Raw genomic sequence first — 56,279 nt, forward strand, 5'->3', positions numbered from 1 at the left:
ATCGAACACGTGGCGCATGGTATCGGGCTCGCGATGGAGCCTGAGGAACAGTGGCCAGTCGGTTTCGATCAGGGGGCGCAGGTACAACCGATCGGTGTGCAGCTCCAGCATCCGGTGCTCCTTGCAGGGTCGGGAGGGCAAGGAGTCTTGTACGCGCAGTGATCGGGATGTTCAAGTTTTCGAGTGTACGCTGATGGGGCGCGATTTGATCATCGAACTGGCGTCGAGGGTCTCAGCGGGCGCTTGGATTCTTAAGGATAGCTTCATCGAAAAGAGCCCTGGCGATGGTACCGAAGTTAAACAGAACCTTCGTCAGGGCCCGAGCAGCCGAATGTTCAGTTAGATCGGCTGCATCATCATTGCACCTAGTACGTTAGTGTTATTCGTATTCGCCGAATGAAGCTGTTTAGTCGTCATATGGTAGAAGTACCCTGAGCCACCACCATGCCAGTGAAGGCGTTGACCAGTCCATGTATGGCGCCCTAACGGTAACGGATAACCATAAAGTGTATGGAGATCCTGCATGACGTCAGCGCTCACATAGGTGCCATAGTAATCTCTGACCAGCTTCTCGGCATCCAGCAGGTTATAATTGCCCTGACCTACCAGCACCTTGAAACAATACGAGACCTGCACGGGATAACTTACAACGTTATTTTTACTGTCCGTGATAGTGACACTAACCGAACCAGACCGTTTAGGCCACACCCGGCCACTCCCATCCACTGCGGCAATTGCGGGATTGGAAGACTGGTACCTGAAAGGTGGCTTGCCCCCCATGGGTATCCGCTGTTGGGTTCTTGCATGAACGCCATTGACCCGAGGTGCTACGACGCGCCATGCGTTATTCTGCATCTGCATCATTTCTACCACACCTCCCCTCAGGTACATCGTAGCTGAGCTCACTTCGAATGGGGCAATCAGCAAATCGGGTGTCGCAATGGTAAATATCAAATCAGCAGATGCACGATCAGGCTTGTCTTCCTGGGAGACAATATAGTATACCGTGACCTCGATCGCCTTCCCATCCAACTTCAACTCTTCGGCCGGTACCAGAAAAGCTGTCACTTCATCACCGACCTCGATTTTCTGCTCCTGCTCGTGATAGCCACCCGCAGAGGTTTCCCATACCAACGTAAAGGTGCAAGGCGTGGGTACGTTGGCCAGTTCTGGGATTTCGACATATACGCCATGTGCGTAGTCCGGTCGCGTAGGATCCAGTACGTTATTGGATGGCGAAAGATCAATTTCGGTGGTCGGCGCCGGCAGAGTCTCTTGGATGTAACCAATATAGAAGCGCTCACGGATTGACTCAACCTTTCCGCTGCCCCTTTTGATGGTGTAGTACATATCGACGAAGCCACCATCCAGTGGTTTGAGAAAACTCGCCCCCTTCAACCGCAGCTTCAATTCTTTACCCGCCTGGCTTTCGGTGACCCTGTGATTGCGAGGAATCAACAACAGCGTGGTGCTATCGGCTGCCGTGCCGCGCATGACCACGTTAACCATATCGCCGTCAACCAGATTGGCAGATTTAGGGACCACTGCGAAGGCAAAAGGCAGGTCCGCGTCGACCCACCAGCCCATTTCTACACTTTCCGCACCTTCAATGGTAGGTGCGGGCGGTGAGTCGGAAAGCGACCCAACAAAGCTGACGTGAGCCGATTTTGACACTGTAACCACGCCATTGCGCGTTACTTCATAGTAGGCGTGGCCCGAACCACCGGTGAGGAACCGCAGCTTTTCTTGAGCTACTGTAAACTGCACGACCTCATCAGCCGACTTGATATCGACGGTGCCAAGATCCAACAATTCAACCATGCCACTTTCGGTAGTGGATCTCCACTTGACCGCAATTGTGTCATGGACCTGAAAGCCGCTCGCCTTGATCTGTAATCCCTCGCCTCCGCTCTTGTCGAGGTCCATGATGGATTGCGCGGTGTTGCCTGGCTCTCTAGGATCAATCACGTTCGGAGCCACGAAGGTCAATGCAGCCACCTCAACCTTGGCATGAGTATCGGCCGACCACTCGGACTCGTTATCGACTTCATCGCTGACAAAGTAATACACGGGTAACGCATCACTATCACCTGCCGCCAATACCACGCTTTCGGGGACTTTGACAACAATTGATTTGCCAATCTCCGCTTTCCTTACTACATACTTTATGACTTCATCGCCCCAATGCAGCCAAACGGTATCAAATTCGCTCATGCGCTTGTAGGCAGGTATCGTAACCTCGATGTCGGCCTTCGCTTCGTTCAAACCCACTTTGCCGCTAGCAGGTTTGGTGATAATAGGCTTTGGCAATTCCGACGGAGTACCACTCCCCTCGTGCCCCGGCTGGCCGAACCGCACCAGGGTCGATAACTTTTGTGACTCTACCCATTTACCATTGCGAAGTACTTTATAGAAAACATCGAGTTTGCCTTCCGTTATCGCCGAACTGGGCCATCTCCCTGATGCGTATTTATTGTTTATGTCAACCTGCTGAATCGTTACGGTGGCAGTTCGATCGCCCCAGCAGAATTTTAACTGCTCATTGAGGGTCATGCCGCTGTAAAGCGGAATAATGATAACCACGCCGTCATCCGGGTCCCACACTTCAGTATTATTGATGCCTACGTCGGCACTCGTGATCGGCCAAGTCGCCCCCAGAATCATTGGCCTGGGAAATCCGCTAGCAGCCTCATTCGGGTAGCGTGTCTTCAAATATGCATCAAATTCAATACGTTGTTCTTCAATACCACCTGTACCCTGCGGATCGTCCGCCACGACAGTGGCCGGATCAACAGGCGGCGTCTCAATTGTCTCGCTCATATCCAATCCCTCGGTTGATTTTTCTTGCATCGTAAATTGATGCAAAATCACGCTAGCGCGGGGACGAGGAACATGAAAACTGGCAAAACTACCAGTTGCGGAACGTACCATTACGCACCACTCATTCCGGGACCGTACACCTAGAGAGCTGCCGACACGGCTTGTCCAGCGGCAGCGTGACCGTGTTCGCGAGGTGCTGCGTTGAGGTAATATCGCCACCTCGCAACGGCGCCCGTGCGCGCCAGACAAAGGACTGTATGCCCGTCACCCTGTCCCTGCGCCGCCTGCTTGCCTGTGTCGTTCTCGGGGCGCTGGCTGGCTGCCAGCCCGAACCACCGTCGCCCCTCGACCAGCAACTCTACATCTGGCAACGCCAATGGCGGCCTGCCCATGCCCAGGCCCTGGCCGAAAGCCGGGCGGATTTCAAGACCTTGCGGGTACTGGCGCTGCAGGCCCAGCCCAAGGCCGGGTGGAGCAGGGCGCTGGTCGACCTGGCGCAACTGAAGGCCGATGGCCGGCCGGTAATCGCGGTCGTGCGCCTGGACGGCCAACTCCCGGCGCTGGACCAGGAGGCGGCACGCACCCAGATCGCGCAACTGCTGGCCGACTGGCAGGCTGTCGGCGTGCCCCTGAGCGGGCTTGAAATCGACCACGACAGTGGCAGCGCCCGCCTGCCGGGCTACACCGACTTTCTCCTGAACCTGCGCGAACAACTGCCGCCCGGCCTGAAACTGAGCATCACCGCGTTGCCCGCCTGGCTCGACAGCCCGCAGCTGCCTGCACTGCTACAGGCGGTGGACAGCAGTGTGCTGCAGGTGCATGCGGTGAGCGACCCACGGCGGGGTCTGTTCGATCCACTGAAAGCCAGACAATGGGCCGAACGATGGAGCCGCGTCAGCGCAAAGCCGTTCTACCTCGCCTTGCCCGCCTATGGCATCGCACTGCTGCCGGATACCGGCGGCGCTCCCGTGGTGGAAAGCGAAGCCCCATTGAACCTTGCCGGCGAGCGCAGAGAGCTGCTGGCCGATCCGCACCAACTATCGGACCTGGGGCGGCAACTGCGCAACCAGCCGCCCGCGCACCTGGCCGGGCTGATCTGGTTTCGCCTGCCGTTGCCCGGCGACCGTCGCGCCTGGAGCCTGACCACCCTCAAGGCGGTGGCGCGCGGCGACGCGCTGGCCAGCCAGTGGCAGGTCGAAACGACCGGGCGTGACGGGCTCTACGACATCAGCCTGGCCAATGTCGGCAATCTCGACCTGCCACTACCCGAGCGGGTAGAACTGAACATCGGCGCTTGCGACGCTGCGGACGGGCTCAACGGTTACCGCTTGCAGCCATCCCCCCAACACCTCGTCTTCAACCGCCAGTCCAGCGCGCGTGTCGCGGCTGGGGGCCGGCGCGTGCTCGGTTGGGCACGCTGCCAAGGAATCGATCAAGGAGCATGGAATGTCTACCCGTAACTGGCCCCGGCACCTGTTGTGCCTGTCGCTGAGCGTGCCCTTCGGCACGGCGCTGGCCTGTGGCCCCGACTTCCCGATGCAGTTGCTCAGGGATCGGGCACAGGCATTGGCCGAGCTGCCGGAAGGTAATTTCGCTTTCGAAGTCAACCGCCTCGGCCTGCCGCTGGCGGGCCTCAAGCCCACCACTGAAGTCACCCTGACGCCTTACTGGGACAGCGACGACAATGATCGGCCGTACCGTGCGCAGCGCAGCCAGGTCGAAGCCAGCGAGCTGCCGGAAAACCTGCGGGAGAAGGTCGCGCGGCTGCGCACCTTGCAAGATCCGCAACAGGTGGAAGCGCAAGGCGCCGACCTGCCGGACGAACTGCGCCTGTATATCGCCGGCGCAGTGGCGTTCGACACCGGTGACACTGCCCAGGCAGTGGCGTACTTCAGCAAGGTACTGGCGTTGCCCGCCGAGCAGCGCAAGCTGCGCAGTACCTGGGCGGCCTATTCCCTGGGGCGGGCATTGGCGGCCCAGAGCCTCGAAGCCGGCGACGACCTGCAGCCAGCACCAGAGGCCCTGCAGGCCAGGGCCCGGCAGGCTTTCCAGCAGGCTCGCGCCCTCAGCGCCGAAGGCTTCAGCGACCCGCTCGAACTGGGGGTGGCCAGCCTTGGCGAGGAAGCCCGCCTGGCCAAGCTCGCCGGCGACTGGAACAGCGCCGTGCAGCTCTACGCCAGCCAGAGCCGCCTGGGCTCGGGCAATGGCTACAGCTCGCTCAGGCAGCTCGCCGACGAGCTGGTGACCATGCCGGACGAGCAACTGCAAACCCTGTTGCGGCAACCCATGCCGCGCAAGCTGCTCACCGCGTACCTGCTGAGCCATATCGGCTGGGACTACGACAGGCAGCAGCCGGCTGAAGAACGGCGCCTCCCTCGGCTGCTGCAGGCCAGTGTCGGCGACAAGCTGGATGATGCCGACCGGCTGGCTGCGCTGAGTTATCAAGAGGGCGACTTCGCCGCTGCCGAAGGTTATTTGCGCCATGCCGGCGACACCGGCCTGGCATGGTGGCTGCGCGCCAAGCTCGCCCTGCGCGAGGGTGACAAGGCCCAGGCGGCGACTGCCTACGCCAAGGCTGCCGCCGCGTTTCCCCGCGACGAATCCTGGGGTTCGCGGCAAACGCCCGATTGGGACTACGAAAGCGTCAAGCCCGGCTGCCGGGTCGAAGGCGAGGGCGCGATCCTGGCCCTGGAGCGCGGCGATTACCTGCAGGCATTCGATCAGCTGTACCGCAGCCAGGAGGTCTACTGGCAGGATGCGGCGAACGTGGCCGAGCGGGTGCTGACCCTCGATGAGCTCAAGGGGTATGTCGATGCCCATGTGCCGGCGCCAGCGGCCGCCAAGGCAGAGGAGGGCGGCTACGTACCGCGACCGGTGGCGACGCAGTTGCGTGAACTGCTCGGCCGTCGCCTGCTACGTGAAGGGCGTTACGACGAGGCACCCAGCTACTTCGACACGCCACACCTGCAAGTCGACGCCAAGGCCTATGTGCAGAACCGCAAGGACGCTGTCTCGCGCTGGACCGCCACCGGTCGAGCCGAGGCACTGTATGGCGCGGCGACATTGGCGCGCACGTCCGGCATGGAAATCCTGGGCTACGAGATGGCGCCGGACTATGCCTGGCTGGGAGGCGGCTTCAGCCTGGGAGGCGCCGAAATACAGCCGGGGCCGTTGATTGGCGCTGGCGAGCTGCAGCGTCAGCAGGCAACCGAAGCCAAGCCCGACCTGCGCTATCACTACCGCTATGTCGCCGCCGACCTGGCCAACCAGGCTGCGGACAACCTGCCGCACAGCAGCCAGGCCTTCGCCGCGGTGCTGTGCACGGCGGCCGGGTGGGTGCCCGGTAGCGATCAGGAAAGTGCCCTGTACAAGCGCTATGTCGAGCAAGGGCCTTTCGTCGAGTGGGCGGAGGATTTCGGCAAGCAGTGTGAAGCGCCACGGTTCGACCAGGCCAACAAGCGCTATGTGACCGAGGCGCTGGATGCCGCGCGCGACATGCTGCGGCCGTACAAGGCGCAAATATTGCCGTTGGGGTTGGCGGCATTGGCTGGCGTTGCCTGGCTGTGGATCAGACGGCGCAAGACGAAGGCCTGAACGAGGGGTAATGTGTTGTCAAATGACTGTCGTCGAGGCATCTATCATGCGCAGCTTGACGTTGTTGCTGGCAATCACGGCCGTCGCGGGTTGCCAGGCTCCCATGCCGGCCGCCAACCCGCAGATGGCCTGGGTCGCTTTCTCGATGCCATTCCCCAATGACCGCGTGCTGCTGGCCGAGCGCCTGGACAAACAGCGCCTGAGCGACGGCCGGTTCTTCCAGGTCAGCCCGGGTGGCCATGAACTGGTCGTCCGGTTCGACTATGAAGTGAATGGTGGCGGAGGGATGAGCATGATGGGCGGCCCCACCGTCCGGCAGTGCTATCTCACCGTGAGTTACGCGCACTTCAAGGCGGGACAACGATACGTGCTCGAAGCGCGCTCCATGGCCATGACGCCGGAGGCAAGGCTGTATGATGCCGAGGGCAAGATCGTGGCAGAGGTCAGCGAGTTCTACTGCCTGACGTAACGACGCCACCTTCGTGCCGATACTGTAACTGTAGGAGCGGCTTTAGCCGCGATCACCCGCGAAGCGGGTGCCTGCCACCGCGGTGTCTTCATCGCGGCTGAAGCCGCCCCAACAGAGGCCACACACATCAACGAGTTGTCTGAAGCATGAATCGTTCGCTGTTCATTTCCCTGGATGGGCCCAAGGGCACCGGCAAGACCACGTTGCTGGAATCCGTCACCCAAGCCCTCAGGGCGGACAACAGGAAGGTGATCCGCCTATGCGAGAAGAAAAGCGATCCCTTTCGGGGTGAAACCATGGCCCTGGTCAACCAGTTCGTCAGGAACCCCTGCCGGGAGCTGGAACTGAGCATTTGCGAGCGCTTTGCCGACAGCCGTAGCTGGATTTCGCAGCACGTACTGCCCAAGCAGCCACCGGACAGCATCATCCTGATCGATCGCTGGTACCCCTCCGATGCCGCGTTTCGCCGGCTGGTCCCGTTTGCAGAGATTTTGCGCTTGAACATCGAACGCAACGTGCGCATGCCGGACCTGCATGTCGGGGTCGTCACCGCCCCGGAAATCTCGTGGGCGAGGGCTGCGGCACGGACCCGCGGGTTGAGCAGTACGGTGATGCATGAACTGGAAGAGCATGTCGCCAGTACCGAGGCCTTCGAGCAGGCAGTTGCAGATAACGGCTGGGTGATGTGCCGTAATGAAGGCACTATCGAGGCGGCAACGATGCAGGTGGCTTCAGAGATCCATGGTGTGCTTGGGTACGCGCATGCATCCCGTGGGCCGGCCCCCAAACGGTAGGAGCCAGCCTTGCTGGCGAACACCGGCAAGGCCGGCGCCAAGCACCGTGGTGCCTGCTTCGCGGCGGTTCGACGCCTCGATACCAAGTGGTTGGCGAGGGACGCCGTTCACACATGATTGTGCTGTCGAAGGGGTAGTTGTTCGATGGAAGCGCTCTTGCGGCCATTGCCGGTAATTGGCATCCCGCCCTTCATGCTCGAGCAAGGGCGGGATGTTGCACTTACAGTCGCCTCAGGGTTGCTTGTTGAAGCGGCCTAGCAGCACAAGGTCACCCGGAACGGCGCAGGCACTGAACGTGATGTAGTTTTTCTCCGGAAAGAGCAGGTTCTTCAGGGCGAACACTGAAATCGGATCGAACGAGAAAGACAGGTTGCGCTTGACCTGCTCCGGCAGTTGATCCCGGCACTGCTGGTTGACCTGTGCGTTCAGGTCGTCCGTGCCGCTTGGCCCACCACCGGACAGGTGGCCGTCCAGGGTGATGGCTTTGCTTTCCAGGCTGATCTGAATACTTTGCTCGCGCCCCTGGCCGCTGACAGACAGTGGCAAGTATGCATTGACGGCAAGTGACACATCGGTCGAGCAGGTGTTCCTCTCCTTCTCATGGCCATGATAGGACCTGATCTCGAAGAAATCGAAGGCCTGTTTATGGCTGCCGGTGAAGTGCAACTGGCCGTTGGCTTGTGCCTTTAGTTGAGTGCCCGCCAGCGAACAGGTGATTTGGCCCCCACTGGGCAAGGTGTAGGTGCAATCGTAGACTTGGCCACCGCCCACTGAAGCGGTGTGGTTCAAGGCACTCAGGTCAAGGCTTGCGCCCAGGTTGGCCTGGCTGAATTCAGTCGACCAGGAGGTGTGCGCGGCTTGCGGGTCGATACCCCGCAGGGTCCAGCCATTGTCACTGCGCAAACTGGCAGGCAGGATACTGCCGAACACCAACGACGAACGAACGAACAGGCTGCATTGCTGATCGTCCGGCAGCGGTTCGGCAATATCGTTGAGCGACATGCACGACTTGTCCAGCATCGGGCGGTCTCCCGTCATGATGAACAGCTGGAGCATTTCATTGCCGGCCGGGGTCTTGAGGACCTTGAAGTTGAACCCGTTGGGTTTGAGTTCGTTCAACGTCGGGACATTGCTCAGGTCCAGTCGATTGATTTCAAATACGAAATTAAGCTTTCTGAAGTGATTCTGAAGCTCCTCGTTGAATATCATTGCTTCGGCGTCACTGAAATCCATATCCAGGTTGAATACGCCTTCGGCCAGCGCCAACGTCACCGCCAAGGTGTTGCTGGTCGAGCTCGGCGTACCGTCAGGGTTCTCGCTATTGATAACGCCACTGACCTTCTGCAGGGGGATGGCGGCGATGGTCAGTGTTTCTCCGTCCATTATCTCCTTGGGGTTGTACTCGATAGGATCCTCCGGGTGCTTCAAACTGCGCTCCCACGTTTGAAAATAGCCTTTGCTGATTTTCATCTTCACCGTGACCGTCGAGGTGTCGTTCGCAGAAAACTCAAGCTTGGGATAACCGTATTCAAACTCGAGGTGGTTGGTTCGAATGGTCGTGGCGTTCGGGCGGTGTTTCAGATCTTCATCTTTTTCGTAAACGAATTTGTTGGTGAACTGCGAGTCCGTATTAAAACGCTCGTATTGTGCGGCCAATGCCTCGTTGATGCTGTCGAGGCGCATGTTGAATACCACGTCCCAGTTGTTCGTGCAGGGACCTTCGGTAAACATCTGGTTGAGCAGGCTTTGCGACGTCGTGGGGGAGGTGGCGGCAGTGCCTGATTCAAGCCGCGCACGCGCCAGTGGCGCTCGCGTGCCGTAGGCATCGACAATGCGTGCCTCCAACACGAAGGACAGCCGGACCGTGAGCAGTTCGCGATCAAAGGTCAGGCCTGCGTTGACCTTGCTGGCAGGCAGAGAGATTTCCCAGTTGGTGAACGGGGTGATGCGGCTGACCCCGTCGGACCAGGACTGCCCCTGGTCCGAGAAGTTTGGAGCGTTATCGTTGGCCCGATAGCTGTAGATGCGTTCACGTCCAGGCGTGTGGAAGCTCATGCGCTTGCGCTGAAGGTTACGGTCGTGAAACGGTGTGCCATTGCAGGCGAGCCGCAGCAGGTAGTTGCCGCTGTCGGTGGATTTGATGCCTTCGACGGTGGCCACGACGGCCACGACACGAGCATCCACGTACTCCTTGAACTCGGTTGTTTCCAAGTAAAGGGTTTTCAGCAGGCTGTTGCCTTGGGTCAGGGCCTCAGGGCGTATGCCGCTGATGACGATTTCGATGGGCTGGGTGCGGGACGCCTGGTAGGGCGCCAAGGCTGTCTTGGCCGCCAGGGTATTGGCGTGTTGCTGAACCACCGCTCTGCTGAAGCCGAGCAGGCTGGCTGACGGTACCGGCGTGGCCGGCTGCAGATAGGTGTATTGCAAGGCCTGGTCCTGCAACAGGAAGGCTTTGCCCAGGATGGCCAGCATCTGGTTGCGAACGAAGGCCAATTGGCTGGTGAGCGCGACCAGGTCGATGTTGTCGACATCCAGCGCCTCCACACGGGCAGGCTTGAGCCTGTGCTGCAGTGCCACAAAACGATCGAGCTGCCTGGCGTTGAGCTGTTGGCGCTGCTGGTTCTGATAAAGGTCGCGCAGCACGCCATGCAGCGAAGCGCGGGCGCTGACGACCGCCTTGCCGCGCATGATCATGATGGAGAACGCGCTTTGCAGGGTGTTTTTTTCCGCCACATCTGGCCCCGTTGCCATGATCTGGTTGAATTGCACGGGCAGTTCATCCCAGGTCAACAGGCTCTGGCGGTCGAACGATGCTTCCTGCAGTTCATCGAGCGTCTGCTGTGCGGCAGACAATCCGTCAAGGCCCGTGGTCACCCCTGAGTACAGCTCGACGGTGGCGTTCAACACTTTCAGGGTTTTCTGGATGCGTTGGGCGGTAAGGCCCAACGCCTTGACGGCAGAAATGGAGGAGGCCGGTGCCGCGATCGCGGTGCCCAGGTTGAATAGTTGGGTGGCAACTTCAAGGCCGAACTTCAGTTCCTCATGAGCCTGCCAGCGCTCCACGGCGGACTTGTATTTCTGCACGGCGAAATCGACCGTGGCGCGCGCTTCGAACAACTGGCTGTCAAGGTCGTTGAGCATGCGCTGCTGACGCTCGGCCTCCGCGCTGCCTTGCTCCACGAGTGAGCGCTGGAGTGACTCCAGGTCTTGCAACTGCGCGGCGTTGGCGCTGATCACGGCGCTGATCAACTCACCGGACTGGATGATGTTCTGATTGAGGGTGTTGCCAACCTCGACCAGCAGCTCCTGCTGCTTGCGATTGGCAAGCCGCTGTTCATTCTGGGCGATCTGCAGTTGGATGCGCTCCAGGTACTCGATGATGCTGCTGGTGTACGCCTTGTAATCGTCGAACGGCAGGAGCGGTACATAGCTCTCCTGCCTGGCATCGTCGCTACAGCGCAACAGGTCCATGGCGCTCACCCGCAATGTGGTGGTCCGTTCGTCCTTGCTGTCACCCGGCAGCAGTTCGATCAACCACGACAGGTACTGCTTGATCAGCGTCTGAAGACCTGTGGCGCTGCTGGAGGACCGATCACAGAGCGCCGCCTCGGCAAAGCTCATGGAGAACTCCAGATTGTCGATCAGTGCGGGCAGGCAGTCGCTTGCCGGGGTGCCTCGGACATCCGATTCGATGAACGGCTGCGCGCGCGGCCCGTCGCCACGCAGACCGAAACGCAGGCCGTCGACAATCACGCTGTAACGATCACCCTGGTGATCGCTGATGGCCAGGGCGCCCAGAAACTCATCGCAGCTCAGTTGCAGCGTGCCGTAGGCATCGTTGCTCAAACGGATAGCGCGCGGCTGCCCCTGCGTCCGCATGTCGATCACTTGCCCGAACAGCCGGACCTGGGCACCGGGAACATCGACCGCAGTGCCCTGGCTCATGGACAGGACGTTGGCCAGCAGGGTGAAGTCCCGAACCTGTTGCGGCGCGATGAGCTGCAACGTGGCCAGATCGACCTGAGCCTTGAAGAGGTTGATGTTCGGGGTGGCAATGAAGGACACCACGTCCTGAGTGTCTTCTGGCAGCAGGCTGGAAAAATCGCGGGTGTCGTACACCGCAAAGTTGGCCCCGATGCGGTCGCGATACTTCTGCACCATGGCCCCTTTGAAGATTCGCTGCCAGAGCAGTCCGCGCTTTTGCTCGACCATCAATGCCAGGCTGGCCAGTTGCACGTGTACGGTCGTCTGCTCGACGAATCTATCCGCCAGGTCCAGGTGTGTGAGTGCCGTGGAGCTTATGAACGGGGCAAAAATACTGCTCTGGTGCGACCAGAGAGGGTCGACCCAATCACCCTTTTGCACACTGAGATTGAACGCGCTGCAATCGCTCAGGCAAAGCAACTTACCGTACTGTGCCACGTACCCCAATGGGCTCATGGTGCTGTCTGTGGTGAACTGGTCAAAGTAATGGGTGTTGGGGCCTGACAACGGATTGCGCCCGTTGGCGTAGGCCTGGCGAATTCTTGCAAATGCTTCGGTTCGGTAAGCGAATACCTGCAGGATGGTATCGCCCAGCGTTACGGCGCTGACATAGTGAGTACCGTAAACGCCAAAGGTATCTATAAAGCCTTGGGCCTTGAGCACGGTCAGTTGCTCGCCATAGTCCTGCTGGCGAGAGCGGCCGGCGTGGGCAAGCTTGGTCGCGCTGGAAAGGAACGCTGGGGTGAGCCCATAGGCGGGGTCTGGCTGGCTTGGGCGGACATGCATCAGGATGCCGTTGGCGGCGCTGGCGTGTGTGTCGGTGCCATCTACACGGGTCAACTTGACCAGTACGTAACGCAAGCCTTCATCATCCAGGCTGACCCCGAGGGTGCTTGATAGCGCTTGCAGCGACGATTGACTGGACTGTGCGCCAGCGAGCAGGGCGCCCGCGCCAATACAAGGCGCGTCGACCTCGCTGGAGGGTGAGACCACCTGAAAAGGAATCAATGCATCCAGCAGGCTCAGTGCATTTTCGTGGAGGCTCAGTTCGGGGAAGGACCAGGTTCCGCGGGGTTCGACGACACGCGCCGGGCGCGTGGCCAGCGGCTGCTCCGGTATGGGATAGAGCAGGCCGGGCAGGCCTTGCTGCAGGGTCCAGTGGGGGTTGAGTCCATCGACAAGGTTGGCAGATTGCCCAATGCAGACACGGGAAGTTGTCATATTCATCCTGAATTAACGAGTGTTCGCTGACCGGGGGTGTTCAAACGCGCAATGAGGCGGGCTTGCGGTGACAATGGCAGGGTTTGCGCTAGCAGCTTAGCCGAGGTTGGGTTGCCGACACTGCGTTGGGTCAGCGGCAGCGTTGCAATCTCACGAAGGCCCTCAGAGTCATACCTGAAAGGTCTCAAGTCTGTCGAATTATGACTTGGACGGTCTAGATAGGGGCGGCATAGGATTGCCGCCACTGGAGTTCACAAGCAACTCCCCCTACCAGGAATACACCCATGAACCTCAAATCCCTTATCGCCAACCCGCTGGGCTTCGGCACCGCGCCACTGGGCAACATGTTCCGCAACGTACCGGAGGCCGAGGTGCAAGCCACCGTCGATGCCGCCTGGGACAATGGTGTGCGTTACTTCGACAGCGCGCCGTTCTACGGCGCCGGCCTTTCCGAATCGCGCCTGGGCAATGCCCTGGCCGGGCGGCCTCGCGACGAATACGTGCTCAGCAGCAAAGTCGGGCGGATCATCCTCGACGAACTGGAAGACCCCACCAGCCGTGAACTCGGCGAAAAAAGCGGCCTGTTCGAGCACGGCAACCGCAACCGCATCGTCAACGACTACAGCGCCGATGCGACCCTGCGCTCCATCGAAGACAGCCTGCGCCGGCTGAAAACCGACCGCCTGGACATCGTCTGGATCCACGACATCGCCCAGGACTTCTACGGCGACGAGTGGCTGGAGCGTTTCGAAACGGCCCGTAAAGGTGCCTTCCGCGTGCTCACCCGCCTGCGTGAAGAGGGCGTGATCAAGGCCTGGGGCCTGGGTGTGAACCGAGTCGAACCGATCGAGCTGACCCTCGATCTGGACGAGCCGCAACCCGATGGTTTCCTGCTCGCCGGGCGCTACTCGCTGCTGGACCATGACCGCGCACTGCAACGCGTCATGCCGCAAGCGGCGGCGCAGGGTGTCGGCATCGTGGTCGGTGGCCCCTACAGCTCTGGCGTGACCGCCGGTGGCGAGCACTTCGAGTACCAGAAAGCGACCCAACCAATCCTGGCCAAGCTCGAGCGCATCCGCGCGGTGGCGCGTGCCCACGGTGTCGACGTCAAGGCAGCCGCCTTGCAGTTCGCCCTGGCCCACCCGGCGGTGGTCGCGGCGATCCCGGGTTCCACCCGTGTCGCCCATGCCAACGAAGACCTTGCGGCCCTCAGCGCAGTCATCCCGGCAGCGTTCTGGAACGACCTGCGTCAACAAGGCCTGATCAACGCACTGGCACCTGTTCCGGTAGCCTGAGCGTGAAAAGGACAGGGCTGCAGCGCAGCCCTGTTTAGCTCCGCGCCGCGCTTGGCCAAGGGTCAAGCGCGGCGTTTTCATTGGGACATCCGGTTCACGCCAAGCGCGTCACCCACTTGCCCGACGCGCTGCCATCCTTGAGTTGGCGCAATGCCTGCGGCAGCGCCTCGAAGCGAAAATCCAGGCGCCCCGGCGCCAGCAGCCGGCCATCGGCGACCATCCGCAGCAAACGCTCCCCTTCGACCTTCAATGCCTGCCGATCAAGCAGTCGGCCATGGGCATGGACACTATTGAGCGCTACCTCGTGAAGCGAGATCGCCGTGCTGAAAGCGGGAAGTGGGGCGCTTTCCTGGCGGTCCTGAATGCACACCAGGTGGCCGTTGTAACCCAGCAAGTGAGCCAGGCTCGCGGCATGGCTGCCACTGACCGTGTCGAACAGCGCATGCAGCGGGCGCTCACCGAGGGCCGCTTGCAGGCCTGCCTGCCAGTCGCCCGCGCGATAGTCGAATACCCCGACCACGCCCAGTTGCCTGAGGTGATCATGGTGTTTCTCGCCCGCCGTGGCCCACACGCGCAGACCGCGTTGCACCGCCAACTGGACGAGATAGAAGCCCACCGCGCCACCCGCACCGACCACCAGCACATCACGGGACGCGCCATCGGCGACCTTGGCCAGGGCCTGCCAAGCCGTGAGCGCGGGGCAGGGGACGGCGGCGGCCGCGGTGGTGTCGAGGTTGGCCGGAATGTGCATCACCAGGCTGGCATCCAGCAGGCAGTGCTCGGCAAAGCTGCCATCGCGGGACAAGGACTGGTGATAGGCGACGCGGCAGCCCAGTGGCAGGTCGACACCGTCACCGGCGGCGATAACGGTGCCTGCGCCATCCACGCCGGGCACGGTGCCCTGGCGCCAGTCGGCATGGCCCCATTCGCAGATCTTCCAGTCCACCGGGTTCAGGGCGATGGCGCGGTTGGCCACCAGCACTTGGCCGGGGCCGACTTCAGGCAAGGGTTTATCGATGAGTTGCAGGCCGTCCAGGCCTGCGCCCGGGGTCCAACCCCAGGCGCGATGAGTGATGGACATGAGAGGTTCTCGTAGGGGGGACAAACGGGGCAGGGTAGCGAGGTGAGGCGCAGGGATATAGCAGTGCCGGGGCAAAGGTGTGTTGAGCTGGGATCAGCAATGTAGTTGGGGCCGCTTTGCGCCCCTTCGCGGGTAAACCCGCTCCCACAGAACTGCGCAGCTTTTGGAGTTTGCGCTGTACTTGTGGGAGCGGGTTTACCCGCAAAGGGCTGCAAAGCAGCCCCAATGAGCGCCAAACAGTCTTGATGGCGGCTTCTTGTGTTCCTCTCAGCCCAGGCTCTTGGCCAGGGCTTGCAAGCCACCTTCGTAGATGCCGGTGAACAAAGCGGTGGCTTGCTCATCACTTACGCCAACCGGGGTGAACTCGCCGAACCACTCCACTCGGCTGCCCTGGCCGTCGGCCTTGACCCGCAGGGTCGACAGGTAGCCGGTCACCGGGAACGGGCTGGTCAGGATCGCGTAGCTGTAGCTGCGTTGCTGCTCATCGAAGGCCATCAACCGCTCGACGATGGCGTTACCGTCCGGGTCTTTCAGCGAGCGCACGCGGCCGCCTTCGCTGGACAGGCTTTCAGGGATGAACGGCAGCCAGTCGGGCAGGCTGTCGAAGCCGCCGATCAGGGCCCAGACCTGGTCGGGGCTGTGTGGGGTGTTCAGGGATGCATGGGCGTTGGCCATGGGGGAATCTCCGGAGTGAATTCAGATAGCGAGGCTGTCGACCACACCGCCGTCGACCCGCAGGGCCGCGCCGGTGGTGGCGGAGGAGTAAGGGGAGGCGAGGTACACCACCAGGTGGGCGACTTCGTCGACGTCGGCGGCGCGCTGGATGATCGAGCTCGGGCGGGCGCTGCGCACGAAGTGGTCGGCCTCTTCGCGAATGCTGCGGCCGGAAGCCTTGGCGGCTTCAGCCACCAGATTGGCGACGCCGTCGGTCAGGGTCGGGCCGGGGAGCACCGCGTTGACGGTGACACCGGTACCGGCCAGGCGCTTGGCCAGACCGTGGGAAACGGCGAGGTTGGCCGCCTTGGTCACGCCGTAGTTGATCATGTCGGCCGGGATGGCGACGCCGGACTCCGAAGAGATGAACAGGATCCGCCCCCAGCCTTTCTCGACCATGCCCGGTGCGTAGTGGCGCGCCAGGCGCACACCGGACAGCACATTGGTGTCGTAGAAGCGGCTCCACTCGCTGTCGGCGACATCGAAGAAATCGACGTCGTCATAGATGCCCAGGTTGTTGACCAGGATATCGGCGCTCGGGTGAGCGGCGATCAGCGCCTGGGCGCCTTCGGCAGTGGCCAGGTCGGCGATCAGGCCGTGTACTTGGCCACGCCCACCCTGGGCACGCAGTTCGGCCAGGGCGGCGTCGACCGACTTCTGGCTACGGCCGGCGATGACCACGTCGGCATGGGCCCGGGCCAGGCCGCGGGCGATGGCCAGGCCGATACCGCCGGTCGAGCCGCTGATGATGGCGGTACGCCCGCCGAGGTCGATGTTCATGGAATGGCTCCTGTGGATGAGTTGCATCGATGGGAGCCATGCTAGTGACGCGCGATCAGACTGTAAAAGACTTGATTCGACTGAGTTAAGACCTGCTAAGTCTGATCGGCCAAGGCCAGCACGCGCTCGCGGAATACCCCCACGATTGGCCGCAGATCGACCTGGTGCCAGGCCGCCCACAGCTTCACGCAAGGGCTGAACCACTCAAGCTTACGCAATACCACGGTAGTGCCCGCGCTGGCGGACAGGCTGCTCTGCACCATGGCCAGGCCCAGCCCGGCGGACACCAGGCCGAGTACGCTCAGCGGGTCGGTGGCCTCCAGCGACAGGCGCGGGGTGAAACCCGCGTCGGCGCAGCGAGCGATGAAATCGTCGCGCTTATTGAGCTGGTCGGGCTGCCCGCCGGTGATGATCCACTCCTGCTCATGCAGGTCGGCGGGGCTGAGGTCGGTCTTGGCGGCCAGCGGGTGCTCGGCGGGAATCGCCAGCAGCATCGGGTCGTCCAGCACTGGATGGCCACGTAGGTCGGGGTCGTTGGCGGGCGGGGGCTCGCAGACCAGGGCGATGTCCAGGCTGCGCTGGCGCAAGCCCTCGAACTGCTCGCTCGGGGTCATGTTGTAGAGGGCGATGTGAATGTTCGGTCGTTCGCCGCGGATCGCCCGCACCGCGCCGGGCAGCACGCCGGCATGGATGGCGTGGTTGACATAGCCGATGCACAACCCACCTTCCTCGCCACGGCCCAGGCGCTTGCCCAGCGACTCCAGGCGCTCGGCATGCTTGAGCAGGCCACGGGCTTCGGACAGGAAGGTGCGACCGTCGGCGGTCAGGAACAGGCGCTGGTTGCGCCGCTCGAACAGCGCCAGGCCGAGATGGTCCTCGAGCTGGGCGATCTGCCGGCTCAAGGGGGATTGCGAGATATGAAGCTGCTCCGCCGCGCGGCCGACATTTTCGCATTCGGCGACGGCGACGAAGTAGCGCAACTGACGTAGATCCTGCATGAGACCTCCAGGGGGACAGCCCTGAGTTTTACTAGGGCAGCCCTCCGTTGGCTAGCCTGTTATCGTCGTTACTTAGGCCTCTAGGTGCCCGCCGCAAGGCTTGCAGCGGCGCTCGATCTCATAGGCGCTGCAACGCTGACGTCGAACACCTTGAAAGGCCGGCTGATCAGTGGATCGCCACCGGGTTGATGTTGACCTGGGTCGACCCCTTGTACAGCGGCTGCCCCAGTACGAACAGGAACTCGAAGGCCTTGTCACGCACCAGCGCGCGGGTGTCGATCAGCTCCAGGTTATAGATGCCGCGCTTGGCCAGCATGAACTGGTTGACCGGGAACTCCTCGCCGGTGGGGTTCGGGTACACCTCCGAGGCCCAGGTATCACCGCCAAAGGCGACGATGCCCTGGTCGGCCAGCCACTCGGCCGCCGGCAGGTCGATGCCCGGCTCGGTGGCGAGGAACTGCTGGTTGTCCTTGCCGATCAGCTCCAGCCAGCCGGTGTTGAACAGCACCACGTCGCCCTTGCGCAGGGTGATGCCTTGCCGCTTCAGCACCGCCTTGATGTCGTTGACGGTGAACGACGTACCGCCAGGCACGATGGCCTTGCCATAGTAGGCGGTCATGTCCAGCACCACGCCGCGGGTGACCATTGGTGGCACTTTTTCCACACCAAGCTTGGTCACCCCTTCGACGGTGACGAAGTCGGCGGCCTTGTTGCCGTTGTAGTAGACGTTGTCGATGCCGATGTGGCCGATGCCGTTGAGCTGGGTACCGACGCCGGTCCAGCCGTTGACCAGTTCATCGTTGAAGCTGAACTTGTTCTTGCCCAGGGTTTGGCCGGCCTGTTCGCCGGGCTGGATGTTGTAGAGGTGGAAGCTGCGGTGGCGGAAGGCAGGCAGGTCCTTGCTGACGGGGACGGCGAGGGGGTAGGTCTTGCCGGTTTTGACCAGGGAGACGGCTTGCTTGACCACTTCGGAGGTGAGGAGGTTGGCGGCGCCGATTTCGTCGTTTTTGCCGTAGGGGGAGGTTTGCCAGTCGGCGGCCAGGGTCGCTTGGGCGGTGGTGGCCAGGGCGAGGGTGAGCAGCAGGGGTTTGACGTAGTGCAATTCGGGGGCTCCTGAGTGCGAAAGCATGTCAGGGGCGGATTCTGGGCACAGGGGGCGATGGGAAAAAGCGGTTGGTGGGACAAGGAGTTTTGCGTGTGGGGCAAGGGAATGGTTCTATGATGACAAATCGTTCAATTAACTAAGGAGGGTAATGGATGAAACTTATTGGCATGCTGGATTCGCCTTATGTGCGTCGAGTGGCGATTTCCCTGGATCTGCTGGGCGTCAGGTTCGAGCACGATCCGTTGTCGGTATTCAGCACGTTCGAAGCGTTCTCCCGGATCAATCCGGTGGTCAAGGCGCCAACCCTGGTGCTCGACGATGGCTCGGTGCTCATGGACTCGACGCTGATCATCGACTATTTCGAGTCTCTCAGCGACCCCGCCAGCACACTGTTGCCGCAGCAGCCGCAAGCGTTGGCCGCTGCCTTCAGCACGTTGGGGCTTGCGCTGGCGGCATGCGAAAAGGCCGTGCAGATCGTCTATGAGCACAGAGTACGTCCGGCGGAAAAGCTTCACCTGCCGTGGGTCGAGCGCGTCACCGGGCAATTGCTGGCGGCCTGCACCGAATTGAACAAGCACTGGGCTGCACGACAATCGCGAGACGAACGTCCAGACCAGGCTGCGCTCACGACTGCCGTGGTCTGGTCGTTCATGCAACTGATGTTGCCAGAGGTGGTCAAGGCCGACGACTTCCCGGCCCTCAAGGCCCATGCGGCGCGGCTGGAAGCGACTGACCTGTTCAAGCGTTATCCGATCACCTGAAGGCCCACTGCCGCGCGATCAGTGCCCCCCGACTGTTCGCGATGCGCGCTTGATCGACTGAGGCGGGGCGGGGAGGGACGCAGTGCTTATTCGTTCAGTTCGCGGACGAACGCCTCTGTATCGGAAAAAATAGCGCCGGCGTGCAGCAAGCGTGGGGCAGCGTTTTCCTGCAGCAGGACGAATGTCGGAACGCCTTGGGCGGAAAACTTGCGCATCATGGCGCGCCCCTCGGTGACACGATCCCGGTTGAACTGGAGCAGGGCATCGTCCGGATGGGCGATACGCTCGGCGGCGGCATTCAGGCCGAGCTTACCCAGCACCTGTACCAAAGTGTCCAGTTGGGTCACATCCAGGCCGTCGACATAACGCGCCGCCTGGATCGCCTTGAGCGCTTCGAACTCGCGCTCGGGTGCGGTCAGGCTCACGGCGGAAAGTGCCAGGGTAAAGGGGCCGCTATCAAACGCCTGGTTCCGGTCAGCGAGCACCTGATCGCGATAGCGTTCGCTGAACACTTGCCCGGTCAAGCGTGCAATACGTTGATCGTTGCTCCAGGCATACGCCGCGAAGCCATCGTCCATGGCGCGGGCGCCGTCGCCTGCGAACAAGCCCGTCGGGATCAAGTGCAAGTGGACACCTGTGGACGCCAGGACCTGCGGCAAAGGCCCACCGGCGCCATAGCACCATCCGCACAGCGGGTCGAAGAGGTAGACAAGGGTCTTGCTCATGAGGGAACTCCATTGACGATAGGGTCGAAATCTTATCGCGCAGGTATTGATGTTTAAATGCATACAAAACAAACGTATTGTGTTCTGATAGCATACAATCAGGAATCACGATGACGGGCACTTCCAACCTCAATCGGCTTGCCTACTTTACGGCAGTCGTGGAGACCGGCTCATTTACCGCAGCCGCCGAGCGACTCGGTATCACCAAGGCGGTGGTCAGCCAGCAGGTTGCACGTTTGGAGCAAGAGTTTCGCACCACGCTGCTGGTGCGCAGCACACGGCGGGTACGCACCACCGAGGCGGGGCAGGTGTTCTACTACCGCTGTGCAGCGATCCTCAAGGAGGCCGAAGAAGCCTTTGAGGAGCTGTCGGAATCGGCCAGCGAACCAACGGGAACACTACGCCTGACCGCACCCTTCGATTACGGCATCGGTGTCGTGGTCCCGGCGATAACCGAGTTCTCCCAGCGTTATCCACAATGCAAGGTCGAGGCGCATTTCAGCGACCAGACACTGGATCTGGGGAGTCACGACCTGGACCTTTCCATTCGTGTGGGGTGGATTACCGAGCAACATCTGCAAGCGCGTCGGATCGGCCATTTCGAGCAGCGGCTGGTGGCCGGGCCCCAGTGGCGAACGCAGGTGGATGCGCTGCAGAGCCCCGAAGATCTGGCTGAGCTGCCGCTGGTGGCGAACACGGCGCTGCGGGAACCAACCAGATGGGCGTTTTCCAGAGGTGAATCAGAGCGGGTGGTTGAGATGAAATCCAGCGTGGCGCTCAATGCGACCTTGGCGGTGCGCGAGGCGACCCTTCAGGGGGCTGGGTTGTCTGTGCTGCCGGACTATGTGGCGGCGCCTGATCTGGAAGCGGGTCGGTTGATCGAGGTGTTACCGGGATGGGCGTTGCCGCGTGGGGAAATTCATGTGGTATTTCCAACGGCGCGCTTTCGGCCGGTCAAGGTAAGGGTGTTTACCGAGTTGTTGGCCAGTAGAACCCTCCAGACATGATCAATCACCCGGGCACCGACTTGCCATCCCAGGCCTGGAACATACCGGCCTGTGCATCTGCGACCGGCCTTCAAACCTCTGCGTCATTTGATTAAACCTGTACAAAAAACTAGTCTTGTACAAGTTATGGCTCCTTGCTGATTCGTCATGACACTCCTTGCTCGCTTGGCCTGCCTCTGTCTGCTGCTGACGACGCCACCAGCGGTCGTTGCGGACTGGCGTGCGGCGCTGCCAGCGGTCCACCCGCTGGGTGGTGGCGACTTCACCTGGTTCGGCCTGCGCTTGTATACCGCACGCTTGTGGACCGAAGGCCCGCGTCATGACTGGAACCAGCCTTTCGCCCTGCAGCTGACCTACCACCGCGCCTTGTCCCGTGACACGCTGGTGCAAGCAAGCCTCCAGGAGATGCGTCGCCTGGGTGCCGGCCGCGTGACGCCGCAACAGCTCGAAGCCTGGGCCAAGGTAATGCAGGAGGCGTTCGCGGATGTGCGCCCCGGCATGCGCATCACGGGGGTCTACCTGCCGCAGCAGGGCTGTCGCTTCTACGTCGATGACAAACCCAGCCACGACATTGCCGACCCGGTTTTTGCCCAGGCGTTCTTTGCCATCTGGCTGGACCCACGGGCCCGGGCCCCCCAGTTGCGCCTGCAACTGCTCGGCCTGGCCGACAAGCACCGAGGAGGCACATGAACATGTACAGAGCGCTGTTGCTGGCGGCCTGCCTGGTTCTGGGCAGTTGTGGCAATGTCGACGTCGGGCGCTACGCCGCAGAGCAACCCCGTTTCGACCTCGCGGCCTTCTTCTCGCGCCCGGTGCAGGCCTGGGGCATGTTCCAGAAGCGTTCCGGAGAAGTGGTAAAGCGCTTCCACGTGCGCATCGACAGCCGTCGGGAGGGCGAGCGGCTGATCCTCGACGAGCATTTTCTCTACAGCGATGGCACACGGCAGCAACGTACCTGGACGCTGGTGCCGGACGGTCCCGGCCACTGGCGCGGCACCGCCGGGGACGTGATCGGCGAGGCACGCGGTGAACTGGCCGGAAATGCGCTGCGCTGGCGCTATCAATTGGATCTGCCCGTAAACGGGCGGCACTGGCAGGTAGATCTGGACGACTGGATGTATCTGATGGATGACGACACCCTGATCAACCGCTCGAAGATGAGCAAGCTGGGTGTTGAGGTCGGGCAGATCACCCTGTTCTTCCGTCGGTTGCCGGAGGGGGCGCCATGAGCCGGAACACACCTGTCGAGCGGAGCAAGATCTGCACGGTATGTGGCCGGCCGTTCACTTGGCGCAAGCGTTGGGCGCGGTGCTGGGAGGAGGTGAAGTACTGTTCACAGCGCTGTCGCCGCGCGGCGCCACGGCGCAGGAGCAAGGGCAGGGGGCAAGGCTGTCGATTGCGGTGTGCCTGGTGCAGCTTGTCATTTGCAATCGCTTAGGGCAGGGTCGATGCCATGGACATCTCTGCCAAAGGAGCTACACCATGTCGAAGATATATCCCGGTATCGATCCCGAAGGGTTGGTCGAGTATTCGGTGGTCTACACGGACCGCTCGCTCAACCATATGTCGCAGTCGTTTCAAGGTGTGATGAAGAACATTTCAACCACCCTGAAACAGGTCTACAACGCCCAGGCTGTCGCGGTGGTCCCAGGTAGTGGCACATTCGGCATGGAAGCGGTAGCTCGGCAGTTTGCCACCGGCCAGCAATGCATGGTGATACGCAACGGCTGGTTCAGTTATCGCTGGAGCCAAATCCTTGAAATGGGCAACATCCCGGCGGCCACAACGGTGCTGAACGCCCGGCCGGTTGAAACGGGGCGCCAGGCTGCCTACGCCCCACCTCCTCTGGACGAAGTGTTGGCCGCCATTGAGTCGCAGAAACCGCAGATTGTCTTCGCCCCCCACGTTGAAACGTCATCAGGGATCATCCTGCCCGATGACTACCTGCGGGCCGTGGGCGACGCCGTGCATGCGGTGGGTGGTCTGTTCGTGCTTGACTGCATCGCCTCCGGCGCGATTTGGGTGGATATGCACAAATGTGCAGTCGACCTGCTGATCAGCGCACCACAGAAAGGCTGGAGCGCCTCACCTTGCTGCGCCCTGGTGATGCTCAGCGCGTTGGCCCTCGAGCGCATCGAATCGACGCAAAGCACCAGTTTCGCCTGCGACTTGAAGAAGTGGCTTCAGATCATGCAGGCCTATGAGCAGGGCGGCCACGCCTACCATGCGACCATGCCCAGCGATGCCCTCGCGCGGTTCAACGAAGTGATGAAAGAGACGCAAGCCTACGGTTTCGACAAGGTCCGCGACGAACAACAGGCCCTGGGTGATCGGGTGCGTGCAATGATGACCCGTAAAGGTATCAAGAGCGTGGCCGCAGCAGGCTTTCAGGCCCCTGGCGTGGTGGTGAGCTACACCGATGATGCCGATATCAAGAGTGGCAAGAAGTTTGCCAGCCACGGCCTGCAGATTGCCGCCGGCGTGCCGTTGCAATGCGACGAGCCGGCCGACTTCCAGACCTTCCGCATCGGCCTGTTCGGGCTCGAGAAGTTGCACAATATCGAGCGCACGGTCAGCACCCTCGAGCAGGCACTGGACGAAGTGATGGTTAACTAAGCGCTCGGCTGGAGAACTTGCAATGACAACAGACGATGCGAGGTCTCGATTCGAAGCCAAGCTTCTTCGTCCGGCCAAGCCCGGTGATGACAGGCCGTGGGCGTTCGCAGTGCTTCCAAGGGACGCGAGTGAGCGGCTTCCGAGGCGGGGAAGGACGACCGTTGAAGGCACAATCAATGGTCATCCTTTCCGGGCAACCCTGGAACCCGATGGTCAGCTGAGCCATTGGCTGAAGGTCGGTCGCGATTTACTTGACGCGGCCGGTGTGGCCGTTGGCGATATCGTTACCCTCGAACTGATCCCGGTGAAGAAGGAGCCCGAACCTGACATTCCGGCAGATTTCCAGGAAGCCCTGGCAACGATGCCCGAGGCTCAAAAGGTCTGGAACACTACGACGACCCTTGCGCGGGTGGACTGGATCCACTGGATTACTTCAGCCAAGCAACTCAGGACACGCGAAAAGCGCATTGGTGATGCCTGCGACATGCTTGCGACCGGCAAGAAGCAGGTGTGCTGTTTCGACACGTCGGGGTATTACAGCAAAGCTTTCCGGGCGCCCGAGGCAGAAAATTGACCTCGGGCTGGCAAACAGCGCAGCAGGGTACCTGCAGCGCACGCGAACAGTCCGCGGCGGCTCGCGTGGAGGCGCAACGCCGCCGAAGGTCTCATTCGCATTGATTGCCTGGCGCGAGTATATGCGCGGTATCTACTGGACCGGCCAGGCGCGATTGCGCTGACTTCAGATTCCCTTCAGATTCACGCCTGATAATCCCCTCGTCGAGCCCGATTGGGGGAGTTTCATGAGTCAGATTCAATGGAGCAGCCTGCTCCCTTTAGCGATCGGTAGCCATACCGACCATCATGCGCACTTGTCGCTGCACCGGGCAGGGGACACCTCCCGTGCAGACCTGGAACACTTCATCCACCAGCGCTTCGCCACGGCGCACCATGCCGATGTACAACATTACCTGCCGGAGCTGCTGGCGCTGCATGACAGCCATGGGCGGCTGGTCGCGGCGGCCGGTGTGCGCCTGGCGAATGAGGGCCCGCTGTTCCTCGAGCGTTATCTGGAACAGCCGCTTGAAACGGAAGTGTCCCGAATAGCCGGCACTGACCTTGAGCGAACCGGTATGGTCGAGGTCGGCAACCTGGCATCACTCAGCGCCGGTAGCGCGCGCATCATGATCATCGCCGTCACGTGGTTGCTGGCTGCGCGAGGCCTGCAGTGGGTAGCGTTTACCGGGGCCGCGACATTGATCAACAGCTTCCAGCGGTTGGGGCTGGTGCCCACGGTATTGGCGCCGGCCAATCCCGAGCGCCTTCAAGGCCAAGTCGATCGATGGGGGACTTACTACGACCAGCGCCCCCAGGTATATGCCGGAAACATTGGTTACGGCTTCAACGCCCTGACCCAGGCGGGCGTGTTCCAGCGGCTGGGCTTTCCTGTGCTCGTCGAGGAGACCGGACATGCCGCGTGAACTGGATCGTTTCCATGAGCGGTTGTCAGCCTATGCACGTGATCATGCTGGAGCAGTGGCGGTGCAGGGGCAGACCCGACGCTACACCTATCAGCAGTTGCTCGGTGAGGTAGGCCTGCGCGCCCATGCCCTGCGTCGGCAACCGGCAGGTGCATTGGTATTGGCCCTGGACAACGGCCCTGAGCTGCTGTTCTGGGATTTGGCCGCCTTGTTCGCCGAGCGCCCCTGCGTGATCGTGCCGTCGTTCTTCAGTACGGCGCAGTTCGCCCACTGCATCGCCCAGAGCGGCGCATCAACCGTATTGTGCGCGGCGCAGTGGACGCCGCAGCTGGCGCGGGAAGGTTTTGCCCAGCATGGCGAGTTCTGGGTGCGCGAGGGCTCGACGGGCGTTGAGTTGCCTGTTGGCACGGCCAAGATCACCTACACCTCTGGTAGCACCGCAAGCCCCAAGGGCGTGTGCCTGGGCGCTGAGGCCATGCTGCGTGTAGCACGTGAACTGGAGGCCGCCAGCCGGCCCACCGAACCACAGCGGTACCTGGCGGTACTGCCTCTGGGTGTATTGCTGGAGAACCTGGGTGTATACGCCGCGCTGATGGCGGGTGCGTGCGTGCAGCTTTATCCGCAACAACAGTTGGGCATGGGGGGCGCAAGCCAGGTGGATTTCAAGCGCTTGCTGGGTGCTATTGCCCTCAGCGGCGCCCAGAGCCTGATCCTTGTGCCACAACTGTTGATGGGGCTGGTCACGGCAATCGAGCGCGGGCTGATGCGCGTTGGCCCGTTGCGTTTCGTGGCGGTGGGCGGTGCCCGGGTATCGCCAAGCCTGCTGGCACGGGCCGAGGCGGTTGGTCTACCGGTGTTCGAAGGCTACGGTCTGTCCGAATGTGCTTCGGTGGTGGCACTGAACCGCCCCGGGGCCGTTCGCCCTGGCAGCGTCGGCAAGCCGTTGCCCCATGTGCAAGTGCGCATTGCCGAGGACGGCGAGGTGCTGGTGGCCGGCTCGATATTGCTGGGCTATCTGGAGGACGCCCCTGTTACCCAGCAGTGGTGGGCGACGGGCGATCTCGGCCACCTCGACGACGACGGCTACCTGTACCTCGATGGCCGCAAGAAACACCAGTTCATCACCAGTTTCGGGCGCAACGTCAACCCGGAATGGGTAGAAGCCGAACTCAGTCAGAGTGGTGTCATCGCCCAGGCGTTCGTGCATGGCGAGGCCTTGCCAAGCAACCTGGCATTGCTCTGGCCATTCGATCCCACCGCCAGCGATGAGGTTATCGAGCAGGCCGTGCAGCAGTGCAACGCACAATTGCCTGATTACGCCCGGGTGCATGCCTGGCGCCGCTTACCGACCCCCCTAAACCCTCTGGATGGAACCCTGACAGCCAATGGACGCCTGCGGCGCGAGGCGATCCTGCAGCGCTACCACGCCCTGTTATCCGACATCTCGTTGTGAGGTTCACCATGTCCTTTTTCGACACCCTGCAAACACAAACGGCCCAGGAACGGCAGGCTTTGTTCGCCGTACCGGTGATCCGTGAAGCCTTGGCCGGCCAGGTCAGCCTGGACAGTTACATTGCCTTCCTGACCCAGGCCTACCACCATGTCCGCCACACGGTTCCGCTGATGATGGCTTGTGGCGCGCGCTTGCCGTCGCGGCTGGAGTGGCTGCGCGGCGCGGTGTGCGAATACATCGATGAGGAGTACGGCCATGAGCAGTGGATTCTCAACGACATCAAAGCCTGTGGTGGTGATTGGGAGGCGGTGCGTGATGGTCGTCCGGTGCGGTCGATCGAACTGATGGTCGCCTACCTCTACGACTTGATCGCCCGCGGCAACCCGGTCGGGCTCTTCGGTATGGTCAACGTGCTCGAAGGCACCAGCATTGCCCTGGCCACCCAAGCGGCGGGCACTATCCAGAGCACGCTGGCCCTGCCTGATCAGGCGTTCAGCTACCTGAGCTCCCATGGTGCGCTGGACCAGGACCACATGGTGACCTACAAGCAACTGATGGACCGCCTCGATGATGGCGCGGACCAACAGGCCGTCATCCATGCGGCGAAGGTCGTCTTCCACTTGTACACCGAGATGTTCCAGGGTTTGCCGCGCGCGGGTCAGCTAGAGGTGCGCCATGCGCTTGCCTGAATCCGTGGTGATCCTCACCGGCGCCAGTGGCGGCATTGGCCTGGAGTTGGCCGAGCAGTTGTGCGCTGCCGGTGCCCAGGTGCTGGCCGTCAGCCGGCATATGGGGAAGCTGGCAGGCCTGATGAATCGATACCCGGATCGTTTACGTTGGCAAGAGGCAGACTTGCGCAGCCAGGTAGGGCGCGACCTCGTGGTCGGCCGCGCTCGCGAGATGGGCGCGGTGAACGTGCTGATCAACGCGGCCGGCGTCAATCGCTTTGCCTTGCTCGACCAGTTGGACGAGCACGCGCTCGACGAGTTGCTGGACATCAATCTGAAGGCCCCCTTGCAACTGACACGCGCCTGCCTGCCGCTGCTGCGTGCTCAGTCCAAGGCACTGGTGGTCAATGTGGGGTCCACCTATGGCTCGATCGGCTACCCTGGCTACGCCACCTACTGCGCCAGCAAGTTCGCCCTGCGCGGTTTCTCCGAGGCGCTGCGGCGAGAGCTGGCCGACACCACGGTAAATGTCCTGTATGCCGCCCCGCGGGCCACCCGCACGGCCATGAACAGCACGGCCGCGACAGCGCTCAACCAAGCGCTGAAAGTCGGCATGGACGACCCGGCGGATGTCGCCCGCGCAGTGCTAGAGGCTGTGCAATCGGAGCGCAGCGAGCTTTATCTCGGCTGGCCGGAAAAGCTCTTCGTGCGGATCAACGGCATGTTGCCAGGCGTGGTAGACCGGGCACTGCGCAAGCAGCTGCCTGTCATTCGCCGCTACATCGGCAGCCACACCAAGGAGTCGATCAAATGAAGCGCCTGCTCATTACCAGCTTGCTGGCATTCGCCCCCTGCACCTGGGCATTGGACCAGGCAGGCACCCAGCACTTGAACGACCTGCAGCAGCGCTGGGCGCAGATCCAGTATCAACTGCCCAAGGATAAACGTGCCGACGCCTTTGAAAAGCTGTCCGGCGATGCGGCTGCATTCGTTCACCAGTACCCCGACACACCCGAGCCGTTGATCTGGGAGGGCATCATCAACAGCAGCTGGGCGGGAGCCATCGGTGGCCTTGGGGCACTGGGCAAGGTCAAGGCGGCGAAGGCCAGCCTGGAGCAGGCCATGGCACTGAACCCCGATGCCCTGCAGGGCTCGGCCTACACCAGCCTGGGCACGCTGTACGACCAGGTTCCCGGCTGGCCAATCGGTTTCGGCGATGCCGACAAGGCTGACGTTTTGCTGCGCAAGGCCCTGCAGATCAACCCCAACGGTATCGACAGCAACTATTTCTGGGCTGATCATCTGTACCGGCAAAAGCGCTACCCGGAGGCTACCGCAGCTCTGCACAAAGCCCTGCAAGCACCGCCCCGGCCAGGGCGTGAGCTGGCAGACCAGGGCCGACGTACCGATATCGATGCTTTACTCAAGGCGATCAAGGACAAACAGGACTGAACATGCGGCTGCTGCTGGTTGAGGACGATATCGCACTGGGTGAAGGGATTTGTGACGGCTTGCGCCAGGAGGGCTACACCCTCGACTGGCTGCGCGACGGTGTCAGCGGCCTGCATGCCCTGCAGCATGAAACCTTCGATCTGGTGATTCTGGACCTTGGATTGCCGCGCATGGATGGCATCGAACTGCTACGGCGGGTACGCGCCGACGGCGACAGCCTGCCGGTGCTGGTTTTGACCGCACGGGATGCGCTGGACGACCGCATCAGCGGCCTCGATGCCGGCGCCGACGATTACTTGGTGAAGCCCTTCGATCTCAACGAGCTCAAGGCACGCCTGCGCGCCTTGCTGCGGCGCAGCACGGGACGCGCCAAGGTACTGATCGAACATGCCGGGGTCAGTCTCGACCCTGCTACCCAGCAAGTGCGCTACAACGGCATGGAAATCGTGCTGACCCCGAAGGAATACCTGCTGTTGCACGAGTTGTTGGCGCAACCCGGCAAGGTATTCACCCGTGAGCGCCTGACCCAGCTGCTGTATGGCTGGGACGAAGAGCCCGAGAGCAATACGCTGGAGGTGAACATCTACCACCTTCGCAAAAAGCTGTTCAACGGTTTGATCCGCACGGTGCGCGGTATCGGCTACCTGGTCGAGGCCAAGGCATGAGCTCGCTGCGCCAACGCACACTGTGGCGAGTGATGCTGTTGCTGCTGCTCGGCACAGGCCTGCTGGTGCTTTACAACTACCACGACAGCCGCCGCGAAATTAACGAGGTGTATGACGCCCACCTCGCCCAGAATGCCCGCCTGCTGCAGGGCGTCATGAGCCTGCCGGTGCAGGACGGCTCGCGTGAGGCGCTGTACCAGGCCTTCAACGAGGCCTTGGGGAGGGCAGGGCGAGATCAGGTGGGGCACCCCTACGAAAGCAAGCTGGCGTTTCAGGTCTGGCAGGACGGCGGGGCGCTTATGGTGCATACACCCAGTGCGCCGACACTCGATTCGCCACCAACGACGCCAGGCTTCTACGATTTCACCAGCGCCGGCGAACAATGGCGTGGTTTCGTCCTGCCGGTACCGGAAAAGCACTGGGTGATCTGGGTCGGCGAACGTGATGATGTGCGCTACGACCTGATCGAGCGCATTGTTCGCCATACCCTGTTTCCGTTTCTGCTCGGCAGCCTGGCGTTGGCGCTGCTGGTCTGGGCCGCGATCGGCTGGGGGCTGCGGCCGTTGCAGAACATGGCCAATGTCATCCGCGGGCGCCACGCCGACTCCCTTGAGCCTTTGCAACTGGTGCCGCTACCTTCGGAGCTTGAGCCGATGCAGGCTGCCATCAATCGCCTGTTGGCACAGATCGACGACCTGCTACGGCGTGAGCACCGGTTCATTGCCGATGCCGCTCACGAAATGCGCACGCCACTGGCCGTCCTGCGCCTGCATGCACAGAACGCACTGGCTGCCAGCAACGACATGGAGCGGCAAAAAGCGTTGGGGTTCCTGATGGGTGGGGTCGACCGGCTGACCCGGGTGGTCAACCAGTTGCTGACACTGGCCCGCGTCGAGCCAAGACTGGGGCCGCGCGGCAATACCCTGGTCGATCTGGCTGAAGTGGTCACCGACACCCTGGCCGACCTGACACCGTGGATACTTGCCCGTGGCCTGGAGCCTTCACTGGACATCAGCGAGGGTGACCATCACCTGGCGATCAATGCCGGCACCCTGGGCATCGCACTGCAGAACCTGGTGTCCAACGCGGTTGAACATTCACCGCCCGCAGGCCGCATAGCGGTGTCACTCCGGCGCCTGGACAACGCTTTCGAGCTGGTGGTCGAGGATGAGGGGCCGGGCATCGATGAAGCAAGCCTTTCCCGTGTGTTCGAACGCTTCTACAGCCGCAACAACCCCAACGGTGCGGGCCTTGGGCTGTCGATCGTTGCGACCATTATCGACCGCCTTGGCGGGCAGGTGCGCCTGGAGAATCGAGCAGGGGGAGGGCTGGCCGCCACCTTGGTGCTGCCAATGGGTTGACTCCAGCGGCCGCCAAGCACCTTGCTGGCAGGTAGCTCTTGAGTATCTACAAGAGTAGTCCCAGCCATACCGCCCCAAGAATGACCAACTGACCGGGAATGAGATAGCGAGCGAAGCGGAAACCGCCGTTACTCAAAGCCAGGCCGCATTTAGTCAACGTGTTCGCGGTCAATGCGAGTAATCCCGATATCGCCAGATCATCAGTACCGAGCTTTCCGGCGATGACCAGCGAGGCGATCGAGGCAGTGGCCGCATGCACATCGGCCAAGCCGCTGACGAACGCCGCGACGCTCACGCCGTTGTGGCCCAGGTGCTGAAGAAGAAATGCCGAGAGCAACGAGATGCCGGTTATGGCAGCGGTGACGGCCAGAGCTGTCCACAGACTGAACGCGCCATCCCCCGCAGACGCCGTCGCCCCGCCATGAGCCGAGCGCCAAGGCGCCAGTAGAAACACACCATAGACAAGTGTGACCAGCACACCGAGCCAGATTGATGGCCAGAAAGGCTCGAGCAAGCGACGGTCAACGATGCTCAGCACGAGGGCAAATTGCGTGAGGGTGGCAAGATTGGACAAGACGGCAGCCCCGGCAAATGGCCTGGCAGCAGCGCTTTGCTGGCGAGCGCGGTGTGCAAGCAAGGCAATGGTGGCAGAGCCTGAGGCAAAGCCTGAGGCGATCGCGCTCAAGGGCAATCCGTACCGAGGCCCCATCAGGCGCATGGCGATATGCCCCAAGGCGCCCACGGCCATCAGCAAGACCACCAGGTTACAAATCGTGCGCGGGTTGAGCACGTTGTAAGGGCCTAGAAACTGGTCCGGGGTCAACGGCAGCACCACCAATGCCACCGTTGACAGCAGCAAACCATCGCGCAGTTCTTGCTCGCTCAGCTGCTGCAGCACGAAATGGTGCAATTCGCGTCGCAGCGCCAACAGCACGGTCAGTACCACGCCGGCAGCTGCGGCAAGCTCAGGTTCATTCAGGCTCAGCGCGCCCAGGGTCAGCACCAGGAGCAGCGCAATTTCACTGGTAATGTCAGGGTCGTTGTCGGCATGGTTGCGGTAATGCGTGCACAGCATCAGTACCAGGCCCAGACTCGCCACCGCGACCAGCACCACGCCTGCCAACACCATGCTGAGGTAGCCCAGCAACGCGGTGATAGCGAAGGTGCGCAGCCCAGCGGCAGCCTGGTTTTCGTTACGGCCCTTCCTGCGCTCGCGCTCAAGCCCCACCAGCATGCCGATGCCCAACGCCACGGCACCGTGGCCGACATTCACGGTGTCGAGCATGGTGCCTTCAGGGTGACCTTGGCCTGCCATTCACTGCCGCCTTGCTGCAGCGCCATCAGTGCAGGCATGTCGAGAATTTCCACCAGCCTGCCATGGAGGTCGACGATACCCAGCGCACGCAGGCGGGCGACGGACCGGCACACGGTCTCCAAGCGCAAGCCCAGGTACGAGGCCATGTCTTCCCGGGACATCCGCAACATGAAGCCGTGGGCAGAGTAGCCGCGGCTGACGAAGCGCCCGGACAGCTCCACCAGGAAGCCCGCCAAGCGCTGTTCCGCAGTAAGATTGCACAGCATCAGCACGCGCTTGTGTTCACGCACGATCTCCCGGCTCATCAAGCGATTCAGGCTTTGTTGCAGGAACGGAAAGTCGCGCGCCAGGGCTTGCAAGCGGTGATAGGGGACGGGGCAGACTTCGCTGTCTTCCAGGGCAATGGCGTCGCAGACATGGTGCTCTGTGGCAATGGCATCGAGGCCGAGCACATCACCCGGCATCCAGAAATTGATCACCACGCCTTGGCCCTCGGCGGTGTTCAGGCTGGTCTTGAAACTGCCGCAACGTACGGCATAGAGCAGGGTCAGCGGATCGTTGGCATTGAACAGCGCGGCGCCCTTTCGAATGCGCAGGCGTGGACCTATCAATGCACCCAGGCAGCTGTTGTCATGAATGGGCAGGCCAGTGGGCAGGCACAGGCCGCTGACCCGGCAATCCCGGCACAGGGCCGCCGACGGCTTCAGGTGAATGGGGGTTGCCATGTGCGATGCGTGGGGTGAGTCGAGCAGCGTGACCTTCAGCTGGCTGGACATTTTCAGGCCTCCTTCGCACTTCGGAGGCTGCCTTGGCCCCTTGCGCCAGTATGGGTGCCATGTGCGGCGGCAAACCCGGTACGAGGCGCCCCATCAGCCAGCATGTCAAGCGAGTGGGGGGCATTGAGTCGGCTTGTGAGACGCTCGACAAACTGCTCGGCTTCGGCGGCCGTGTTGAAGCCCACCCGCCAGTCATCCATATGCACCCACCAGCGCTTCAGCTCGGTGTTCCTCTCGACATAGACGTTCATCAGCGCCTCCCAAGTATAGCCAGGTCAACAATGCACAATGAAAGCGTCCATGCCGGTAGCGCAGGTGAAACTCAGGGCGTGATCGCCACTTTCATCACTTGTCGACGAATACCGCTGCCTTCTTGAGCGCGTGGCACACCTGCAGAGACTGAATTTGTTGTTGCCATGGGGATAAGGTGCGCCAGCGAAGTCTCGAAGCATTGATCCGCGTCAAGTTCCTGCGCCAAGGGCAATGCCATTTGTCCGAAGGGGGCTCCCGTTGGTAAACATCATGCGTGCAAGGCGTGGGTGGGGGGTGCGCCGAACCGGCCGCTATTTGGCTTTCCAGTACTTCTGCATTTCCAGGAACAGGAATGAAGCGGTCCAGGTAATCAGCACCAGGCCGGTCAAGCCCTGCAGGCCCGTGAGGTACTTGAGGTGCCCGCTAGGGGCGACATCACCGAAGCCGATGGTGGTGTAGGTGGTGAAGGAAAAGTACACGCAGTCCAGTAAACTGCCGTCGAAATTGCCGCTTAGCGTGCCCCAGCCCTCGGCATGGACCATCAGGTAGTAGGCCAGGGCAAAACACCAGACCTCCAGGGCATGGGCCAGCAGGGCACCGAACACGCCCGCCACGATGCGAAACCGGCTCCAGAGCTTGAGGCGGGGTAGCCAGTCATTCAGGCGCAGCAGGCATTCGTAGTGAATGATCACCACCAGAATCACGACCAGCATGTTGATCAGCGTGACGGTAAGCATCGCCGGTACTCTTGCCATGACTGGCGGTTTACTTCGTGGTGTCGATCAACGCATAGCTGGCAGGTTGATTGGCTTGCGGCAATAACGCCGGAAACTCTTCGGGAGTGATCGTTTCCTTGGCCAACAACAGGCGCGCCCCCGCATCCAGGTCGTCGCGGCGCTGCTCGAGCAGTATCCGTGCGCGGCCATAGGCCTCTTCCAGCAAGCTGCGAATACCAAGGTCGACCTCGCGCGCGGTCTGTTCAGAGTAGTCCCTTCGCTCCTGACGCAACACTGATTCGCCCAGATAACCGGTTGGCTGGCGCTCCAACACCGGCTGGCCCAGATCCGGGCTCATGCCGAAGCGGGTGATCAACTGCCGGGCGATGTCGGTGGCACGTCCCAGATCGTCGGCGGCGCCGGTGGAAACCTGGCCGAACGCCAGGCTCTCGGCGGCACGCCCGGCCATCAGCACGACAATGCGGTCGCGCAGCATCTGCGCGCTGATCAGGAAGCGGTCATCGGTCGGCCGTTGCAGGGTGTACCCTAGCGAGCCGGCGGCACGGGGAATGATCGACACTTTGTGCACCAGGTCCATGGCCGGCAAGCTGCTGGCGGCCAGGGCATGCCCCATTTCGTGGTACGCCACCACCTGGCGCTCGTCGCTGCGCAACACACTGCCTTTGCGCTCGACACCGGCCACCAGGCGCTCGATCGCTGCGGTGAAGTCCTGCAGTTCCACCCATTGGCTGGCACGCCGAGTGGCGACGATGGCAGCCTCGTTGACCAGGTTGGCCAGGTCGGCACCGGTCAGGCCCGGCGTGATCTGCGCAATGCGCTCGCAGTCCAGATCGTTCTTGTAGATGATCTTGTGCAGGTGCACCTTCAGGATCGCCAGGCGGCCCTGGCGGTCGGGCCGATCGATGAGGATCTGCCGGTCAAAGCGCCCCGCGCGTAGCAGCGCCGGGTCCAGTACTTCGGGACGGTTGGTGGCGGCCAGCAGCACCACGCCTTCGCGCGGGTCGAAGCCGTCCAGTTCCGCCAGCAGTTGGTTGAGGGTTTGTTCTTTTTCGTCATTGCCACCAAAACTACCGATGCCGCGCATCTTGCCAAGGGCGTCCAGTTCATCGATGAAGATGATGCAAGGCGCTGCCTGGCGGGCCTGGTCGAACAAGTCACGAACCCGCGCGGCGCCCACCCCCACGAACATCTCCACGAACTCCGAGCCGGAAATCGAGAAAAAGGGCACCGCCGCTTCCCCGGCGATGGCTTTGGCGACCAGGGTCTTGCCGGTGCCGGGTGGGCCAACCAGCAATGTGCCCTTGGGCACATGAGCGCCCAGGCGCGCGTACCATGCCTTGTTCTTCAGGAAGGAGACGATTTCGGTAAGCTCATCCTTGACATCGTCGATACCGGCCACATCGGCAAAGGTCACCTTGGTGCCATGCTCGACATAGACGCGGGCGCGTGATTTTCCCACGCCCATCAACCCGCCCAGGCCTTGTTTCCCACTCAGGCCATGGAACAGGAAATACCACAGCACCAGCATCATCAGCAGCGGCATGAACCAGCCCACCACCGTGGCCACCGTGCTGTTTTCGGCGATACCGGTAAATGCCACGCCCGAGCGCCCCAACTGCTCGCTCAGCGCCGGGTCGATACGCACCGTGGAAAACACCGAATGGCCGTCGATGGGTTCCTGCAGCCGGCCCAGGATGCGGTCATGCTCGATGCGCAGGTCGCTGACCTTCTGCTGCTCCAGCAATTGCAGGAACTGGCTGTAAGGGATGGCCTGCACTGCGGGCGTGTTGAACAGGCCAAACTGCACCGCGGCCAGCACGGACAGCCCGACGGCCAGGAAATATAACTTCCAGGGCTGATCCTTGTTCATGGCAGTTCCTCCGCAAAGCTGCAGCACTGCTTTGTTTCTACCCTTGAGCCGGGTGTTGCGATTGATAAAGGTCAAACTCGGTGAACGGACCGAGCCGGCTCAGGCGCCTGGGAGCCTTGATAATTGTCAAGAACGAAGCAGCACCTGACTCGATAATCACAAGCGCATACAATCCAACAGCCGCGCGGGGAGAGGTGCTCGATGAAGCCGTATCGCCGGATTCTGCTTATCATGACCGAGGTTCAAGCCAGTGCCGCGCTGTCCCGGGCCCTGGCATTGGCTGCGGCATCGGGTGCGACTTTGCACGTGCTGGGCATCCATGAACCGGGTGAACTGAGCCTGCGTCATGGAATGCAGGAAACCTCGCTGCCTTCGCTTTCTTTCTTGCACTTCAGCACCGAGCTCAAGGCGCTGCTCGATGAACAGCCAGTATTCGGGGCTCGGCCAGGTTTCGAGGCCGTGGAGGCCTTCAATCTACGTGATCTGCTGCCGACCAGCATTGCCCGCTACGCACCTGACCTGGTGATCAAAGACTGCCCGGGCTGTTCCTTGTTCGATCAGATCGCCCGTACCTCGCCAGACCAAGTGCTGTTGCATGCGAGCGAGGTGCCGTTGTTGTTGGTGCCGGCGAATGCCCCGGCCATTCCACGCAGCATTCTGGTCGCAGTGGATGTTGCCAACCCGTCGCCACAAAACGATGCGCTCAACCACGTCCTGGTCGCGGCAGGCCAGCAGCTGGCGGCTCAATGCAAAGGGCAGTTGCACCTGCTGTCGGCCTACGACCTGCCTCTCGCCATGGCGGCCAACCCTGATCTTGCCGGCCCTTGGGCGGACGAAGTGCGCGAGTCGCTGCAGTTGCCGTTCGATGCGCTGGCCGATGCACATGGCATCGCCCATACGCATCGGTATTTCAGCGAGGGTGCGCCCTTGCGCGTCATCAAGTCCCACATTGCCGCGCTGAAGATCGATGTGGTGGTGGTCGGCGTCGTGCAGGCCAGGCATTGGGCCAAGCTGATCGGCGATACCACCGAGCGGCTGGTCAGCCATGCGCCGTGCAGCATTCTGACGGTCAGACCCGCGCCGGCCAGTTGAACCCGGACCCTGGTAGCCATCGTACGTGGCGTCGTGACGGCAGGGCGCCTGCCCGTCATGGGACTTGAGCCTTTGTCGCCGTATGTCCGCGCAGTGGTTCAGTTGATAAACATCAAATCCCCGAAGCTCGGCTGATGGATGATCCAGGGACACTTGCCAATCGCTGAGGTGCGCCATGGACAACCCGCAAAGACTCTTGCTGATCGCTTCGCCTCTGATGCGTCGCACCCCGGTTTACGACCGCGCGGCTGCGCTGGCCAAGGCCAAGGGCATGGCCTTGCACATTGTGGCCTTCGACTACCTCGAAGGCCTGGCCACGGCGGGCCTGGTCAATGATCAGGCGCTGGCGGTGATGCGTGAAGGCTACGTGCAGCAGCACCGTGAATGGCTTGAAACCCAAGCGTTGTCGATGCGCCGCAACGGTGTGACGGTCACCACCGAAGTGGTGTGGGTGCAACATCCGCTGGACGAGATCCTGGTGCACTTGCGCGAGCAGCCGTTTGCCATGCTGATCAAGGCGCTCGAGCATGAACCCTGGTGGATGCGGGCGATGTTCACCTCGCTCGACATCCAGCTGCTGCGGGAAACCCGCATTCCCCTGCACCTGGTGAACCAGGCCAGCCATGCGCTGCCGCGCAAGATTCTGGCCGCCGTGGACCTGTCCCGCCCTGAGGACCAGTTCGAGGGGTTCAACGACCAGATCATCAGCGAGGCACTGAAACTGGCATTACAGTGCAATGCCCAGGTCGAGTTGCTGTATGCCTACGACGTCGGCTCCATGTACCTGGACGCAGGCGGCAGCCGCGAACATTCGTTCCTGTTTGACTCCAGCCTCGCCCAGACACTGCACGAGGCGCAAAGCGCTGCCTTCCAGGCACTTGCCGAGCGCAATGGTATCGCCGCCGAACACCGCCATCTGCGCATGGGAGACCCCGCCAAGGTGCTGGCGCTGTTCATGGAGCACAATGCTATTGATGTACTGGTCATGGGCAGTTACCACCATCACGGTATTGGCTGGTTCATCGGTAGCACTGCCGAACGGGTATTGCACCGGTTGTCCAGCAGCGTGCTGGTGATTTCACCGGAGCATTCCCAAGGCTGAGAGACAAGGCCCGAAAGGGCCTTGTTCTTAGCTGCGAAGGTCAAGTTCGTGAAGGATTTCTCTGACATCGCCACCTAGGTAGCGGGAGCTGAATCCCAAGCCTTTGGTCAGCCGATGCATGCCGTAGTTGTTCGCCAGGTCCCTGGAAATCATGCAGTGAAAGCCATTGCGCCTCGCGGCTGTAATCAGGTGCTGCATCAGCAACCGCCCCAACCCCTTGCGTTGCCATGCTTCATGCACCGCCACGGCGCATTCGCAGAGGCGGCTGCCTGGAACACCGGCATAGCGGCAGACCCCAATCTGGCGTAACTGGCCATCTGCATGGACCAGGGCAACATAGGCCTCGCGTTGATGATGTTCTACAGGCATGCAACGGGCATCCACGCTCGGCATCCCGCTCAGTCCGGCGATGAGGCGGAAACGACGCGCCTCGTAAGCGATGGTGCTGACAAAACGGCGGTCCCTTTCATGATCTTCCTCGCGCAGCGGGCGGATCAGTACGGCAGAACCGTCCGTAAGCTTTTCGACCCAATGCTCGCCCGCGTTTGGCTGGTCAGTCTGCTGCTTGCTCATGGTGCCTCCATCTGGTCGATGCTTGCCAGAGCTGTTGTACCGTGCCGTGAGGCGCCGGTTCTGACAATCGTCAAGTTCAGGCTCGGCGGGTGGGTTTTCTGATCTGCATCAAGCGCGAACCGACTTGCCTGCGGACAATCGCCTACATCATCACGCCAGCCGCGCAAGCCTGGAGGTTCACCATGGGTCAATATCGACAATTGCTGGTGCTGCTCACCGAGGTCGACCCGCATTCCCCCGCGCTGCGCAGGGCGTTGGCCTTGGCGCATGTCAGTGGCGCCAGTGTGCATGTATTGGGTTTGTTCGAACCGAAACAGGAGCACCTGCTGCGTGAAGAGCGATTGAACGAGGCCGCTATCCAATGCCAGTTCGACCACTACCGGGTGCAGCTGGCGGGGTTGGTCGAGCGTCACCGTGCCAGCGGTATAGTCCTGACGGTCGACAGCCTGCAGGCAGAGGACATCCGCAGCCAGGCCATCGATTACATCAGTGAACTGCAGCCAGATATGGTCATCAAGGACAGCGAGGCGACGCCAGCGCTGGCACGCCTGTTCAGCACGCCCCTGGATTGTGCGCTGATGCGAGGTTTGAAGGGCATCACGCATTTCGTACCGACGGCCTCCGCGTCGCTGCCCCGGCGTGTGCTGGTCGCCGTGGACACCTCCTTCAGCGAAACCCCCGACGCCCAGGCCAGCTTCAACCGTGGGCTGATCCGTGCCGCACAAGCGCTGGCACTGCAATGCGATGCACAGTTGCACCTGCTCTCGGCCTACAACCTGGCTGGCGTGTTCGCCTCGGACATCAACGTCACCCAGGCCTGGATCGAAGAGATGCGCGATGCGCTCAAGGAGCCGTTCGACACCTTGGCGGACGCCGAGGGGGTCGCGCCGGATCGCCACCACTTCCTGGAAGGCGGCCCGGTGCAGGTGATTCGCGAGCAGGTTGCCGCACTGGACATCGACGCGGTGGTCATGGGCGTCGTGCAGCCCAGGGGCCTAGACAAGCTGCTTGGCGACACCACCGAACGCATCGTCAGCCACCCGCCGTGCAGCATCCTGGCGGTTCACCCTCAAGCTGTCGACACCCTGGAGCCCTAGCCATGCAACTGACATTTCTCGGTGGTACCGGGACCGTGACCGGCAGCAAGTTCCTGTTGACCCGCGATAGCACACGGGTGCTGATCGACTGCGGGCTGTTCCAAGGCTACAAGCAACTGCGCCTGCGCAACTGGGAGCCGCTGCCGGCGGCACTGCGCGCGCTCGATGCCGTGGTGTTGACCCATGCCCATCTCGACCACAGCGGTTATCTTCCGGTGCTTGCGCGCGAAGGCTATACCGGACCGGTCTACGCAACGCCGGCCACCTGTGCCTTGGCCGAGATCCTGTTGCTCGACAGTGCCCGGCTGCAGGAAGAGCAGGCCGAGCATGCCAACCGGCACGGCTACTCCAAGCATTCGCCGGCACGCCCGCTATATACCGAACAGGATGCAAAGCGCGCCTTGACGTTATTGCGCCCTGTGGCGTTGCATCAGCCAACCCTGATAGCGCCAGGCATGGAACTGATGTTACGCACGGCAGGGCATATCCTCGGTGCGGCGACGGTTCAGATCAAGGTCGATGACCAGACCTTGGTCTTCTCCGGCGACCTAGGCCGGCCACAAGACCCGATCATGCGCGCGCCGGAGCTGATCAGGACGGCAGACGTGCTGCTGGTGGAGTCCACCTATGGCGATCGCCAGCATCCAACCGAATCAACCGAGCAATTTCTGGCCCAGGTCATCAACCAGACCCTCCTGCGCCACGGCATTACCTTGGTGCCGTCGTTCGCCGTTGGCCGTGCCCAGTTGCTGATGTATTACCTCTACAAACTCAAGCGCGATGGCTTGATACCCGACATCCCGGTCTATCTCAACAGCCCGATGGCCACAGACGCAACCACCCTGTACCAACAGTTCCGGAGCGAGCATCGCTTGACGCCGGCGGAGTGCGCCGCAATGTGCAGGGGCACCCAGATCATCCGAACGGTCGATGAATCCCGGCATCTGGATCAACTGCGTGAACCTGCGGTCATCATCGCCGCCAGCGGCATGGCGACCGGTGGACGGGTTCTGCACCATCTCAAAGCATTGGCACCCAACCCACGTAACAGCATCCTGTTCTCGGGTTTCCAGGCCGGTGGTACGCGCGGCGCCGACATCGTCGGCGGTGCGCGCAGTGTCCGCCTGCATGGCGAAGACGTGCCCATCCGGGCCCAGGTGCATGCCATGGAGAACCTCTCTGCGCATGCCGATGCCGACGAGATCATGGAGTGGTTGCGTGGCTTCGCCCGCCCACCACGCCAGACCTACGTCATCCATGGCGAGCCGCACGCCGCCGATACGTTGCGGCGGCGGATCAGCATCGAGCTCGGTTGGCAGGTGTGCGTGCCCGAGTACCAGGAAACCGTTGCCATTGACCCAGTGCGCTAGCCTGGGCCGGGAGGCTGTCATGGAAACACAAGCAAGGGCGAAACTGCGGGCCTGGATGCATCGACCACGGGGTAGCCTGGGGTGGATCGTGGCCATTCTCGCGTTGCTCGTCGTGGCCTTCGCCTATCAGTGGTTGAGCCCGAGCTGGCGCCTGCCCATGCAACACCCATTCGTACTGTTGGCCTTGCTGGCCTTATGCGTGGCATTGGGGTGGGGTGTGCAGCGTGGCGTGAAACGCATGGTCGGCAAGGCCATTTTCAATGGTCAGCCCACGGGCTGGCAGGCTCGGCTTGCCTTCCTGCGTTCGATCACCCAGGAGTCGAACGTCCTCTTGGGTCTGTTGCTGTTCCTGGCGTTGCTGGGCGGCGGCACCCTTTGGCTGGCGGGGCGCTCGGTAGACAGTATCGTGGAACGTTGTGCCGCCAACCTGCAGGCTCAGGTGGCCTCATCCGAGGATGAGCAGCTCACGGCATTGCTCGGCGGGCCGGTGTGTACCTGCATGGCGCAAACATTCCTCGATCGAAATGGGTTGATTCGCCTGGCCTTGTTCGAAACGCCGATGCGGGAAATGAGCGCATACAAGGCGTTGACGGCGGACGACGAGCAGCGTTGCCTCATACAGTTCGACCTGCTGCCTGAAGCAGCCCGGGCGACGGCGCCTTGAATGGCGGGAGTGCCTGATTCCAGGACTTTCCCCAGACTTCGGACGAGGAAGTCACGGGGCTGATACGCCAGGCCGAGATCGCGGCGTCCTTCAGGGCCCGTACCGGGGAGGCCGAAGAGGACTGAGGTACTGCCGCGCTCGATGAATTGGCCGGGCGTCGAACTGGCCCGTCGGATGATCAGGCGCCGTACGATGGTCGTGAGGCGAAAAGCAGGCGGGGCAGCGCGGTGGCTGCCCCCGGTGCTGGTGCAACGGCGCTTCAGGTCAGGTTGTAGCGATGGATGACTTGCGTCGGGTCATCCGGGTCGGTGCTGGTGGTGAATCCTGCTGCCTTGGCCAGGCCGTGCATTGCCTGGTTGGCGGCTGAGTCGATCGAGTACATCTGCCGCAGGCCTTTGGCCCTGGCATGATCGGTCAGGTGCTTGAGCAACAGGCGACCCAGCCCATGGTGCTGCCAGCTGTCGAGCACCGTCACGGCGCATTCGCATTCATCCTTGCCGGCAATGGCGGCGTAACGGGAAATGCCCACTTCTTGCAGCTCGCCGTCCACATGGGCGAGGGCGACGTAAGCGGCTTGTCGGTCCTGGTCGACCGCCATCAACTGGTCGAGCATCGCCTCGCCAGGCTCCTTGATCTGGCACAGGAAACGAAAATGCCGCGATTGCGGTGACAGCCGTTCGATGAAGGCCCTTTCCCGCTCCCGGTCCTTGGCTTGCAGCGGCCTGATCAGTACATGGGTGCCATTGTCGAGCGCTTCGATCCAATGCTCGCCCTCAGGCTTGGGAAACGAGGGGGCGGCGTATTGACGGGACGGTTCTGTAGGTGCCATTGAAGTAATCCTCGTGTGTGGGGAACGAACTAGGGAGCTTCAGTTTCGACGCTCGGCCCTGCGCGCACTTGATCGTTGTCAATTCCCCGGTCGCCAGCCGCTGTCATTGGTCAGGCGGGGCCCCACAGCGGATCGTCCAGGCGCCTCGATGACGTGGGCATTCAATGCCCGTTCGTCGGGGTTTTCGGCGCTCGCAGGGGCGGCCACGAACAGCTTTCCAGGCCGGGCATTCCCAGCTCGCGAGCGACGGGCAAGCAGCGCTGCAAGTGGCATGACCCTTGGTCGGAGGGCTCTGAAAGGCCTGGTCGAACCCGCTAATTTGTATGGATACCCGCGCGCGAAACAGCGGAGGCATGTCCATGTCAAGCTCACTGGATACCGGGGCAAGGCCCCAGGTGAAGTGCCTTGCGTGTTCGTTGAGTCGGCTTTGCCTGCCCGCCAGTCTCAGTGCCGACGAGGTGGACAAGCTGGAGCGAATCGTGCGCCGCAACCGCCCTTTGAAGAAGGGCGAGTATCTGTTCAAGGCCGATGAGCCCATGGAGCATGTGTTCGCTCTGCGCTCAGGGGCCATCAAGAGTTTCCTGCTCGCTACCGACGGTAACGAGCGGGTCACCGGTTTCGTTCTGCCAGGGGAGATGCTGGGGCTGGACGCCATCGGTGCAAGGTATTACCGGAGCTATGCCGTGGCGATGGAGGTTTCGCTGGTGTGCTCCATCAGGTTGGATCAGCTCGTCGAGCTGTCTGGGCTGATCCCCGGTTTGCGCTACCAACTGTTGCATATGCTGAGCATGGGAATCCAAGGCAAGGACGAACACTTGCGTTGCTGCCACGGTCGAGCCGAGCAGCGGCTTGCGATCTTCCTGCTCGGCATGTCGGCGCGTTATCACGAACGCGGCCTGCGCGCAGACGTCTTCAACCTGCCGATGTCCCGTGGCGATATCGCCAACTACCTGGACCTTTCCCTGGAAACCGTCAGCCGGCTGTTCAGCCGCTTCACCCAGGTAGGGTTGGTGCAGTGCGGCGGGCGGGAAGTCCGGTTAGTCGACTTTCAAGGCCTATTGAAACTCAGCCAGGTGGAGGAACCCAGTTGAGCGCTGCCAGAACCCTGTTGTAGCGTTGAACCGGCCCACCCAGAGAACATTGATCCACCGAATTTGGCCGAGGCATATGGTCAGTGCGCAGCCAGATGCGCTGTGGTGCGACTCCTTTTTGCCAACAGATGCGTGCCGCTTGCCGGGCTATCTGCGCCGGCGCGCAACAGTAGACCGTGTCTGGTCTGAACGCCTGCAGTTGATGTGTCAGTTGCATCCACCCGCTGAGGCAGTTGCGCGGCGCCGTCGTTTGCCCGCGAAGCATCGGTCGGCATTCAGTGGGCAGGTGCTCCAGCGGCAAGCCGTCGTGCAGCAAGCGCACCTGCACCCAAGGCAGCCAGCAGTGGATCTCATCGAGCATGCACAGCAACGCCAGTACCCCTTCGCCACGGGTGATCGCCAGCAGCCGTGCGCTCTGCAAGGGCACTGGCCAGGCGCTGCCGAGGGGGCCTGAATACCCCAGTAGTTCGCCTGGATGCCCCAAGGGGTGTGCGCTGTGGGTAGCCACCATGAACCGACCGTCCCCCCCAGGCAGGCTGACGTAGCTGCATGCCCAGCGCTCGCTACGATTGGCCAGCAGGCAGTACTGGCCTGGCATCGCCTCGCTCAATTGCGCGCCGCACAGTGCCAGGCGCAGGCATTGCTGAATGCCCGGGCCGGGTAAGGTTTCCAGCAAGCGGACACTTTTGCTGTCGTCCCGCTCCATAGTTGCCTCGATCTTGTTTGGATTGACCGTGCTGTTTCAGGCTAAGCGTCCGCCAGAGCGGGACTTTGATCAGGGTCAAACCGACAAGCGATGGCGGCAGGCCACTGATTGATAAAGGTCAAACGCGCGGTCGACCCCCAGCGCACCATCAAGGCGTCTCCCAAGGAGGCATTACTCATTCGAGGAGGTCGTCATGTCCGAAGCAGCCAAGAAAGTACCTGTCACCCCCGCAGCCACCGAGGCCACCAAGGTGTCGCCAGCAAGCACCAAGCCGTCGGACCTGTGGCGACCGTTCCAGCAGTTGCGGCGTCAGATCGACAGCCTGTTCGACGATTTTGGGCGCCGGCCATTGCGCATGCCGTTCAGCCACACCCCGTTCGATGTCGAGCCATTCTGGCGGCCTGAGCTGTTCAGCCATGGCTTACCGGCAATGGATATCAGCGAACTGGCCGACGAATTTCGCATCAGCGCCGAACTGCCAGGTGTGGACGACAAGGATATCGAGATCAAGCTGATCAATGGCAACGTGGTGATTCGCGGCGAGAAGCAGGAAGAGGTTGACGAAAAGCGAAAAGAATACCACCTGTCGGAGCGGCACTATGGCAGCTTCGAGCGGGTCTTCCAGCTACCCCGTGAAGTCGACGCTGAAAAGATCAGTGCCCAGTTTGCCAAGGGTGTGCTGCTGGTGCACCTGCCCAAGCGCGCCGAGGCGATTCACCCTGAAAAAGTGATTCCTATCAAAAGCAGCAGGTGAGCGACCCGATTTCAGGAGCAGGGACGCTCCGCCTGCGCATTCCACAAAGGTAGAAAATCATGTCCATTGGCAAATACTTCAACCGGGGTGTGGTCACGGCGCCGCCCAGTATTTCCCTTTAACGGTGACGCGCAGGCCTTCGGCTTGAGTCTCGGCACTGCGCTTGAGCGCCTGGTCGCACGCCGGGCGAGCTTGATAAATGTCAGGCTGCGGTGAGTGGCGATGCCGATACTGAGGGTGTCTCAGGCATGTGCGAGGGCACCAATATGCAACGCTATCTGCTTGCCGGATTGTCCAGCCTGCTGCTGGCAGCGGCTTCGGGCTGTACCCCTTGGCACGCTGAGCAATATGACGCGCGCCTGGAGTCGGCTGAAAACAATGCGGCTACCGCTCGATTGCGGGCCGACCAGGTGTGCTACCGCATCGACCTGGTCGAGCAGACCGCGAACGAGGCGCTGCGCAGAGCGACTCAGGCCCAGGAACAGGTCCAACGGTTGCTCCAGCAGGCCAAACGCAAGTAACCGCCATGTCACGTCGATGGCTGGATCCAAGCCTGTTGCTGGTATGCGTCCTGGCCTTGCTGCTCGGAGGGCTGAGCTATGCTGCGCAACAGCCGACTTGGGCGGTGCTGGCCTGGGCCGCTGGCAGCGCGCTCATGGTCGTGGTGCTGGTGGTTGAAATGGCCCAGCGCCTGGCCAAGGGTGAGGCGGGCATCGACCTGATCGCGCTGCTGTCGATTGGCGCAGCCCTGGCTCTGGAGCAATTGCTGCGCTGGCCTGGTGGGCCAGTGGCGATGTGCAGCGGGTGCTGGCCGTGCTGGTGGTCGCCACACCTTGCCCGCTGATACTGGCGGTGCCGATTGCCATCATCTCGGGCATTTCGAGGGCTGCACGGCGCAACATACTGGTGCGTGACGGTGAGGTGCTCGAGGCCCTGGCCGGTATCCGCCAGGTGTTCCTCGACAAGACCGGTACCTTGACCAGTGGCCATGCCCAGTTGCAGTCGATCGACGTAAAGGGGCAGGGCGCGCCCCTGCAAATGCTGCAGTTGGCCGCTTCGCTGGCCCAGTCCTCGACCCATCCGATTGCCCAGGCCATCGTTCACGCCGCCCGCCTGCGCCACCTGACGCTGACTGCTGCCCAGCAGGTGCAGGAAAGCCCCGGCCAGGGTCTTGCCGGGATCGTGCAAGGCCAGGCTATACGCTTGGGGAGCCTGGCCTATGTGCAAAATGAGCAGGACGATGGCCGCTGGGCACAGGCGCGCCTGCAGCAACTGGACTACCTGGCCAACAGCGGCAGTTTCGTGGCGGTTGACGGCGAGTTGAAAGCGGTACTGCGGCTGGCGCCGGGAAACCCCCCAGACACTGCGCTGCCTGCGGGCGCGTGGTATCGACAAGGTGGTCATGCTCACCGGCGACCGCCCGGAAACGGCGGAAATGGTCGCGCTGGCGGCGGGTATCGACGAGCTTCGCTCGGGTCTCTCGCCCGAGGACAAGATTCGCCTGGTGCAGGAAGGCTGCCGCACGGCGCCCTCGCTGATGGTGGGCGATGGCATCAACGATGCGCCGGCATTGGCGGCGGCCAATGTCGGGGTTGCCATGGGCGCTTCTGGTGTTACGGCTTCTGCCCAGGCGGCCGGTGTGGTATTGCTGGTCGATCGCCTCGATCGATTGGTCGAGGCCTTGGATATCGCCCGGCACGCCGTGTACATCGCCCGGCAAGGGGGATGGGTGGGCATGAGCCTGTCGTTGCTGGCCATGGTGGTTGCGGCCGCTGGCTACCTGCCCGCGTTGCTGGGGGCGGTGTTGCAGGAAGGTATCGATCTGTTGATCATCGCCAACGCCTTGCGCGCGCTGGGCCCCTTGACGGCTAGCCGACGCAGTGGGCTTGCCGCCAAGGACCTGGATCGGTTGCAGGATGAACATCGGCAACTCGACGGGTTGCTGACGGAACTGAGCCAGATGGCCGGCGACTTCGCCAAGCGTCCCATCGAGCAGGCGCGGGCCGACCTGGGCAAACTGGTCACCGGGTTGCATGACCTTCTGGAGCGCCACGAGCGCGATGACGAGCGCCGTTTGTATCCGCTGCTGAGCCGCTTCATGCCCGGCGAAGATCCGCTGTTGGCGATGAGCCATACCCACCGGGAAATTTTCCGCCTCATTCATCTTCTGTCCTGCATGAGCCACGATTTCAGCCGGGCGGCAGCGAGCCCGAACGCTGATGACATCCAGCACCAGTTGATACGCCTGGACACCTTGGCCAAGTTGCATTTCGACCAGGAAGAAGCCCTGTATCGGTACCTGGATCACCGCTGAGCGCGGTGCAAGGCCATGCGCCGGGGTCACCGCCGGTTTGCAAGCAAATCGGCGACCAAGGTGCTGGTATCGACAATCTCCAGCTGCGCCATGCAGCGCACGGGCAGGCGAAAAGGCGCGATGCTGTCGGCCACCAGTACCCGTTCGAACGCACCGCTGTCGAACAGCTCGCCACCGGTGGTGAACAGGCCGTGGGTAGCAGCGGCCAGCATGCGGCTGGCTCCCGCCTGCCGGCAGGCTTGGGCCGCATGTAGCAGCGTCTGCCCCGTGCTGATCAGGTCATCGAACACGATGACGGTGCGGCCTGCCACGTTACCGACCAGATGGTCGCCGCTCAGGCCTGCCTGCTGGCGGTGCTTTTCCATCATGGCCACCGATACCGGGCGCCCCAGCAAGTCCGCCAGGACCAGGCGAAACTGCTCGGCGCGCTTGATGCCTCCGATATCCGGCGAGACGACCGTGACCGACTGCTCGCCGAGCAACGGGGCCAGGCGTTGGGCGAACAATTGGGTGCATTGCAGATTCCAACTCGGGATCCGGTAGGCGTTGTCAAAAGCGCTGGGGTTGTGCACGTCCAGCGCCACTATGCGGTCGACGCCGCAGCTTTCCATCAGCCGCGCTACATACCGGGTGATGGTAGCGTCCTGAAACTCCACCTTGCGGTCCTTGCGGCCATAACACAGGTAAGGCGTGACTGCTGTCACCTGGTTGGCGCCGGCGTCCTTGAGCGCAGCACAGAAGAACAACAAGCGGCACAGCTTGTCGTGAGCGCTGTGGTGCGCGTCACCGAAGAGCGAGTGAAAGACGATGACCGATCGAGCGTCGACCGATTCGCCAGGCCAGCATTTGTGCTCGCCGTCCTCGTAGTCGCGCTCTTCATGTGCCGACAGTTTCCAGCCCAGGCATTGCGCGACGGCATTTCCATAGGCCTGGCTGCCTTGCAAGGCGAACAGTATCGGCGGTGTGTCATTCATGCCCAGCGCTCCAGAGGTCGTTCACAGCAACCGTTCAACCGTGGATGGCCAGAATGCTGGAGTGAACCTTGTACAGGGTTTGCTCGGTCGTACTTCCGACGACCTTGCTCACGCCCCCGTGGTAGAGCGTGCCCATCACCACTACATTGAAGCCATGCTGGTTCGCGTATTCGCTGACCACGTTACGGGCAGCGCCTCGCACCAGGTGCAGGTGATCTGGCTTGATGCCGTAGTGGCCGCCGAACGTCGCCATGCGCTCGCGCGCGCGACCGGACATTTCCTCGACCAGCTTGTCAGTCCAGGCCACGGGGGCGGCGGCATAGGCAACGAAGCTGGCGCTGGGTTCATAGGCCTGCAGCAGATGCAGTTGCGCCTTGCATCGTTGTGCCAGTGCCTGTGCCGCTTGCAGAATGTGGCCGTTGAGCTTGTCGATCACAGGGTCGTGCTCGACCAGATCGACGGCGACGAGTATGCGCGCTGGCAGCCCGGTTTCAGCCTGGGCCACCAGGTGCAGCGGTATCGGGCAACGGCGCAGCAATTGCCAGTCCAAGGGTGTAAGCAAGGCACGGCTCAAGGCGGTTTCGTGCTTGATATCCTTGATCACCATCTCTACCCGGTGCAGTTGGGCCAACCGGATCAAGTCCTTGAGAGGGTCTTCATCGTCCAGTGTCTCGGCATAGGCGGTAATGCCCAGTTCGCCCAGCGCCTTCACCTGGTCGGCGAGCCAAGCCTTGCGGTGCTCGGCGTCCTGCTTGCGGGCATTGCTGCGCAGCACCTGGTCCAGTGTGGCCAGGCGTGAGGGCAGTTGGCTGAGCACCACCAGGTGCAAGGTGGCGCCTGTCGTGCTGGCCAGCGCCTGAGCACGCGTCAACGCAGGCGAGGGGTGCAGGTCTGGATGGCAGATCAGTAGCAGTCGCGAGTCAGCGTTCATGATGGCCTCCACGGCAATGGCAGCCTCGATGAAGGCCCACCGGTTCAGGCCAAGGGTGACGCAGTGGGGCTTGATGGCCTTGATATTTATCAAGATTGGCTGAGCGGCAGCTTCGATGACATTCCCTATGGGCAACGCTACTTCATCGAGTCGATTCAGGCGGTATCACGGCGCGACCGTGGTGAATCACTTCCACGCAGAAAACCGCTTCGAAAGGCGGCACATGGCATTCCACGATATCCTGCTCGGCGACCTGCAGGTGGATACCCACGATATGCGCATGCACGGGTTGCTGACAGGCGTGGCGGTCAACGAGCACCGCGCTGAGTACCCGACGCGCGCCTAGCTGAGCCAGGTAAGCGCAGGTGCGCAGCAGGGAGTGCCCTTCGTACAGCACATCATCGACCACCAGCAACGTGGTGTCGGCCAGATTCAGGGCGGCCAACTCAGGGTTCTCGACGAGCTGCGGATGGGCATGCAGGATGCTGAGGTCGTCGGCGTAACGCTTGACCTTGACCGGGTAGAGCGGAAATGGCGCGGCCCCGGTCAGTTGCTGCAAGTGCAGTTGCAGGCGACGCGCCAAAGGCTCTCCTCGGCGTTGAATCCCCACCAGTACCACGGGCTGTGCGGGCATGAACGCCAGGGCCTGATGCGCCATGGTATGCAGCACGCTATCGAGATCTTGTTCGTCATACAGGCGAACGCATGAGGGAGCGGGGCGGTTCACGATTCTTTTCCATGGCCGGCCAATAGACATTGGCAACTTACGCCGCCGTCGGCAGCTCGACTTGATAAAAGCCAATTACCGGTCAATTCCACTATCAACCCGCACCGTCTCATTCCGGGACCGTACTCATCTAGAGCACATCCGCTAAGATAAAATTTGTTCTTGTCTGTAGTTCGAAAATGGAGCGCTGAGATGCTCGTTGATATCGCTGTCTTCACGCCGTGGTCGGCATTGGCAGGCGGGGCACTGATCGGTTTGGCCGCCGGGCTGTTCGCCGTGGCGAACGGGCGCATCGCGGGTATCAGCGGTTTGCTCGGCTCGCTGCTGCAAAGTGGTGGAGAAGGGCGCGACGAAAAAGTGTGCTTTTTGCTGGGACTTACTGCCGCGCCACTTTTATGGCAAGTGTTCCTGGCGATGCCCCTGGTTCACTTCAGTACGGCGCCCTGGGCGCTGATGGTTGCGGGGCTGCTGGTAGGCCTGGGTACCCGTTATGGCGGTGGCTGCACCAGTGGCCATGGTGTGTGTGGCCTGTCACGCCTGTCGCCCCGTTCTGCGCTGGCGACGCTGTGCTTCATGGCGGCCGGTTTTGTCACGGTCTTCGTGGTTCGGCACCTTCTGGCGGGCGCGTGAAATGAAACGGATCAGCGGTTTCATCGCGGGGGTGTTGTTCGGTATGGGGTTATTGCTGTCCGGGATGACAAACCCCGCCAAGGTGCTGGGTTTTCTCGACCTTGCCGGGCAATGGGACCCATCGCTGGCACTGGTCATGGCAGGTGCCATAGGTGCCGCGCTGTTGCCTATGACCTGGGCGCGACGACGTACCTCGGCCTTGCTGGGGGGAACGATGCAGCTGCCTGCCAGGCGCGATATCGACCGTCGACTCGTCGGCGGGAGCCTGGTCTTCGGCGTCGGCTGGGGACTTGCCGGCGTGTGTCCGGGCCCGGCGCTGGTGTTGCTCGTTGGCGGGTACTGGCAAGCCTGGCTATTTGTGGCCGCGATGCTTGCCGGTATGGGGTTGTTCAATGCCTTGGAAGCGATTCGCAGCAGTTCTCAGGGCGGCAGGTGAAGCAGAGGGCTGCCTTCCACAATACGCTATTTAACATAATATACATTATGCGCATGTTCGTATTGAGCATCACGCCCAGAGGGAGGCCAGATTTCAGCCTCCATCAAAGCCCCATTGCCAATCCAGCTCACTGGTACATCAATTCCTTCGGTACTCCATACCGACCGCCGTCATAATCCAGGCTGAACATCTTCGTCCTCGACTTGACCTCCATTTCTTCACAGTCATCCTCACCCTTGAGAACGGCCTGCCTGCCAGTCGAAACCTCGGTAATCCGTATTTGGCTGAATCCATCCTTGCCAGCTTTGCCAATCGCCAGGGTCCGCTTTGTCTCGCCGAATTCACCGGCGCAGACACCGTCCCATTCGCCCTGGCTCTCACTGACAACCAAGTGCCCCATGATCCGGCGCAACTGCGAACCGTCGTTCACGTACAGACTCAGGGTTTCACTGCCATACGGATTGACCCGTGACGAACCTGAGTGGCTGATGCGCACGCCAAATGCCCGTAGCCCAGGGGCTACCTGATAACGTGCAGTGTCCAGGCTCAGGCCTGAAAATCGCATCGCATCGGAGATGATCGCAGCGTGTTGATAATTGCGGCCAATAATCTTGCCACTGGCGGCATCAGCCACCAGCACATCTAGGCCGTAATTGCCATGCCCGTCTTCATCGATGTCCACTTTCATGGGCAAGGCTGCCACGACCTGGCTGGCGTCTGCGGGATTGACCTTGCAGACCGCATATTCGCTGTCGAGCTTCAGTGTCGGATGCAATGTCTGGGCCCAGGTCTGCAGGTACTGCGTGCAGTCGCCCCAGGCGGTCAAAGAGAGAAACAGCAGCGGTAATACGGTAAATCCGCGCATGGGACTCATTCCTTTGAGGGTTTTTCATAGTAAATAGGCCAGGCACCAGCAAAGCGTGCTCACACCCTTCTTGACGTATCGATAATCCCAGTTGATAACTCAACTAAATATTCATTTAGTTGAGTTATCGTTTATGCCGCCTCTCCTGCTGTTCGCTCCAACGGCAACCCAGCCGGGCCTCTCAACGTTGCGGTGAACCCGGTTCGAACCCCAGCGCGCGAAAGTCTTCTTCGAAAGACTGGCTCGACATCGTGCGTTTTACATTGAAAAACGCTGCTATGCCCCACACCGTCAGGCAGCCCACGATAAGGGGGGCTTTCGCTACAAACCATTTGCCAGCCTGCTCGAATCGCTCTGCCAGCACCACCAACCAGTGCTCGGTTCCAAGTGCAGCTTGAAAATAGGTTAACGCCAGCACCGCGAGGACAAAGCCAAGCAGCGCAAGGTCCACGGTGACGACTGTAGCCACTTTGATACGCTGCCACCACCGCCGCACGCCCCCTTCGATGGGGATGATCCGTACGTCCTTTATCCGTAGTACATTGCCTTCGCAAACAGTATCGCGCCTATCCCAGACCACGTCGCCGAATTCACGGCTCCAGTGCTGACCGAACAGGCGCTTGAAAAAGTGCAGGCCCAAGATCGGATGTGGCGTGAATTTTTCAAGCGCTGCATCGGTAAACAGCAGCGCACTGCGAGGCTTGATGGCTTTGGTGACACCCAGTTTCGACATGAAGGACTTGTCGAAATTCAAGGTGTACAACCGACCTTGAGTCTGAACTTTGAATTGCCCTTGCGGGCGGTCGAAAACGTCGATTTCTGCATGAGAGTAGTGAATCAACGCACGAGGCGATTTAAACAGTTTCATTCAGTCACGTAACCCTGGGTCTAGGCATCACCTATCAAGTCGGCGATCTGAAACAAAACTGTAATTCAAATCAAACACCTGCCTTGGTCTGCCCGTGCCCTGCCCTCGCCTTGAGCTCCCCTTGGTCGTCCACCCACCGCAACACGATACCGGCTTGTCATGCGGCGAAAAACACCCAGCAATCTATGCTCACCAAACCTACCTCATGGAGCCGTTCGATATGGATATTCGGCAGAAAACCATCGGTTTCGGTCTGGTCAGCATCCTCGCTGCCCTGCTGCTCGGCGGCAGCGGCCTGCTTGCCGAGCATGACCAGAACCAGGCGCTGACGCGCAACGAGGACAGCATGTCCGCCCTGCGCAACCACATGGAGGGCGACATGATGCACGATGCCCTGCGCGCCGACGTGCTGGCCGCCTTGCTGGTCAAGCCTGGCGACGTCGATACCGCCAACCAGGTGCTGGCCGACCTCGACGAGCATGCCAAATGGTTCAGGAGCGTGATCCAGAGCAACCTCAAGCTGCCGCTGGACGCGGATCTGCACGATGCCATCAGCGAACTCGGCCCACTGCTCGACAACTACATCGCCAGCGCCACATCGATCATCCAGCTGGCACTGAAGTCTCCTGAACAGGCACAAGCTCAGTTGCCCGCCTTCATGGAGGCGTTCAAGGAGCTGGAGGAACGCAACAGCACGCTGAGCGACCTGATTGCGAGCAACGCCGACAAGAGCCGCGCGCAAAGCAAGGCGACCCTGCATCAGGGTATTGCCGTGCTGATAGGCGGCATGGTCCTGGCGACGTTGGTCCTGGTGCTGTGCACATTCATGCTGCTGCGTTCGGTGCTGCGCCCCCTGCGCCAGACCGTGGCCGTGGCCGAACGGATCGCCCAGGGCGACCTCACCACCGAGATACAGGTGCACGAGCGCGACGAAACCGGCCACCTGTTGCGCTCCCTGGCTGACATGCGCGACAGCCTGAGCGCCATGATCAAGGCGATCCACGAAGAAAACCAGCAACTGCACGATGTCGCCGAAGAGCTGGGCCAGGCTTCGAGCGGCCTGGTCGAACGCACCAGCCAGCAGTCGGAGAGCGCGGTGAGCATGGCCTCGGCCACCGAGCAGATGATCGCCAACCTGTCGCAGATCGCCGAGCATGCTCGCGATGCGCAGTCGATCTCCGGCCAGTCGGAGCGCCTGGCCAGCGATGGCGGTGAAGTCATCCTCAATGTCGTCGGCGGCATGCAGGGCATCGATGAAGCGGTGCACCGCTCTTCCGAGACCATCACGGTGCTGGGGCAAAGCTCCGAGGAAATCTATTCCATCGTCCAGGTGATCAACACCATCGCCGAGCAGACCAACCTGTTGGCGCTCAACGCGGCCATCGAGGCGGCGCGTGCGGGCGACGCCGGCCGCGGCTTTGCCGTGGTCGCCGACGAAGTGCGCGGCCTGGCCGCGCGCACGGCGCAATCGACACGCGAGATTGCCGACATGATCGAGCGCATTCGCCAGAGCACGGGCAACGCGGTGCAAAGCATGCAGACCGGCGTCACCCGGGTGCGCGCCGGCGTGGAGCTGGCCACCCAGGCCGGCGCCTCCATCCAGCAGATTCGCGAAGGCGCGCGCCAGGCCGCCTCGGTGGTGGAGGAAATCTCCCACACAATTGGCGAACAGACCCTGGCCAGCCAGGAAGTCGCCCATCAGGTCGAACGAATCGCGCGGATGTCCAGGGAGAGCACCGAAACCACACGGCAACTGGCTTCTACCGCACAGCGCCTGGGTGACATCGCACAGGGCATGCAAGCCAGCGTTTCGCGCTTTCGCGTATGACGGAGCGGGTGCCTGCGGGCACCCTACCCTTATAGACAAGACATATTGGACAGCGGAATAAATAACTCAGTCAGATATCCAGCGCACGTCATCGACACGTATTCGAGTTCTAGCCAACGAATATATTTGACAGTATGCCCCAACGCTCTATATTCCCTCCTCGGCAACTGGAAGGAGTCCGGTTTGCCACTTCAATACTCACACTACTGTCAGGAACGACATGATGTTTTTGCACATGGATGATGCATATCTGCGACACCGAGCCCATCTCGAATTTATTGACCGTCACTTAGCTGCAGCCCTTGCTGCCTGAGGTGTCTCGACAGCGTTGACTGCCCTTGCTCGTGCCTGTGATTTGCCTTGGGTAATCACAGCGCTCGCCTGTCGCCAATAAATATATTCAGGTGTGCCATGACCTCGACAAACGTGCTGCATAAGTCCGTGTCCACTCCCGCGGATATCGAGACACGTACTGACGCTTTTGATTACCGCCCAGGCCATATCAACGATATTCCGCGACTGGCCCAGTTGTTCCAGATGGTCTACGGGCAAACTACCCACCCCTGCCAAAGCCCGGCCTATATCCGCAGCTCCATGGACTCCGGGCAGCAGCAATGGTTCGTCGCCGAACTCGACAGCTTTCTTGTCGGTTGCTGTTGCGTCGCCCGACGGCCGTGGAACCAGTCCTGGGAAATGTCCCATGGCGTCGTCCACCCGGCCGCGCGCAGAACCGGTGCGATTTCCAACCTGGTCAGACTGGGGCTCGAGCGCCATCGGCCGCACGCCATGGAGCTGGGGTTCTATGTCACGCGCAATATCGCCAGCCATGCCTTGATGAAGAAGATCAAACCGGGCGTGCTGGTGGGGCATGACGGTGGGCCGGACAAGGTCGACGGCATCAGGGAATACCACCTGACCGCCCTGCTCCCTCCGGCGCAGGAAGGTTTCATGCATGTCACGCCTGGGTATGCGCACACCGGTGCAGGCGGCCCGATCATCGCCAAGCTGTATGACGCACTGCGGCTCACCCCACAGCCCGGTTGCTATCCGGCCACCTGCGTGAGCGGCCCACCCGGTGCCGAAGTCCATGGCCCGTTGCGCTTCAACCATGACCCGGACGCCAACGCTCTGATGGTGTCCGGTCTTGTCGGCGACAACCCGACGCAGCAAGTTGCGCTGCAAGCACTCGCCGCCCTCCTCCAGCGCCATCCCCAGGTGCAGTACTTCAGCGTGCATATCCTCGCCGACAAGCTGGAACTGCTCGTCGGCCTGGTGGGCCTGGGCTTTGCGATCACTGCCTACCTGCCGGCCTGGCACCTGGAGGGTGGTGTTCGCTACGACTGCATCCTGCTGGTCTTCGAAGTGTTCGCCGACGCCCCTCGCAGCCATGGCTTCGATGATGAGGTGGCGTTCTTCGACCAGGCCTACGCGAAGTTG

General features: G+C 61.7%; 53 protein-coding genes and 2 pseudogenes (2 of these 55 running past the window's edge). 33 read left to right on the forward strand and 22 right to left on the reverse strand.

Annotation, left to right across the window (positions count from 1 at the left end; all coding sequences use genetic code 11):
• Positions 1-111, reverse strand: the beginning of a protein-coding gene (locus JYG34_RS12970) for a GNAT family N-acetyltransferase (RefSeq protein WP_213661041.1). It extends 408 nt beyond the left edge of the window; the window shows 111 of its 519 coding nt (coding positions 1-111); it begins with the start codon at positions 109-111; its stop codon lies beyond the left edge, outside the window.
• 228 nt (positions 112-339) lie between these two features.
• Complete coding sequence (locus JYG34_RS12975) at positions 340-2,931, reverse strand: hypothetical protein (RefSeq protein WP_213661042.1); 2,592 nt, start codon at positions 2,929-2,931, stop codon at positions 340-342.
• Between the two features lie 146 nt (positions 2,932-3,077).
• On the opposite strand from JYG34_RS12975, the gene JYG34_RS12980 reads away from it, so the two are divergent.
• The 4 genes from JYG34_RS12980 (at position 3,078) to JYG34_RS12995 (ending at position 7,677) form a co-directional block, all read left to right on the forward strand.
• Positions 3,078-4,280, forward strand: a complete 1,203-nt coding sequence (locus JYG34_RS12980; RefSeq protein WP_213661043.1) for a DUF3142 domain-containing protein — start codon at positions 3,078-3,080, stop codon at positions 4,278-4,280.
• Positions 4,267-6,414: a hypothetical protein gene (locus JYG34_RS12985; protein WP_213661044.1), complete on the forward strand. Its 2,148-nt coding sequence runs from the start codon at positions 4,267-4,269 to the stop codon at positions 6,412-6,414. The genes JYG34_RS12980 and JYG34_RS12985 overlap by 14 nt, the downstream gene beginning before the upstream one ends.
• 46 nt (positions 6,415-6,460) lie before the next feature.
• Positions 6,461-6,883, forward strand: coding sequence for a hypothetical protein (locus JYG34_RS12990; protein WP_213661176.1), 423 nt, complete (start codon positions 6,461-6,463; stop codon positions 6,881-6,883).
• Between the two features lie 146 nt (positions 6,884-7,029).
• Entirely contained in the window at positions 7,030-7,677 is a 648-nt protein-coding gene (locus JYG34_RS12995) for a dTMP kinase (protein WP_213661045.1), read from the forward strand.
• A gap of 231 nt (positions 7,678-7,908) precedes the next feature.
• On the opposite strand, the gene JYG34_RS13000 is transcribed toward JYG34_RS12995, so the two are convergent.
• A complete protein-coding gene (locus JYG34_RS13000) occupies positions 7,909-12,882 on the reverse strand; it encodes a hypothetical protein (protein ID WP_213661046.1) in 4,974 nt (1,657 codons plus the stop codon).
• Between the two features lie 284 nt (positions 12,883-13,166).
• Between JYG34_RS13000 and JYG34_RS13005 the strand changes: the two genes are divergently transcribed.
• Positions 13,167-14,177 (forward strand): aldo/keto reductase, encoded by a 1,011-nt coding sequence (locus JYG34_RS13005; RefSeq protein ID WP_213661047.1) that lies wholly within the window; start codon positions 13,167-13,169, stop codon positions 14,175-14,177.
• Positions 14,178-14,271: 94 nt separating this feature from the next.
• Here the strand turns inward: JYG34_RS13005 and JYG34_RS13010 are convergent, their stop codons facing one another.
• The 5 genes from JYG34_RS13010 to JYG34_RS13030 form a co-directional block, all read right to left on the reverse strand.
• Complete coding sequence (locus JYG34_RS13010) at positions 14,272-15,258, reverse strand: zinc-binding dehydrogenase (protein ID WP_213661048.1); 987 nt, start codon at positions 15,256-15,258, stop codon at positions 14,272-14,274.
• A gap of 267 nt (positions 15,259-15,525) precedes the next feature.
• On the reverse strand, positions 15,526-15,933 hold the full coding sequence (locus JYG34_RS13015) for an SRPBCC family protein (protein WP_213661049.1): 408 nt from the start codon (positions 15,931-15,933) through the stop codon (positions 15,526-15,528).
• Between the two features lie 21 nt (positions 15,934-15,954).
• Positions 15,955-16,752: an SDR family NAD(P)-dependent oxidoreductase gene (locus JYG34_RS13020; RefSeq protein ID WP_213661050.1), complete on the reverse strand. Its 798-nt coding sequence runs from the start codon at positions 16,750-16,752 to the stop codon at positions 15,955-15,957.
• Between the two features lie 95 nt (positions 16,753-16,847).
• Complete coding sequence (locus JYG34_RS13025; RefSeq protein WP_213661051.1) at positions 16,848-17,750, reverse strand: LysR family transcriptional regulator; 903 nt, start codon at positions 17,748-17,750, stop codon at positions 16,848-16,850.
• A 166-nt stretch (positions 17,751-17,916) separates the two neighbouring features.
• Positions 17,917-18,852: a cyclase family protein gene (locus JYG34_RS13030; RefSeq protein WP_213661052.1), complete on the reverse strand. Its 936-nt coding sequence runs from the start codon at positions 18,850-18,852 to the stop codon at positions 17,917-17,919.
• 155 nt (positions 18,853-19,007) lie between these two features.
• Here JYG34_RS13030 and JYG34_RS13035 point away from each other — a divergent pair, with 155 nt between their 5' ends.
• Positions 19,008-19,616 (forward strand): glutathione S-transferase, encoded by a 609-nt coding sequence (locus JYG34_RS13035; protein ID WP_213661053.1) that lies wholly within the window; start codon positions 19,008-19,010, stop codon positions 19,614-19,616.
• Positions 19,617-19,702: 86 nt separating this feature from the next.
• Here JYG34_RS13035 and JYG34_RS13040 read toward each other — a convergent pair whose 3' ends face one another.
• Positions 19,703-20,341, reverse strand: a complete 639-nt coding sequence (locus JYG34_RS13040; RefSeq protein ID WP_213661054.1) for a DsbA family protein — start codon at positions 20,339-20,341, stop codon at positions 19,703-19,705.
• Between the two features lie 110 nt (positions 20,342-20,451).
• Between JYG34_RS13040 and JYG34_RS13045 the strand changes: the two genes are divergently transcribed.
• From JYG34_RS13045 to JYG34_RS13105, 13 genes are all read left to right on the forward strand, one after another.
• On the forward strand, positions 20,452-21,348 hold the full coding sequence (locus JYG34_RS13045) for a LysR family transcriptional regulator (protein WP_213661055.1): 897 nt from the start codon (positions 20,452-20,454) through the stop codon (positions 21,346-21,348).
• Positions 21,349-21,495: 147 nt separating this feature from the next.
• Complete coding sequence (locus JYG34_RS13050) at positions 21,496-22,038, forward strand: chalcone isomerase family protein (RefSeq protein WP_213661056.1); 543 nt, start codon at positions 21,496-21,498, stop codon at positions 22,036-22,038.
• A 2-nt stretch (positions 22,039-22,040) separates the two neighbouring features.
• On the forward strand, positions 22,041-22,577 hold the full coding sequence (locus tag JYG34_RS13055; protein ID WP_213661177.1) for a DUF3833 domain-containing protein: 537 nt from the start codon (positions 22,041-22,043) through the stop codon (positions 22,575-22,577).
• A complete protein-coding gene (locus tag JYG34_RS13060) occupies positions 22,574-22,786 on the forward strand; it encodes a DUF2256 domain-containing protein (protein ID WP_213661057.1) in 213 nt (70 codons plus the stop codon). Before JYG34_RS13055 ends, JYG34_RS13060 begins: the two co-directional genes overlap by 4 nt.
• Positions 22,787-22,830: 44 nt before the next feature.
• On the forward strand, positions 22,831-23,964 hold the full coding sequence (locus JYG34_RS13065; protein ID WP_213661058.1) for an aminotransferase class V-fold PLP-dependent enzyme: 1,134 nt from the start codon (positions 22,831-22,833) through the stop codon (positions 23,962-23,964).
• A 22-nt stretch (positions 23,965-23,986) separates the two neighbouring features.
• Positions 23,987-24,538 carry a YdeI/OmpD-associated family protein gene (locus JYG34_RS13070; protein WP_213661059.1) on the forward strand — a complete coding sequence of 184 codons (552 nt, stop codon included), beginning with the start codon at positions 23,987-23,989 and terminating at the stop codon, positions 24,536-24,538.
• Positions 24,539-24,764: 226 nt separating this feature from the next.
• Positions 24,765-25,442: a thermostable hemolysin gene (locus JYG34_RS13075; protein WP_213661060.1), complete on the forward strand. Its 678-nt coding sequence runs from the start codon at positions 24,765-24,767 to the stop codon at positions 25,440-25,442.
• Positions 25,432-26,895 (forward strand): AMP-binding protein, encoded by a 1,464-nt coding sequence (locus JYG34_RS13080; RefSeq protein WP_213661061.1) that lies wholly within the window; start codon positions 25,432-25,434, stop codon positions 26,893-26,895. The genes JYG34_RS13075 and JYG34_RS13080 overlap by 11 nt, the downstream gene beginning before the upstream one ends.
• 8 nt (positions 26,896-26,903) lie before the next feature.
• On the forward strand, positions 26,904-27,584 hold the full coding sequence (locus JYG34_RS13085; protein WP_213661062.1) for a TenA family transcriptional regulator: 681 nt from the start codon (positions 26,904-26,906) through the stop codon (positions 27,582-27,584).
• Positions 27,571-28,377 (forward strand): SDR family oxidoreductase, encoded by an 807-nt coding sequence (locus JYG34_RS13090; protein ID WP_213661063.1) that lies wholly within the window; start codon positions 27,571-27,573, stop codon positions 28,375-28,377. Before JYG34_RS13085 ends, JYG34_RS13090 begins: the two co-directional genes overlap by 14 nt.
• Positions 28,374-29,015 (forward strand): hypothetical protein, encoded by a 642-nt coding sequence (locus JYG34_RS13095; RefSeq protein ID WP_213661064.1) that lies wholly within the window; start codon positions 28,374-28,376, stop codon positions 29,013-29,015. Before JYG34_RS13090 ends, JYG34_RS13095 begins: the two co-directional genes overlap by 4 nt.
• A gap of 2 nt (positions 29,016-29,017) precedes the next feature.
• A complete protein-coding gene (locus tag JYG34_RS13100) occupies positions 29,018-29,680 on the forward strand; it encodes a response regulator (RefSeq protein WP_213661065.1) in 663 nt (220 codons plus the stop codon).
• On the forward strand, positions 29,677-31,041 hold the full coding sequence (locus JYG34_RS13105; RefSeq protein ID WP_213661066.1) for a sensor histidine kinase: 1,365 nt from the start codon (positions 29,677-29,679) through the stop codon (positions 31,039-31,041). Before JYG34_RS13100 ends, JYG34_RS13105 begins: the two co-directional genes overlap by 4 nt.
• Before the next feature lie 46 nt (positions 31,042-31,087).
• On the opposite strand, the gene JYG34_RS13110 is transcribed toward JYG34_RS13105, so the two are convergent.
• The 5 genes from JYG34_RS13110 to ftsH form a co-directional block, all read right to left on the reverse strand.
• Positions 31,088-32,326 (reverse strand): MgtC/SapB family protein, encoded by a 1,239-nt coding sequence (locus JYG34_RS13110; RefSeq protein WP_213661067.1) that lies wholly within the window; start codon positions 32,324-32,326, stop codon positions 31,088-31,090.
• Positions 32,311-33,132 (reverse strand): helix-turn-helix domain-containing protein, encoded by an 822-nt coding sequence (locus JYG34_RS13115; RefSeq protein WP_213661068.1) that lies wholly within the window; start codon positions 33,130-33,132, stop codon positions 32,311-32,313. Before JYG34_RS13115 ends, JYG34_RS13110 begins: the two co-directional genes overlap by 16 nt.
• Before the next feature lie 2 nt (positions 33,133-33,134).
• Positions 33,135-33,383 (reverse strand): hypothetical protein, encoded by a 249-nt coding sequence (locus JYG34_RS13120; RefSeq protein ID WP_213661262.1) that lies wholly within the window; start codon positions 33,381-33,383, stop codon positions 33,135-33,137.
• A 312-nt stretch (positions 33,384-33,695) separates the two neighbouring features.
• Positions 33,696-34,121: a potassium channel family protein gene (locus JYG34_RS13125; protein WP_213661178.1), complete on the reverse strand. Its 426-nt coding sequence runs from the start codon at positions 34,119-34,121 to the stop codon at positions 33,696-33,698.
• A 28-nt stretch (positions 34,122-34,149) separates the two neighbouring features.
• A complete protein-coding gene (gene ftsH, locus JYG34_RS13130; RefSeq protein WP_213661069.1) occupies positions 34,150-35,991 on the reverse strand; it encodes an ATP-dependent zinc metalloprotease FtsH in 1,842 nt (613 codons plus the stop codon).
• Between the two features lie 201 nt (positions 35,992-36,192).
• Here ftsH and JYG34_RS13135 point away from each other — a divergent pair, with 201 nt between their 5' ends.
• On the forward strand, positions 36,193-37,083 hold the full coding sequence (locus JYG34_RS13135; RefSeq protein ID WP_213661070.1) for a universal stress protein: 891 nt from the start codon (positions 36,193-36,195) through the stop codon (positions 37,081-37,083).
• A gap of 175 nt (positions 37,084-37,258) precedes the next feature.
• Complete coding sequence (locus tag JYG34_RS13140; RefSeq protein WP_213661071.1) at positions 37,259-38,185, forward strand: universal stress protein; 927 nt, start codon at positions 37,259-37,261, stop codon at positions 38,183-38,185.
• Positions 38,186-38,212: 27 nt separating this feature from the next.
• Here the strand turns inward: JYG34_RS13140 and JYG34_RS13145 are convergent, their stop codons facing one another.
• Complete coding sequence (locus JYG34_RS13145; protein WP_213661072.1) at positions 38,213-38,758, reverse strand: GNAT family N-acetyltransferase; 546 nt, start codon at positions 38,756-38,758, stop codon at positions 38,213-38,215.
• A gap of 182 nt (positions 38,759-38,940) precedes the next feature.
• Between JYG34_RS13145 and JYG34_RS13150 the strand changes: the two genes are divergently transcribed.
• The 3 genes from JYG34_RS13150 to JYG34_RS13160 are packed head-to-tail and all read left to right on the forward strand — an operon-like array spanning position 38,941 to position 41,889.
• Complete coding sequence (locus JYG34_RS13150; protein ID WP_213661073.1) at positions 38,941-39,855, forward strand: universal stress protein; 915 nt, start codon at positions 38,941-38,943, stop codon at positions 39,853-39,855.
• Between the two features lie 2 nt (positions 39,856-39,857).
• Positions 39,858-41,225 (forward strand): MBL fold metallo-hydrolase RNA specificity domain-containing protein, encoded by a 1,368-nt coding sequence (locus JYG34_RS13155; protein ID WP_213661074.1) that lies wholly within the window; start codon positions 39,858-39,860, stop codon positions 41,223-41,225.
• Positions 41,226-41,280: 55 nt separating this feature from the next.
• Positions 41,281-41,889, forward strand: coding sequence for a hypothetical protein (locus JYG34_RS13160; protein ID WP_213661179.1), 609 nt, complete (start codon positions 41,281-41,283; stop codon positions 41,887-41,889).
• 259 nt (positions 41,890-42,148) lie between these two features.
• On the opposite strand, the gene JYG34_RS13165 is transcribed toward JYG34_RS13160, so the two are convergent.
• Positions 42,149-42,718, reverse strand: coding sequence for a GNAT family N-acetyltransferase (locus JYG34_RS13165; RefSeq protein WP_213661075.1), 570 nt, complete (start codon positions 42,716-42,718; stop codon positions 42,149-42,151).
• Positions 42,719-43,077: 359 nt separating this feature from the next.
• On the opposite strand from JYG34_RS13165, the gene JYG34_RS13170 reads away from it, so the two are divergent.
• On the forward strand, positions 43,078-43,809 hold the full coding sequence (locus JYG34_RS13170; protein ID WP_213661076.1) for a helix-turn-helix domain-containing protein: 732 nt from the start codon (positions 43,078-43,080) through the stop codon (positions 43,807-43,809).
• Here the strand turns inward: JYG34_RS13170 and JYG34_RS13175 are convergent.
• Positions 43,784-44,515, reverse strand: coding sequence for a hypothetical protein (locus JYG34_RS13175; protein WP_213661077.1), 732 nt, complete (start codon positions 44,513-44,515; stop codon positions 43,784-43,786). The two genes, JYG34_RS13170 and JYG34_RS13175, sit on opposite strands and share 26 nt — an antisense overlap.
• A 193-nt stretch (positions 44,516-44,708) precedes the next feature.
• On the opposite strand from JYG34_RS13175, the gene JYG34_RS13180 reads away from it, so the two are divergent.
• The 3 genes and pseudogenes from JYG34_RS13180 (at position 44,709) to JYG34_RS13190 (ending at position 47,583) form a co-directional block, all read left to right on the forward strand.
• On the forward strand, positions 44,709-45,269 hold the full coding sequence (locus JYG34_RS13180) for an Hsp20/alpha crystallin family protein (RefSeq protein WP_213661078.1): 561 nt from the start codon (positions 44,709-44,711) through the stop codon (positions 45,267-45,269).
• A gap of 266 nt (positions 45,270-45,535) precedes the next feature.
• Positions 45,536-45,790, forward strand: a complete 255-nt coding sequence (locus JYG34_RS13185; protein ID WP_213661079.1) for an alanine-zipper protein — start codon at positions 45,536-45,538, stop codon at positions 45,788-45,790.
• Positions 45,791-45,795: 5 nt separating this feature from the next.
• Positions 45,796-47,583: pseudogene (locus JYG34_RS13190) on the forward strand (HAD-IC family P-type ATPase).
• Between the two features lie 26 nt (positions 47,584-47,609).
• Here the strand turns inward: JYG34_RS13190 and JYG34_RS13195 are convergent.
• From JYG34_RS13195 to JYG34_RS13205, 3 genes are read right to left on the reverse strand one after another with little or no spacing between them, the layout of a single operon-like run.
• A complete protein-coding gene (locus JYG34_RS13195; protein ID WP_213661080.1) occupies positions 47,610-48,557 on the reverse strand; it encodes a ribose-phosphate diphosphokinase in 948 nt (315 codons plus the stop codon).
• A gap of 34 nt (positions 48,558-48,591) precedes the next feature.
• Positions 48,592-49,581, reverse strand: a complete 990-nt coding sequence (locus JYG34_RS13200) for a universal stress protein (protein WP_213661081.1) — start codon at positions 49,579-49,581, stop codon at positions 48,592-48,594.
• 49 nt (positions 49,582-49,630) lie between these two features.
• Positions 49,631-50,215: a phosphoribosyltransferase family protein gene (locus tag JYG34_RS13205; protein WP_213661082.1), complete on the reverse strand. Its 585-nt coding sequence runs from the start codon at positions 50,213-50,215 to the stop codon at positions 49,631-49,633.
• A 192-nt stretch (positions 50,216-50,407) separates the two neighbouring features.
• On the opposite strand from JYG34_RS13205, the gene JYG34_RS13210 reads away from it, so the two are divergent.
• Together JYG34_RS13210 and JYG34_RS13215 are read left to right on the forward strand one after the other, a co-directional pair.
• A complete protein-coding gene (locus JYG34_RS13210) occupies positions 50,408-50,845 on the forward strand; it encodes a YeeE/YedE family protein (RefSeq protein ID WP_213661083.1) in 438 nt (145 codons plus the stop codon).
• A 1-nt stretch (position 50,846) separates the two neighbouring features.
• Complete coding sequence (locus tag JYG34_RS13215; protein ID WP_213661084.1) at positions 50,847-51,281, forward strand: DUF6691 family protein; 435 nt, start codon at positions 50,847-50,849, stop codon at positions 51,279-51,281.
• A gap of 127 nt (positions 51,282-51,408) precedes the next feature.
• Here the strand turns inward: JYG34_RS13215 and JYG34_RS13220 are convergent, their stop codons facing one another.
• Positions 51,409-52,146, reverse strand: a complete 738-nt coding sequence (locus JYG34_RS13220; protein WP_213661085.1) for a hypothetical protein — start codon at positions 52,144-52,146, stop codon at positions 51,409-51,411.
• A 181-nt stretch (positions 52,147-52,327) separates the two neighbouring features.
• Complete coding sequence (locus JYG34_RS13225; RefSeq protein ID WP_213661086.1) at positions 52,328-53,014, reverse strand: hypothetical protein; 687 nt, start codon at positions 53,012-53,014, stop codon at positions 52,328-52,330.
• Between the two features lie 826 nt (positions 53,015-53,840).
• Between JYG34_RS13225 and JYG34_RS26660 the strand changes: the two are divergent.
• The 3 genes and pseudogenes from JYG34_RS26660 to JYG34_RS13235 all read left to right on the forward strand — a co-directional run.
• Positions 53,841-53,984: pseudogene (locus JYG34_RS26660) on the forward strand (HAMP domain-containing protein); the annotation flags it as partial.
• A gap of 153 nt (positions 53,985-54,137) precedes the next feature.
• Positions 54,138-54,842, forward strand: coding sequence for a methyl-accepting chemotaxis protein (locus JYG34_RS26665; RefSeq protein WP_434011719.1), 705 nt, complete (start codon positions 54,138-54,140; stop codon positions 54,840-54,842).
• A 411-nt stretch (positions 54,843-55,253) separates the two neighbouring features.
• Positions 55,254-56,279: the 5' portion of a GNAT family N-acetyltransferase gene (locus JYG34_RS13235; RefSeq protein ID WP_213656866.1), read on the forward strand. It continues 33 nt past the right edge of the window; only the first 1,026 of its 1,059 coding nucleotides appear in the window; the start codon lies at positions 55,254-55,256; its stop codon lies beyond the right edge, outside the window.

It is taken from the genome of Pseudomonas entomophila (genome assembly GCF_018417595.1).
In the GTDB taxonomy this organism is placed as follows: domain Bacteria; phylum Pseudomonadota; class Gammaproteobacteria; order Pseudomonadales; family Pseudomonadaceae; genus Aquipseudomonas; species Aquipseudomonas entomophila_C.

Coding starts and splice junctions, on each gene's coding strand:
- JYG34_RS13215 (WP_213661084.1), top strand. CDS start 50,847: ATGAAACGGATCAGCGGTTTCATCGCGGGGGTGTTGTTCGGTATGGGG.
- JYG34_RS13075 (WP_213661060.1), top strand. CDS start 24,765: ATGAGTCAGATTCAATGGAGCAGCCTGCTCCCTTTAGCGATCGGTAGC.
- JYG34_RS13140 (WP_213661071.1), top strand. CDS start 37,259: ATGGACAACCCGCAAAGACTCTTGCTGATCGCTTCGCCTCTGATGCGT.
- JYG34_RS13080 (WP_213661061.1), top strand. CDS start 25,432: ATGCCGCGTGAACTGGATCGTTTCCATGAGCGGTTGTCAGCCTATGCA.
- JYG34_RS13000 (WP_213661046.1), bottom strand. CDS start 12,882: ATGACAACTTCCCGTGTCTGCATTGGGCAATCTGCCAACCTTGTCGAT.
- JYG34_RS13095 (WP_213661064.1), top strand. CDS start 28,374: ATGAAGCGCCTGCTCATTACCAGCTTGCTGGCATTCGCCCCCTGCACC.
- JYG34_RS13175 (WP_213661077.1), bottom strand. CDS start 44,515: ATGGAGCGGGACGACAGCAAAAGTGTCCGCTTGCTGGAAACCTTACCC.
- JYG34_RS13070 (WP_213661059.1), top strand. CDS start 23,987: ATGACAACAGACGATGCGAGGTCTCGATTCGAAGCCAAGCTTCTTCGT.
- JYG34_RS13100 (WP_213661065.1), top strand. CDS start 29,018: ATGCGGCTGCTGCTGGTTGAGGACGATATCGCACTGGGTGAAGGGATT.
- JYG34_RS13025 (WP_213661051.1), bottom strand. CDS start 17,750: ATGCAGGATCTACGTCAGTTGCGCTACTTCGTCGCCGTCGCCGAATGC.
- JYG34_RS13060 (WP_213661057.1), top strand. CDS start 22,574: ATGAGCCGGAACACACCTGTCGAGCGGAGCAAGATCTGCACGGTATGT.
- JYG34_RS13105 (WP_213661066.1), top strand. CDS start 29,677: ATGAGCTCGCTGCGCCAACGCACACTGTGGCGAGTGATGCTGTTGCTG.
- JYG34_RS13195 (WP_213661080.1), bottom strand. CDS start 48,557: ATGAATGACACACCGCCGATACTGTTCGCCTTGCAAGGCAGCCAGGCC.
- JYG34_RS13120 (WP_213661262.1), bottom strand. CDS start 33,383: ATGAACGTCTATGTCGAGAGGAACACCGAGCTGAAGCGCTGGTGGGTG.
- JYG34_RS13155 (WP_213661074.1), top strand. CDS start 39,858: ATGCAACTGACATTTCTCGGTGGTACCGGGACCGTGACCGGCAGCAAG.
- JYG34_RS13125 (WP_213661178.1), bottom strand. CDS start 34,121: ATGCTTACCGTCACGCTGATCAACATGCTGGTCGTGATTCTGGTGGTG.
- JYG34_RS13065 (WP_213661058.1), top strand. CDS start 22,831: ATGTCGAAGATATATCCCGGTATCGATCCCGAAGGGTTGGTCGAGTAT.
- JYG34_RS13220 (WP_213661085.1), bottom strand. CDS start 52,146: ATGCGCGGATTTACCGTATTACCGCTGCTGTTTCTCTCTTTGACCGCC.
- JYG34_RS12980 (WP_213661043.1), top strand. CDS start 3,078: ATGCCCGTCACCCTGTCCCTGCGCCGCCTGCTTGCCTGTGTCGTTCTC.
- JYG34_RS13180 (WP_213661078.1), top strand. CDS start 44,709: ATGTCCGAAGCAGCCAAGAAAGTACCTGTCACCCCCGCAGCCACCGAG.
- JYG34_RS12975 (WP_213661042.1), bottom strand. CDS start 2,931: ATGGTACGTTCCGCAACTGGTAGTTTTGCCAGTTTTCATGTTCCTCGT.
- ftsH (WP_213661069.1), bottom strand. CDS start 35,991: ATGAACAAGGATCAGCCCTGGAAGTTATATTTCCTGGCCGTCGGGCTG.
- JYG34_RS13045 (WP_213661055.1), top strand. CDS start 20,452: ATGACGGGCACTTCCAACCTCAATCGGCTTGCCTACTTTACGGCAGTC.
- JYG34_RS12995 (WP_213661045.1), top strand. CDS start 7,030: ATGAATCGTTCGCTGTTCATTTCCCTGGATGGGCCCAAGGGCACCGGC.
- JYG34_RS13055 (WP_213661177.1), top strand. CDS start 22,041: ATGTACAGAGCGCTGTTGCTGGCGGCCTGCCTGGTTCTGGGCAGTTGT.
- JYG34_RS13040 (WP_213661054.1), bottom strand. CDS start 20,341: ATGAGCAAGACCCTTGTCTACCTCTTCGACCCGCTGTGCGGATGGTGC.
- JYG34_RS13010 (WP_213661048.1), bottom strand. CDS start 15,258: ATGTCCATCACTCATCGCGCCTGGGGTTGGACCCCGGGCGCAGGCCTG.
- JYG34_RS12985 (WP_213661044.1), top strand. CDS start 4,267: ATGTCTACCCGTAACTGGCCCCGGCACCTGTTGTGCCTGTCGCTGAGC.
- JYG34_RS13185 (WP_213661079.1), top strand. CDS start 45,536: ATGCAACGCTATCTGCTTGCCGGATTGTCCAGCCTGCTGCTGGCAGCG.
- JYG34_RS13165 (WP_213661075.1), bottom strand. CDS start 42,718: ATGGCACCTACAGAACCGTCCCGTCAATACGCCGCCCCCTCGTTTCCC.
- JYG34_RS13150 (WP_213661073.1), top strand. CDS start 38,941: ATGGGTCAATATCGACAATTGCTGGTGCTGCTCACCGAGGTCGACCCG.
- JYG34_RS13035 (WP_213661053.1), top strand. CDS start 19,008: ATGAAACTTATTGGCATGCTGGATTCGCCTTATGTGCGTCGAGTGGCG.
- JYG34_RS13085 (WP_213661062.1), top strand. CDS start 26,904: ATGTCCTTTTTCGACACCCTGCAAACACAAACGGCCCAGGAACGGCAG.
- JYG34_RS13110 (WP_213661067.1), bottom strand. CDS start 32,326: ATGCTCGACACCGTGAATGTCGGCCACGGTGCCGTGGCGTTGGGCATC.
- JYG34_RS12990 (WP_213661176.1), top strand. CDS start 6,461: ATGCGCAGCTTGACGTTGTTGCTGGCAATCACGGCCGTCGCGGGTTGC.
- JYG34_RS13050 (WP_213661056.1), top strand. CDS start 21,496: ATGACACTCCTTGCTCGCTTGGCCTGCCTCTGTCTGCTGCTGACGACG.
- JYG34_RS13005 (WP_213661047.1), top strand. CDS start 13,167: ATGAACCTCAAATCCCTTATCGCCAACCCGCTGGGCTTCGGCACCGCG.
- JYG34_RS13145 (WP_213661072.1), bottom strand. CDS start 38,758: ATGAGCAAGCAGCAGACTGACCAGCCAAACGCGGGCGAGCATTGGGTC.
- JYG34_RS26665 (WP_434011719.1), top strand. CDS start 54,138: ATGATCGCCAACCTGTCGCAGATCGCCGAGCATGCTCGCGATGCGCAG.
- JYG34_RS13135 (WP_213661070.1), top strand. CDS start 36,193: ATGAAGCCGTATCGCCGGATTCTGCTTATCATGACCGAGGTTCAAGCC.
- JYG34_RS13210 (WP_213661083.1), top strand. CDS start 50,408: ATGCTCGTTGATATCGCTGTCTTCACGCCGTGGTCGGCATTGGCAGGC.
- JYG34_RS13225 (WP_213661086.1), bottom strand. CDS start 53,014: ATGAAACTGTTTAAATCGCCTCGTGCGTTGATTCACTACTCTCATGCA.
- JYG34_RS13020 (WP_213661050.1), bottom strand. CDS start 16,752: ATGAACATCGACCTCGGCGGGCGTACCGCCATCATCAGCGGCTCGACC.
- JYG34_RS13160 (WP_213661179.1), top strand. CDS start 41,281: ATGCATCGACCACGGGGTAGCCTGGGGTGGATCGTGGCCATTCTCGCG.
- JYG34_RS13090 (WP_213661063.1), top strand. CDS start 27,571: ATGCGCTTGCCTGAATCCGTGGTGATCCTCACCGGCGCCAGTGGCGGC.
- JYG34_RS13170 (WP_213661076.1), top strand. CDS start 43,078: ATGTCAAGCTCACTGGATACCGGGGCAAGGCCCCAGGTGAAGTGCCTT.
- JYG34_RS13015 (WP_213661049.1), bottom strand. CDS start 15,933: ATGGCCAACGCCCATGCATCCCTGAACACCCCACACAGCCCCGACCAG.
- JYG34_RS13115 (WP_213661068.1), bottom strand. CDS start 33,132: ATGTCCAGCCAGCTGAAGGTCACGCTGCTCGACTCACCCCACGCATCG.